Below are 55,846 nucleotides of genomic sequence, written 5' to 3' on the forward strand. Positions count from 1 at the left end.
AACCACGCACCGGCGTTTTGCGTGGTTCGACAAGCTCACCATGAGGGACGTTGTGCTGTAAACAATGGCCATCACTTGGTTCAGTATTTGTGAACAAGCTGTTCGCTCATACCGGGCTTGTTTCGGGCCTCGATAAATCCGACTTTAGCAACAACGAAACCGATATGTTGCGAGGGGATGGGTATGAAGCTCACGCGCCGGAATGTAGTTGTTGGCGCTGCCGCCCTTGCTGTATCGACGGGAAGTACCCGTGCGGAGACAAAAATGGACAAGATTTCCTTTGCAGCGACAGCTCCGACCCACGTGTCGAAGGTTGGCATCAAGGCCAAGGATGCCGATGCGCTGGCGAAATATTATGAGGACGTTGTCGGCCTGCGCGAGATTTCGCGCAAGGGCCAGTCGGTCATTCTAGGTGCGGGCGAAACGCCTCTGCTCGAGATCGAGCAGGCCTCTGCTGTTCGCGCGGATGATCCGCACAGCGCCGGCCTCTACCACACGGCTTTTCTCTTGCCGGCGCGTGCCGATCTCGCCCGCTGGGCCCGGCGGGCAATTGACAAGCGCACGCCGATCGTCGGCGCCTCCGACCATCTGGTCAGCGAGGCGATCTATCTGACCGATCCGGAAGGCAATGGCGTTGAAATTTATGCCGACCGTCCGCATGAAAACTGGAAGTGGAGCGGCTCATCCGTGCAGATGGGTACCGAGGCGCTGGATGTCGGCAATCTGCTCGGCGAACCCGGCAACGAAGTGCCTTTCGACATGGCACCGGATGGGACGATGGTCGGCCATCTGCATCTGCGCGTCGGCAACGCCAAGGAGGCCGAAAGCTGGTGGCAGAATGAGCTCGGGTTGCAGACGGTTGCCGGGTTTGGCGGAAGCGCGGTGTTTATGTCGACCGGCGGTTACCATCACCACGTCGCCGCCAATTCCTGGCAGAGCCGTGGGGCAGGGCGCCGCGACAATGACCGCTCCGGATTGGCCTGGGCCGAGTTCAGCTCCGCCGATGCCAAGGACGAACGCGAGATCGTTGACCCCTGGGGCAATGTGATCAGGATTGTGCCGGCAAAGGGTTAGTTGAGGCTTACGCACTCTGGGTTGGTGTGCCACTGTGCGTGGTTCGACAAGCTCACCATGAGGGAGGTTGGTGGCTGTAATGATAATCGCCAAAGTTGCAGAAATCGGCTCCCTGCAATCAACTCACTCCCTCATGGTGAGCTTGTCGAACCACGCACCAAACCCCCTCCGTACCCGCCGTTACGGCGTTTCAACCAATCACAACGTCAGCACGCAAAATCCCGGAAAAATTAATCAAACACTCGTTCAATTAATTTCCCGAACCATCCCGTTCTTACTGGCGGTTTTTCGCTGTTTCACCCGATGCAACCGCTATTTGGGCGGGCGAATTGCGCAACTTTGTCCGATTCACACTCAGGAATGTTCAATTCCTATGCAAGAATCCTCGAATCCGGAATGCTTTTATCAACCTGGGGCCTTAATTTAGTTGCTGCCGGTTGAGCCAAACACGCGCTTGAAGATCGTATCGACGTGTTTGGTGTGATAGCCAAGGTCGAACTTCTCCCGGATCGTCGCTTCGGGCAGGGCAGCGCGAACATCGGCGTCGGCGAGCAGCTCTTCGAGAAAATCGGCCCCGTGCTCCCACACTTTCATGGCGTTGCGCTGCACCAGACGATAGGAATCCTCGCGGGAAACGCCGGCCTGCGTCAGCGCAAGAAGGACCCGCTGCGAGTGGATCAATCCGCGGAACTTGTTCATGTTTTTCAACATGTTATCCGGATAGACCAACAACTTTTCGATGACACCGACCATACGCGCCAATGCGAAATCCAGGGTGATCGTCGCGTCCGGGCCAATCATGCGCTCGACCGAAGAGTGCGAAATATCGCGTTCGTGCCACAGCGCAACGTTTTCCATCGCCGGCAGCGCAAAAGCGCGAACCATGCGGGCGAGCCCGGTCATGTTCTCGGTCAGCACCGGATTGCGCTTGTGCGGCATGGCCGATGACCCCTTCTGGCCGGGCGAAAAATACTCTTCCGCCTCCAGAACCTCGGTGCGCTGGAGGTGCCGGATCTCCACTGAGAGGCGCTCCACCGACGATGCGATGACACCAAGGGTTGCAAAGTACATGGCATGGCGATCACGCGGGATCACCTGCGTCGAAACCGGTTCTGCCTGCATTCCCAATGCCTTGGCGACATGTTCTTCCACGCGCGGGTCGATATTGGCGAAGGTGCCGACGGCGCCGGAGATGGCACAGGTTGCAATCTCCGCGCGTGCCGTAACGAGGCGACTACGGCAGCGTTCGAACTCGGCATAGGCCTGCGCCAGCTTGACGCCGAAGGTGGTCGGCTCGGCGTGGATGCCATGGCTGCGGCCGATGGTGACAGTGTCCTTGTGCTCGAAGGCCCGCTTTTTCAGCGCCGCCAAAAGCCTGTCCAGATCGGCTAAAAGGATATCGCTGGCGCGCATCAACTGCACATTGAAACAGGTGTCGAGCACGTCCGACGAGGTCATGCCCTGGTGAACGAAACGCGCGTCCGGGCCAACGATTTCGGCTAAATGTGTAAGGAAAGCAATGACATCGTGCTTGGTCTCGCGCTCGATCTCGTCGATGCGATCGATGTCGAAAGTGGCTGCGCCGCCCTTTTCCCAGATGATTTTCGCCGCTTCCTTCGGGATAACGCCAAGCTCCGCCAGCGCGTCGCAGGCATGCGCCTCGATTTCGAACCAGATGCGGAATTTCGTTTCCGGGGACCAGATGGCGACCATTTCGGGACGCGAATAGCGCGGGATCATATGTTTTCCTGTTCTTTTAGGCTTTAAACGCGGTCTATCAGAGCTAGGCCGATCACTCAACGCGCCATTTGGCGACTTTTTGCAATGGATGTGCCTATCGTTGCCTGGTGACTGCCAGCCAGCGATAATCCGGGCCTTCGAATCCCGTTCCGCGCACCGCAATCATCACCGCGATTACGGGTTTTCCGCCGTCCGGATATAGGGTCTGGACCGCGCCGATACTATAGCCAAGCGGACAGCCGCGACTGGCCGGAACGGAGGCGTCTTCGTGGAGCATTTCGGGCTTGGCGTCAGGTTTGTCTTCAAGCAGCGTCAGGCGGAAGCCTTTGATTTCACTAGAGGTTTGACAGGTTTCACTCGGCGGGACGGCGATCTCTTCAAGCTGTATCGTCAGCGCGGGATCAATCGCGGGAAATACGAATCGCGGGTTGATTTTGACCTTGAACGGATCAGCCGAAAGCTCCGTGACAGGGTTCGACGCTACCGCATTGCCGGCATTGGCGCGCAATTCTTCATCGCTGAGGGATGTGACGCCTTGTGCATCGCGGCCCACCTTGTCGCGGGCGTTTTCCAGTGACGAATTTTCGTCGTCGAGCCTGACCCGAACCGGCGTCTTGGCCAGAAACTTGTCGGTTGCCGTGTCGATATAGAACCGGTTGGCGTAGGGGAAACCAGAGCCGTCCTGGACGCCATATTCCTCGAAGGCAAATGTGCCGCCGTCCTTGGAAAACCCAATGATATCAAGCTTTGCGGCGTCTCCAGCCCATGCCGCGACTGGCGAAGACGCAACGACAAGGCTAAGAAAAGCGCGGCGGAATATCATTGTGATCCTTCGCGGACGGCACTGCGGATGAGGTCGATGTTGGATCTATAGGCGGCTTCGCTTCCACCTTTGTAAATAGCGGACCCGGCGACCAGCGCATTGGCGCCTGCCCGTACTGCCAGCGCAGCCGTCTCATGGGTGATGCCGCCATCGACCTCGAGATCGATAGGTCGGTTGCCGATCATCGCCTTGATTTTCTTGATCTTTTCAAGCGTTTCCGCAATGAATTTCTGCCCCCCAAAACCAGGATTGACGGTCATGACGAGGATGAGGTCGACGTCGTTCAGCACGTATTCGATGGCGGATTCCGGCGTTGCGGGATTGATGGCAACGCCTGCCTTCTTGCCGAGCGCCCGAATTGCCTGGAGCGAGCGGTGCAGATGCGGTCCGGCTTCGGCATGGACTGTGATGATGTCAGAGCCTGCCTTGGCGAAAGCCTCGAGATAGGGGTCGCAGGGCGATATCATCAGGTGCGTGTCGAAAACCGCGTCTGTCAGCGGTCGGATGGCCTTTACCACTTCCGGACCAAAGGTGATGTTCGGGACGAAATGCCCGTCCATCACATCGATATGGATCCAGTCGGCGCCCGCCTGCAAAACCGAGTCGACTTCCGCGCCAAGTTTCGAAAAATCCGAGGCCAAAATGGAAGGTGATATGACGAGCGGACGGCTCATGATCTGTCTCCGGTAGAAATGCTGTGGGCGCCGGTTATCACGCGCGGCTGTATCGCACAATCGAAACTGTTCAGCGAAGTGATCGCCAGACCGGAAAGGGATCGTTATCCGCAGGCGTAGCGGCATGAACGCCTCGTGCTATGGCGCGCGCCATTGTTGAGGCCGCCGCGGCACAAAGGTCAATGAATTCAGCAATTTCTGGCGTTCTGCCGCTGGTTCCGGTGGCGAGGGCGAACACCAGATCGCCGTCAAAAGGCGTGTGTGCCGGCCAGATCGCACGAGAGTAACCATCATGGGCGGCAATGGCCAAGCGCTTGGCTTGAGCCGTGGTGAGGATCAGATCGGTAGCGATGACCCCTATCGTCGTGTTGGCATCCCGCGCCGCGTCGCTGAACTTGGTCCCGATTTCGGCGGCATCGGCAGGAAAGGGATGCGGCAGGCCAAGACCGCCGAACTCGTTACCGATTTCGAAGGGCGCAGCCCAGAAATGCCTGCTTTTTCCGACGGTTGCCATACCAAGCGCGTTGACCGCGACGAGGGCGCCGATGGTCACCCCACTGTCGAGGATCGACGAGGCTGAGCCCAGCCCGCCCTTCAGCCCTTTGACAGTTGCTCCTGTCCCGGCGCCCACGGTCCCAAGTGTGAAATCGTTGGATGCCGACTGCGTTGCTTCATAGCCAAGCTCGCGATAGGGCGGGTAACGACCCCAATCCTTGTGGCCGCCATTCAGCAAATCGAAGAGAACGGCGCCCGGGACGATTGGAACACGCTGCGTGCCGACTTCAAAACCAATGCCCTCTTCTCGGAGGGCGGCCTGAACGCCCGACCCGGCATCCAAACCGAATGCAGATCCGCCCGACAAAACCAGCGCGTTGACCTGCTCAACCGTGTTGTGCGGCTCGAGAAGGTCGGTTTCGCGCGTACCCGGCGCACCGCCCAAGACCTTGACCGCCGCGGTTGCCGGGTTCTCGCATAACAAGACTGTACAGCCGGATTTGAGCTTGCTGTCGGAAGCGTTCCCGACTTTTAACCCAGCGACGTCAGTGATGAGGTTGCGTGGACCGGCCGTCAACATCAGTTGGTCTCCAGCACGAATTGGTTTCCATCGAATTTCTGCAGGCGGTAAGTATCGGCGATACGCTCGCCTTTGGCATCGAATTGTATGGTGCCAAGCGCGGTTTCAAAGACATTGGTGCGCAGAATCTCCTGCAGGGATCCTGCCTGTGATTGCGCGGTGGTTAACGCCTGCATTGCCACTTCGGTCGCAGCATAAGCTAGTATCGTATAGCCCTCCGGCACTTTTCCTGCCAACTCGATGGTATTCTTGGCATTTCGGGCACTCTCCAGAGTTTGTGGTTCGCGTGGTGCGATCATCAATGTGCCGATGGCGAGCGCACTGCCATCGCCTGCCGCCTCAAGAGCCTCGCCGCTGGCGATGACAAGCGAATAGTTTAGCGCCGCGGCGCTTCGTCCTATGGCCGCAACATCGTCGCGTTCACCGCCAACGAAAACCTGTGTGGCGCCTGCGCGTTTCAGCCGGCTCACCAGTGCATTCTGATTGTCGAGGCCGGGGCGATACGTATCGGCAAAGACCGGTTTCAGGCCTTTTTCCTCCAGGCGGGCCCGCACACCTGCCGCAAGTTCACGTCCGAAGATCGTGCCGTCATCGATGATGGCAAATGGTTCCGAATGCCACAGCCCGGCAAGGATATCACCGGTTTCGTTGGCCTCATTGCGGCCGGATGGCGCGGTCCTGAAGACCGGATAAGGTTGATCGGCGCGCAGCTCGGTCAGTGTTTGCGCCCGTATTGCCGGAGTGATGACTGGAATGCCCTTTTGATTGAGGATAGGCAGAGCGGCTTCGAGCGATTCAGTGCAAAGAAAACCCATGACTATCGCAACATTTGCCTGGACCAGCTGTTTTGCTGCCGCGTCGCCGCCTGCCGCGTTGCATTGGTCATCAGCCGTCGTAATTGACACCGCCTGGCCGCCCTTGTTCGCAGCCACCGCAATCGTCGCACCATCGACAACTTGCGTTCCAAGGCGCGCAAAGGGACCGGAAAGCGGCGCGATAACACCAATCTTGTCTTCCGCATGTGCGACACTTGCGACAGCTATGCAAAGGCCAAATGTTGCGGCGCGTATTGTGGGGTTCATTGCGAAAATGTCGTTTCCTCTTTGATGGGTAGTAGTTGCACGTTTTCGGTAGCTGTTTCCTTCATTCTTAGCAATCTCGCGCTATATAAAAGGAAGTTATCGGAAAATATCGCCTGCCCCTATGGTTGAGACACATGTTGCGATAGTGATGGTTCGGACAACGGAAATAGAATAGTGCTAATTGCCAAAGATCAGAAAATAGAGCCGCTCGCATTTCGCAATGCCATGAGTCATTTTGCCGAGGCGGTTCATATCCTTACCACCGATGGTCCGGCAGGCCGCCGCGGCGTTACGATTTCGGCAGTATGCTCGGTTTCTGACAATCCAGCGACTATGCTCGTGTGTCTCAATCGCAATCATGACTTCAACCACCTGTTCATCGAAAATCAGGTTTTCGCACTGAATACGCTCTCGTTCCAACAGCAGGCGCTTTCCGAAGCCTTTTCAGGCAAGGGCGATCTGTCCCAGCCGGACAGGTTTGCGCTCGGGCATTGGCAGACACTGCAAACCGGTGCCCCTGTTCTCACCAACGCCTTGGCGAGCTTCGATTGCCGCATCATAGCAACGCACGAAGTCGCGACGCATTATGTGATCTATGGCAAGGTCACCGCCCTCAATATGGGCGATCCTGGCCGTTCATTGATCTATCTCAATCGCTCCTATCACAGTTCGGGAGACTAGCACCGGAGACGCCATGGCTGAACTGCCGCAATCGATCGAAGACACGCTGGCTCTGCTCGAAGCTGGCGGATATGTCGCGGACCGCGCGTTGGCGACGGTGCTGTTCCTAAGCTTGCGAATGAAGAGACCCTTGTTTCTGGAAGGCGAGGCTGGCGTCGGAAAGACAGAGATCGCCAAAGTACTCGCGGCAACGCTGGACCGACCGCTGATCCGCCTGCAATGCTATGAAGGGCTCGACGTTTCTTCTGCTGTCTATGAGTGGAACTATGCGGCGCAGATGATCGAGATTCGTCTCGATGAAGCGAGTGGCAAGGTTGATAAGAAAGCCATAGAACGCAATGTTTTTTCAGAGAAATTCCTGATCCGGCGGCCTGTTCTGCAAGCGCTGTCGGGTAAACCGGGTAAAGCGCCGATCTTTTTGATCGACGAGCTTGACCGGACCGATGAAGCTTTTGAAGCCTTCCTGCTCGAAGTGCTGTCGGACTATCAGGTCACGATTCCGGAACTTGGAACAATCCGTGCTGCCGAACCACCAATCGTCATCATAACGACCAATCGGACTCGCGAGATCCATGACGCACTGAAACGCCGGTGTCTCTATCATTGGGTAGACTATCCCTCCGCTGCACGGGAGCTTGAGATCGTCCGCCGCAAAGTCCCTGCGGCGAATGAGCGCCTGTCGGATGAAATCGTCCGGTACGTGCAGAAATTGCGTGATATGGATTTGTTCAAGCTACCGGGTGTCGCCGAAACGATCGACTGGGCGGGGGCCTTGACCGAAATGGACAAGTTGGCACTGGATCCGGAAACCGTATCCGACACAATCGGCGTTTTGCTCAAGTATCAGGATGATATAGCCAGGATTTCCGGCGGCGAGGGGCGGCGAATACTCGATGAGGTCAAGGCGGAACTGAACGCGGCGTAACATGGAAACATTCGCCTCATCACCCGAAATAGCACGGACTGAAAGCCGCCTTGCGGATAATATCGTCTATTTTGCCCGCACCTTGCGAAAGGCCGGGTTGCGGGTTGGCCCGGCTTCCGTCAGGGATGCGATCGAGGCGGTTTTGGCCGGTGGTATCGGCTCTCGGGATGATTTTTATTGGACATTGCACAGTGTGCTCGTCAACCGCCGCGAGGATCATGCGACATTCGATGAGGCGTTCCGGCTTTACTGGCGCTCCCGCGAGCTGATCGAGAAAATGCTGGCCATGTTCTCGCCCGTTGCCTTGGCGCGCGAACGATCGAAGCCAAGGGCTGCCGAAGCTCGCGTGGCCGAAGCGCTGTTCAAAGAAAGCTCGCGCAACCAGCCTGGGGAAATCCCGCCCGAGATCGATGTGGACGCGCGTTTGACATTTTCCGGCAAGGAAGTGCTGCGGACCAAGGACTTTGCCCAGATGTCGGCCGATGAGCTCAGCCAGGCGCGCCGGGCGATGGATGAGCTGACGCTACCCGTCGATGAAGTCGAGACGAGGCGTTTCCGCAGTGATCCCAAGGGCGCGCGTATCGATCCCAGAGCGATGATGCGTGCGAGCCTGCGGACCGGTGGTGATCTCATTTTACCGAAATTTCGCTCGCGTCGCGAAGTGCATCCGCCATTGGTCGTGCTTGCCGATATTTCGGGTTCTATGAGCCAATACACCCGCATTTTCCTGCATTTCATGCATGCGATGATGGCGAAGCGTCGCCGGGTCCATTGCTTCGTCTTTGGCACGCGGCTGAGCAACATCACGCGGTCCCTGCGCTATCGTGACCCGGATGATGCGATTGCCCATTGCACGGGTGCTGTACAGGATTGGTCAGGCGGTACACGCATTGGCGAAACCCTGCGGGAATTCAATCGTCATTGGTCGAGACGCGTTCTCAGCCAAGGTGCAGTAGTGCTGCTGATTACCGACGGACTGGAGCGCGAGAATACGAGCGGCCTCGAAGCCGAGATGGAGCGGCTATCGAAATCTTGCCGCCGGCTGATCTGGCTCAATCCCTTACTCCGATTTGAAGGTTTTGAGCCACGCGCCCGTGGTGTAAAAGCTATGTTACCGTACGTTGACGACTTTCGTGCCGTCCACAATATGGATGCTTTGGAGGATCTGTGCCGGGCACTCAGCCGACCGCGCGGCAACGACGATGATCCGAAGCGCTGGTTGCACCGATATTGAAGTTTGTGGTACTGTCATACAATGCAAAACCCTAGTGAACAAATACGAGATCCGCTGCTGATCGCCGAAAGCTGGATGGCCGAAGGCCGCGACGTGGCGATTGCTACTGTCGTCGAAACCTGGGGATCGGCACCACGCCCCGTCGGCAGCCATCTTGTGATCGACGAGGCGGGCAATTTCGAGGGTTCGGTTTCTGGCGGGTGCGTTGAGGGTTCGGTCATTGCCGAAGCCATGGATGTGATCAGCCAGGGCACCCCGCGCATGCTCGAGTTCGGTGTCGCCGACGAAACTGCCTGGCAGGTCGGTCTGTCCTGCGGCGGACGTATCAAAGTCTATGTCGAACGGCTGGGTTGAGCATGGATCCCTATTGTCTGAAGAAACTCAATGCAGAACGGCAAGCCCGCCGTGCGGCATTGTTGCTGACCGATCTTGGCGACGGGCGTGACCGCGTGATCAAGGAGGGCGATCCGGTTGCCGGTCTGCTCGGCGATGCAGTTAAGCAGGCGTTCCTGTCTGGAAGATCTAGCGTCGCTGAGATTGAGGGCCGGGCGTTCTTTCTGAACGTCCACGTGCCGCCACCACGTCTGGTGGTGATTGGCGCTGTGCACATCAGCCAGGCCTTGGCGCCGATGGCAAAGATTGCTGGATACGATATGGAAATCGTCGATCCGCGTACGGCGTTTGCCACGCCGGAGCGCTTCCCGGATATCAAACTCTTTGCAGAATGGCCGCAGGATATACTCGAGCAGCGACCACTTGATCCCTATACGGCGGTTGCTGTCGTCACGCATGACCCGAAAATCGATGATCAGGCGCTGGAGCGGGCTCTAAAAGCTGGATGCTTTTACGTCGGCGCGCTGGGCAGCCGCAAGACGCATGCAAAGCGTGTCGAGCGGCTCAAGGTGCTGGGGTTCAGCGAGGATGAAATCGCTTTGATTCATTCGCCTATCGGCCTTGATATCGGTGCTGCCAGTCCCGCTGAGATCGCCGTTGCAGTTATGGCCGAGGTGATCAAGGCATTTCGCGCGAGAGGACTCCAAACCGCGCGGCATCTGGAAAAGACAGCATGATCTTTGGTGAAATTCCTCTCAAGGACGCGCTTGGCGCGATTCTTGCGCACTCGACCCATACAGCGAACCTGAAGCTGAAAAAGGGACATGTCCTCAACGAACATGACCTTCGGCAATTGCGCGAAGCAGGCGTGACCCACGTCATTGCAGCGCGCTTGCAAGACGCTGATCTCGAAGAGAACGAAGCGGCCAAACAAATAACTGCAGCATTGAGATGGTCGGGCGTGCGGGCGGGGCCAGCATCGACCGGCCGGGTCAATTGCTATGCCGAAACGGCGGGGCTTTTTACGGTGGACGCTGACTTGATCAATGCCATCAACGCGGTCGATCCTTCCGTGACGATCGCCACGTTGAAAGCGTTCGACAGGGTCGAGCCGCAGCAGATGGTTGCGACCATCAAGATCATTCCTTTTGCAGTTCCTGTGTCTGTAGTTGACAGAATCACGGAGTTGGCACGTGGTCGCACGACCTTTGCCGTGCGAGGCTTTGCAGGCTCGCGAATTGGCTTGATCCAGACGACGCTGCCTTCAATCAAGCCGACAGTGCTCGACAAGACGCGCCGTGTCATCGAAGCACGGATTGCAGCCAACCATGGAGTTGTGACATCCGAACTGCGCCCACCCCATGCGAGCAAACCGCTGGCGGAAGCGATACGCAAATTGCAGAAAGCAAATGACTTCGTCGTCGTCTTTGGCGCTTCCGCTGTGGTCGATCAGGACGATATCGTTCCCGCGGCAATCAGGGCGGCAGGCGGAGCTGTTAGTCATATCGGCATGCCGGTCGATCCGGGAAATCTGCTGATCCTCGGCGAACTTGATGAAAAACCCTTGATCGGCGCTCCCGGTTGCGCGAGGAGCCCCAAGGAAAACGGCTTTGATTGGGTGCTCGACCGGCTGATGGCGAATGTGCCTGTGACCAAGGCAGACATCGTCGGAATGGGCGTCGGGGGCTTGTTGATGGAAATTCCAACGCGGCCGCAGCCGCGCGATCCACGCCCGTCGGCAGCTCGGCCCGATGTTGCAATCGCGTTGCTCGCTGCCGGTCAGTCGACCCGCATGATGGGGCCGAACAAATTGCTGGCCACTTTCGATGATGTACCGCTGATACGCCGCTCCGCACAGACTGCGATCCAGGCGGGTGGGCGTCCTGTCGTCGCCGTACTCGGACATATGGCAGAGCAATGCAGCGCGGCGCTGGATGGGCTCAACGTGGTGATCGCCCTCAACAAGGACTACGCCAGCGGGCTGGCCTCATCGCTGCAAACCGCGATCAGGAACGTGCCATCGTCGTCCGATGGCGTCATGATGCTCCTGGCCGACATGCCTGCTCTGTCCGCGACTGATCTGCAGGCTATGATCAGGCGTTTTCAAAGCGCCGGCGGTCAATCCGTCGTGAGGGCGACTTTCGAGGGCAAACGCGGCAATCCGGTGATCCTGCCGCGCATCTTGTTCAACGAAGTGTTCAGTCTGGCGGGTGACGTTGGTGCACGTCATTTGATCGAGCGTGGAGATATTCCTGTCATCGATGTGGAGCTTGGCGAGGCGGCTGCCCTTGACGTCGATACGCCGGATATGCTGCATCGCGCGGGTGGTACTATTACCGAGCCCATCCGATAGGAAATTCGCTTGATCAGGTCCCTTATTCTCGGCGCACTGGCTTTGGTTTGCCTTTCGAGCCCCGCGGCGGCATTGCAGCTCGAACCCTACAAAGATGATCTCTTCGCCTATCCGGGTATTCTGAAGACCGGCGACGGTGGTGACTATGTCGTGGTCGATTATAACGAAATGCGGGACATAAACGGTCGCGATCAGGTGCCGGAACGACGCGTCAAACAGAACTACATCTCACTTCAGCCGAAACGTTCGCAAAAGGACCTTGTCGTTACTACAGACAAGGGACCGCTAAAGCTCATGGCGGTGGGGAAACTTTCAGGCGCGTCTGTCATTACCATTTATCTGCACGGCCAGGGTGGCAATCGCCAGCAAGGCATGAACGACTTCACATTCGGCGGCAACTTCAATCGGCTGAAAAACCTGATGGATCGCAATGGAGGACTCTATATCACACCAGAATTTAGTGACTTCGGAGACAAGGGCGAAAGCGAAGTTGCGGGTGTGATAGATTATTTCAAGGCGCAATCGCCACAAGCAAAACTCTTCGTCGCTTGTGGATCGATGGGCGGCTCATTATGCTGGAAGCTGGCGCAGGATGCCGAAACTTCCAGGAACATCTCAGGCCTGATCATTCTCGGATCGCGATGGGATGAGCACTTCATCGGATCTGCTCCGTTCAAACGTCGCGTGCCGGTCTTCTTCGGCCATGGCAGTCGTGATCCGGTTTTTGCTGTCGAAAAGCAGCAGGCGTTCTACCAGAAGATACGGACATCGGCACCGGGGTATCCCGCGCGGTTTCATCGATTTGAGAGCGGCAATCACGGCACGCCAATCCGTATGACAGACTGGCGCGGCGTACTCAACTGGATGCTGTCAGCCTCCCGCTGACGTACTGGGATGGACTTGTGGCAATAAAGTCCCATTGTGGCAGTTGTGCCACTAGACAAATGACAAAAACCGAATAGTTTCCGGCCTATATCCAATCCTGCGATAAGACTTTGCGGAGAGAACCATGCGCCTGCCTACCGATATTTTAAGCCGGATTGCCCCTTTGGCAGTCCTTATTCCACTGGCAGCATGTTCTACGACCGGGGCACCCAGCATGATGCCGACCATGCCGACTTTTGCGCCCGTGCGTCCACCGGTGAACGCTGCTCTCGCTCAACCGTGCATTGCTGCAGCATCTTCCAAATATTTCATGGGCGAAAGCAACATCAAGGCCGTCGACGCCGAACCAATGGGTGGCGGCGTAAACCAGGTGCGTTTGAAGGTCGATATTCGCGATGCAATGTGCACCGTTACCGACAAGGGTAAAGTGCGCTCTGTCGTCGACACAATGCCAAAGAGCGCCGATCAGCTCGCTGCCGAAGAGGCCGCGGCGAGGAAGGCGGCTGGCGAGCCGGCGCCAGTCAAGAAATCCAAGAAAAGTAGCTGACATCGTATCCAGCTAGACTGAACGGCGCGGTCAAAACCGCGCCGTTTTCATATGGAAAGTGTGTCTTGAGGGACAAGAACCTGAAGTTCTCCCGCATGAATGACAATTTTGACGTTTCGCGCGAGCGGGATCAACTCACCGTCGATAGTTGCTTTTGCGCTGCGCCGCAGGTGCGGAAAGTGCAACTCAACTTCCTTCGCAAGAATTTCATCGACGTCCGGATTGCGGCGCCACGACCCGGTCAGAACGCTGAACGCCAACTTTACTATAGTGCCAGGGGTTAGGCCTCCGGCAACGTAGACGCCCAATTCGCCGTGGTCGACGTTGTCAGGTACCGGTAAAACGCCGCTACCATAAGGATTATTCGAAATCGAGATAGCGGAAACGGTTCGTTCTGTCGGGGTGCCGTCGATGACCATGCGCACGGCGAAGCGCGGCGGGTTGCCCATGGCTTTGGCGAATGCGCGGATGCTTGCAAGACGCTTACCCCAGCGGGAGCGATACTCCAAGGTGTTGCGAAGCTTGATCATCTGCGGCTGGAAACCAATCGAAAACTGATGAACAAAGCTTTCCTCATTGGCAGTGGAAATGTCGACCGCCTGAATGGTGCCGCTGGCGAGGCTTTCCAAGGCTGCATTGAGGTCCAGCGGAATTTTCAAGGCCCGTGCAAAGAGGTTCATGGTTCCAGCGGGAAGTACAGCGAGCGGCACCTTGGCTTTCCAGGCAACATCAGCGGCGGCCGAAATCGTGCCGTCGCCGCCTCCTGCCATCAGAACGTGCTCGCCCGCTTCGGCCGCAACTTTTTGCAACGCCCTCACAATGCTTTTGCCAGCTACAATCTCGCTCTCAAACGTATGGCCATGCTTTTCAAAAATTTCCTTGGCTGTTTCAGCGAACAACTTGATATCCATGGTGCGAAACGTACCGCCATCGCGGTTGAAAACAGCATGGATTTTCATGTTTGATCCTTGATTGGGAGGACGCGGAGTTCGATCAGAAGATGATCAATTGCCCTGAGAGAAGCAATGCCTCAACCGTTGTTTGGTTCCCGTGGTCCGCCCAGATGAGGGCTTGCAAAGCCAAGGTTTTGGAGAGAATTCTGGATTTCCGGAGCGCTCATGAAGAGCTTCCACAGTAGGCCGCTTCTGTGGTTTTCGATCATGGCGATGGTAGGGCCCTGGTCTATCGCGAGGTAGGTTCTGGCAAACCATTTTCTGGAAGGCGAAAACGCATCGACGAAGCCAAACCTGCCGTTCACCTTGCCATGGGGGAGTGTCAGGAAATGGCGCAAGGCGCGCATCGAGAATTCTGGTACGTAGGGCAGGCTGCTGAGAGCGGCAGTGGGCGCAATCAAACCGAAATCTGAACCGGGCGAACTTACCCTGTAGCCTCTCGGACCGTGACTGGAAGATAGGCCCCAGCAATCTTGACCATAGCCGATATAGCCATGTGGATTGTGAACGCTGTGCAGGTAGTTGATTTCCGCGTGGCTGCAATTTTGCAACCAGTAATCGGCGTATTGGTCTGTAAGCCCACGCGGATCCAGGCCGCAGAAAGAATAGTGCGCAAAGAACATGGGGCCGCCAAAGTCCGGGCCGAGTGGCAACCTGACGCCATAATAGTGTCGCCCATTGACGAAGGCGCCATCTGACGCAAAACCTTCATGATAAATCTCTGGATCGATGCCATGGTCAGGGGAGGCGGCAGCCAGAATGTAAGTGATCAACGCTTCGTTCCAGCCCCGGATCGGCACATTGCGGGCCCAACCAAATTTTGGACTGTGGTGCCAGTAGAGAACCTTTTCCCCCGGTTTGATGTGGGAATCCCACTGGACCGATCGCCACAGCCGATTGATCCTGTCACGCATGGCGGTGTCTTTGGGGCCGTTGGAGGCAAAATATTGTCGGACACAAATCAGTCCTTGAACGAGAAGCGACGTTTCAACCAGGTCACCACCATCATCCAAGCGGGTAAAGGGTACGGTCGTGCCATCCACACCATTGATGAAGTGCGGAAAGACGCCTCGATAGCGTTTCGTGCGTTCGAGCACCGACAGCATCTTTTCAATACGGACCTGTGCCTCATCGCGTGTAATCCAGCCGCGCTCAACGGCAACGAGGATAGCCATGAAACCGAAGCCGGATCCGCCAATAGCGACGAGGTCATTAGTTGGATCGGACGTCCGGCTGGAGCGGTCGCGCGCGAGACCGCTTTGCGGATGAGCGCCTTCCCAGAAATAGCGGAAACTCGCCCGCTGGACTTGTTCCAGCAGGAAATCATCGCTGTCGTCCGCATGTAACGGATTTCGCAAATCAAGTCTCTGATGCATGGGAAAGGTCGGAATCCTTGTTGAGGGCTTTATGCCGCTGCCTATGACAGGTTGCATTGGCGATTTGTCTGATCTCTATAACACCTAGTATGTGTCATGCTGTCTGAGAAGACTGAGATGAAGGTCAGCCAATTAATTCGAGGTGAGAATAAGAATGCATCAGAATGAATTTGTTTTCGAGCCACTTCCGCAACCGTCCTTGCCGGTTATCGGCTCTGATAAGCTGTTTCCGGTTCATAGGATTTATTGCGTCGGGCGGAATTATGCCGATCACGCCATCGAGATGGGACATGATCCTGACCGCGAGCCGCCGTTTTTCTTCCAAAAAAATCCGGATTGCCTTCTCACTGGTGGCAGCGATTTCCCCTATCCGTCCGCGACAAAGGATGTCCATTTCGAAATGGAAATGGTTGTTGCGCTCGGAAGGGGTGGCTCCGACATTGCCACTGAAAATGCGCTCGATCATGTATTTGGCTATGCAGTTGGTCTCGACATGACTCGCCGCGATCTGCAAGGGGAAGCCAAGAAACTTGGCCGTCCTTGGGAAGTTGGAAAGGCATTCGAAGCGTCTGCGCCCTGTTCGGCTGTCGTGCCTGCCACACACATCGGTCATCCGGCCAAGGGTGCTGTCTGGTTGAAAGTCAACGGAGCTGAACGACAGCGTGGCGACCTGGATCAAATGATTTGGAAAGTGCCGGAGACGATCGGCTATCTCTCGACACTGTTTACGCTGCAGGCCGGTGATCTCATCTATACGGGCACTCCAGCTGGCGTGGGCGCTATCTTACCTGGCGACGAAATGATCGGAGGTGTGGACGGAATTGGCGAAATTCGCGTACGTGTTGTCTGACGCCGATGTTTTGTCAACGAAATGTAACAGTTGCTTCTGCCAATCAGCAAAAACAGGCAAAATAAATTTTCCCGTATTATTTTCGGAAAAGGCCGTAAATATTCCAACAAATAATTCGGTTATGGCTGAGAAATGGATGTTTCCGCGGGGATTCCCTGCTGTTGATTTCAACTGCAGTGGTAGTGTGTCGGCTAAGTATAAAAAGCTCAAAATTCTGTGAAAGACCTGCGTATTGTCTTTGCTGAAAAATGCTCTATTGAGGAACTTCCTTAGTCATAATTCTGTCACTTAAAGTCACGCTTCATGAACCACCGCATTCTTTTTGGCTCCTATCCAATCCCGCGTTTCGCGGGGATTGTCAGCCATAATTTTGTTGTCTGGACCGATGACACCGGCAGGCCACTCTACGAAATCAATGGCGGTGCCGCCCATGCGGATGGCAGTTTCAACTATTGCGCCATTCGCGGCCCCCTGACTGCCGTTGTCACTGATTATGCTAAACGCGACCTCGTATATTGTCCTGAATTCTATGTGCGGCCTGCGTCGCGCACGACGCTGCTTCTGGAAGGTAGCGTTTCCTCGATTGCCGCGCGTTGGCGTACAGCAGTGGATGTTGCCGAGCGAATCCGGCTGTCCAAGCTGCGTTATTCTTTTCTCATTCAAAACAGCAATTCTGTTGCGACAGCCATTGCTGAAGGCATGGGACTAAAACCGCCATCGGCCGCCCTGGGTCGTGTCAAAGCACCGGGAAGCCATCGCCACCTGGTCTTGGATGCAGCTTAAGTCGAATCGACCCTATCACCAGTATTCAAATAACAGGTCCAACGTGTTTAACCGGCGTTGATGCGGGTGTTGTTTAATTTGCCTTTTCTCGGCTCAATCCCGCCATTATTGCAGGGCTAATGACGCCGTCACAATTTCATGGTGAAATCAAAATTACTTTAATCCGTTTCTGGCTCCGGAACCCCTTATGACGTCCATTCCTGGCAACGAAAAGCAAACACGCAGGATCGAAGCTCGCGCGCAGTCAAGACTGCCGTGGGGCAAGAAGACAAAATCCGCATTGTTTGCGTTTTTCGGAATAGCAGTTGCCGTGATCGGCCTGCTGGTTCTGGATCATCTTTCTAGCGGCATTTCGATCCGTGATGTCAAGCAGTCCCTCCATGCCATACCAGGCAGTGTCCTGCTGACTGCGCTATTCTTTACTTTTGTGAGTTTCGCTGCCGTTGCGCTCTATGATGTGGTTGCTGTCGAAACCATCGCACCGGGGCGAGTGCCCTATCACATATCAGCCATGGCGGGCGGTGCGGGATATGCAATCTCAAACGCTCTCGGGTTTTCCCTGCTTACCGGCGGCGCGCTTCGCTATCGGGTCTATGCCGCCGAAGGGATCGATATCGCCGATATCGGCCGGATTATCGGTACTTCCTGGATGGCGATCTGGTTTGCTTTCACCATCCTGATTGCTGTCGCCCTCGTCATCGATCCCTCACGGATACCCTGGATATTATCGTTCGGACCGGTTCTCGATCAACTTATCGGTATGTTGGTTCTCCTTGCCGTGGCGGTCCTGTTGTACTGGCTTTCTCGCCGCGAGCGCACGCTTAACATCGGCCGCCTATCGGTTCGCTTACCCTCGTCGCAGGGTGCCCTGCTGCAGATTTTGGCCGGTCTGGTGGATGTGGCCGCGGCCGCCGCGACACTCTATGTCCTGCTTCCGGCAGGCTCTGTGAACAGTATTCCAGCGTTTGCTCTTGTCTACGTGGTCGCTGTCGCTCTTGGTATCATCAGCCATGCACCCGGCGGCATCGGTGCATTTGAAGCGACCATTGTTGCGGGCCTTGGATTGGGGCAAAATCCCGACGCTATAGCGGCGCTTGTCGCATATCGCGTCATCTACACGCTCATTCCGTTTCTGGCGGCGATAGCAGGTTTCGTCGTTTCTGAAGTCTTGCGCCGCCGCCATCTCATCGCCGGCCCAACCATTTCCGCTGTGCGAATGTTCGAGCCGCTCATCCCGCCGCTCTCGGCTGGCATCGCCTTTCTTGGCGGTATCGTTCTGCTTATTTCCGCGGTCATTCCCGATCTTCACCACCGGCTGGAAATGCTTGCCGACATATTGCCCTTACCATTTCTGGAAATGTCCCATCTTGGCGCGAGCTTCGTCGGGTTGGCGTTGCTGATCGTCGCGCGGGGCCTCGCACGGCGTCTCTGGCGCGCCTGGTTCCTCGCGCTGATCCTCTTCAGCCTTGGGGCGATCTTCGCATTGAGCAAGGCCTTTGCCTGGGAAGAAGCGCTCATGCTTGCTTTGATGGCAGGCACGCTTCTGCTATTTCGCGATTCATTTTATCGCAAACCGCTGGGCGAGCATTTCAGCTTGTCCTGGGGCTGGCTGGCCAGCGTCGGCACAACAGCGTTTGCCATTCTCTGGCTCGGTCTTTTCGCCTATCGGCATGTCGAATATGCGAATGAACTGTGGTGGGAGTTTGCATGGGATGCACAGGCATCGCGTTTCCTTCGTGTTTCTGTACTCATCCTGACTGTTCTCGCGGCGATAACGATCAATACAATCATCAATGGTGTTGGCCGGAGCAAACTGCGCGCCCAGCCCATTCCGGAACAGGTGCCCGATCTCGTTGCTATGTCCCCGAGCGCTTCGGATGCGCTTGCTTTGCTTGGTGACAAGCGCTTCCTGATGGATCCCAAAGGCAAAGGTTTTGTCATGTATGCCCGTTCGGGCGGAAGTCTGGTTTCAATGGGGGAACCAGTGGGCAGCGATGAAGTGATTGCCGATCTGGCCTGGGCTTTTCGAGGACTGGCAGATCGCACCGGTACTAGAACGGTATTCTACGGGGTAGGTCCGGAAAGACTGCCTCTGTTCCTGGATATGGGCTTGACTGCCCTGAAGCTCGGCGAAGTTGCACGCGTTGATCTCAGCGATTTCTCGCTTGAGGGCTCCAAGCGCCAGCCCCTGCGCTACGCCGCCCGGCGCTTGGAAAAGGAAGGGATCAGCTTTGAAATCCTTCCAAAGGACCAAACCGCGGATAGCATGGATGAACTTCGCGCCGTGTCCGATGCCTGGCTCGAAATGAAATCTGGTTCCGAGAAGCGTTTCTCGCTCGGTTCGTTCGAAAATGCCTACCTTTCACACTTCGACATCGCAGTCCTGCGCAAGGAAGGCGCGATCGTGGCCTTTGCCAATGTGTGGCGCGGTGCAGGTAATCAGGAAATTGCCGTCGATCTGATGCGGCATGTGCCTGATGCATCCAGCGTCATTATGGATGGGTTGTTCGCCAATCTCCTGATGGCTGCCAAGGGGGAAGGCTACCGCTGGTTCAATCTTGGCGCTGCGCCCCTGTCAGGCCTTTCCGATAGCCATCTGGCCTCCCGGTGGAACCGTATCGGTTCATTTATCTACCGCCGCGGCGCTGAATTTTATCGGTTTGACGGACTGCGCGCTTTCAAGGATAAGTTCGGCCCGAAATGGACTCCCTATTATCTGATTTGCCCCCCGGGCCTCGCGACACCTCGTTCGCTGATCGATGCGACAAACCTGGTTAGCGGCAGCCCCTTCGAGGTCTTTAAACGATGAAATTTATTCGCAGGCCCTACCTCTTCGCCATACTTGCACTTGTCCTCGTTAGCGTGGGTCTTTCTACAGCGCTTCATTTTTTCCCTTGGTTTGGTTTCGGGTCTTCGGGCGGCCGAATTCTCATTTCGTCCGAGCGCCTTAACGACGTCCCGCTGTTGAAACCAGCTGGCAAGCCGACAGGTATTGCCATCCTTGTGTCGCAGAAGGGTGGTCTCGGCGCTGACGATGAAACCTTGACGAAACTGCTGCTGGATCGCGATTTTCTCGTGCTGACTGTTGACCTGGAGAAATGGCGCAAGGAACTCGATCAGGACACGGGCGATTGCACCTATTTTGTTTCCGATCTTGAAGGCATAGCAAAGGAAGCTCAGCGCCAGATTGCCGTCGATACCTATATGCATCCGGTGGTTATCGGTATCGGCGAGGGTGGTGTCATGGCTTATGCGTCGATGTCCGACGCTCCAGCCGCGACGCTTGCCGGTGCGGTTTCAGTCGATCCATCAGTGGCGCTCAAAACGAAGCTTCCCTCATGCGAGGGTGCGGACTACGAAGCCGTTCCGGGCGAGGGGTTCAGCTACTCCTATGACGCCGACCTACCCAATCCGACGACGATTGTGCGGGAGAAGCCCGACACTGATCCCAAGGGTCCTCCGAGTGCCGGATTTTTTCTAGCGCAGGAAAAAATTGGTGCCACCAAAGCTGAGCGGTTTGTAATAGCGGCTGATGCAGCAGTCGATATTGCCAAGGAAGATGCTTCAGCGGAGGCCTTGCCCACCATCGACGTTCCTGCCGCTGATGGCCAGGCTAAATACCTCGCGGTATTCTTCTCCGGCGATGGCGGCTGGCGCGATATCGACAAATCAGTTGGCGACATCATTGCGAAAAAGGGTGTGCACGTTGTCGGCGTAGATTCGCTGCGTTATTTCTGGTCGCTGCGCAAACCGGAAGACATCGCCAAGGACATTACGAGGATTGTCGCCAAGGCTGACCCCTCCGGCAAATTGCCGGTGGTTTTGCTCGGCTATTCTTTCGGTGCTAATACGATCCCATTCTCGTGGCCCTTTCTGCCGAAACAGCTGCAAGACCGCATCAGTCTCGTCGGCTTGATCGGCACGGAAGAGACCACGCCGTTTCAGGTTTCTGTTGGTGCGTGGCTTGGCTTGGGCGGCGATAATGAAGTAGCACCGGCAGTTGCAAAGCTGCCGCTGGACAAGGTCCTATGCGTTTATGGTTCGGAAGAGGATGATACGGCGTGCACGGCTCCATCGCTTGCGGCAGTTCAGAAGATCGAGCTTGCCGGGGACCATCACTATGATGAGAAATATGAGATGCTTGCTGGCAAGCTGATGGAAGCTGTTGCATCGCGGCAGCCAAAGTAACAATCATGTCGCGGCCTGGGCTTCTGTCCGTGGGCCGCGACGCTACATTTCGCTCAATCCGCTAAAAACCAGACCTGTCACGCTTTCCTTTGCCGAAGCCTTGATGGTGGCGATTGATGCGCTAACGCGGTTTACGTCGACCTGCATATGGCCTTGCGCAATTTCCAATACGGCGACGCTGCAGCGCATCAGCGGGAATAGACGTTCGCCGCCCGTCCTGTCATGGGCGAGGATAACACCAGCTGCGCGGTCTTCCGGGCTGTAAAGTTCGCGGACTTTGACGCTGAAATCTAGCAACAGTTGTGTCAATACTGGTTCCAGCTCGCCGCGTGTTCCTCCTGTTATGCCGACGAAAAAGTCATCTCCACCGACATGGCCGAGGAATTTATCTTCTCCGACGAAATGGTGTCTGAGCAAAGAGGCGAAAAGAGCAATGGCGAGATCACCCTTCTGAAAACCATAGTGATCGTTGAAGGGCTTGAAATTGTCGAAGTCGAAATAACAGAAGTACCGCGTGTCGGAGCCGTCGCGCATGACATCCTGGACATAGTCGCGAATGGATCTGTTACCCGGAAGGCTGGTTAGCGGATTCTGGTCCTGGGCCGTCTTGAGTAGCTTTTCATTGATAATTTTCAAAAGCGACGAAGCTGAAAGCACGCCCGCATAGCGAAGATTTTCCGTCAGGATCACGCAATCGCTGCCATTCATGCCAGCGAAGATTTTCAGCATTTGCTCGGCAGGCGTATTAATATCTGCAATGGGCGCCTCGGTAACGAAGTGCGCGATCCCGCGCTGATAGATACGGTTCTTCAATAGGTCACGACCGAACGGGTGATAAATTCTCTCTTTGACATGATGCTCGTGCAGTACGCCGCGTGGCTCGTCATTGGCCCCGAGGATGGGAAAGAAGCTTTGTTGCGGGTTGTTGCGGAAAAGCTCGAAGACCTTGTCGAGATCATCATTTTCTCGCACGGCAGGCAGGCGCTGTACCTGCGCTCTGATCAGGATGCTGTCCAGCGTTGTGGTCTGCCTGCGTAAGGATCCCGCCTGTTCGAGATGAGGATACGAATCCTGCAATTCGCCAAAATGCGTGGTAGGGCGCGCGATGAAATATCCTTGCACGAGATCGCAGCCAAGTTCCCGGCAGATTACGAATTCTGCTTCAGTTTCAACCCCTTCAGCGATGATCCGGGCGCCGAGCATATGCGCGGTCTGAACGATCTGTTTGACGATGTGCCGTTTGCGTGGTGTGGCATCCAGCTTCGATACGAAATGACGGTCGATTTTGACATAATCCGTTGCATAGTCGCAGAGCAGCTTAAGGCCGTTGAAGCCAACTCCAAAATCATCGATGGCCAGCTTGAAACCGGAATGGCGTAGCTTTTTGATGAGTTCAGAAAACGCCGGATCCTGTGCGTTGTCGAAGCGTTCTGACAGTTCGAAGCAGATTGAGGAAGGGCGTATCCCTGCTTTGGTTAAATGATTGGTGAGTCGTTCCACGATATCGCTGCCGAGGCCAACGAGCCTTGCATCCATGTTGATAAAGAGCATTCGCTGGCTATAGCCGGGCAGTCCGCCGAACTCGGCAAAGGCGCGACTGTTTACCATTTGCTCAAGCTCTAGCAATTGATTGACGTCGTGAGCTTTGTCCAGAAGTTCCAAAGGCGATTGGAAGCCCAGGCGGTCATAGCCACGCATCAACGATTCATAACCAAATGTCGCACCGCTTGCGGCTTCAACAACGGGCTGAAAGGCGGTTTCGATAGCTAGTTTTGCGAGTGTAACGAGCTGATCATCGCCAAAACGACGCAAAACCAACATTTCGGCTGGACGAAAACTCATGGGAAACTCCGGGGAGGGGGTAATCATTTAGATGTATATTTTTCCCTGACCCTTCAATTTTCCGTTTCCCAAATATGACAGTTTTATGAAGTTATGGGCTGCGGCGCCCGGCAGTGGACGCAACCGGAACGGCGATGCGCATGCTTATTTCGCCATGCTCGACGCAGATGCTAGTTGATGCTTGTTGCCCAGAATCAGCAGTTCTTCAAAGTGGTTCATGTCATTGAAGCTGCAAAAGGCGGGTGGATGAATTTCAATAATGGGCGCTGTCCTCTCAAGATAGAGCAGACACTCGTCCAACAGCTTTTGCCAGACGGGAAGGCGGTCATCAGCCAACCAGTCAACTGGATAAGCGAAGGTGATGTGAAAGACATATGTATCGTGATCCGGATGGCGGTAGCCGAACGGAACGGCGAGTGCGTCGCGCCATTTCTTGATGAGAGCTTCGTCTTCCGAAGTTGCCCCGCTGACGGTCAGACCCACGGGAGTGACGTCAATCACCTTGATTTTGAACGACCCGAAGCCTCCGAATTGCCTGAGACGGTCCAGGTACAGACGCGTCATCTCGTCAATGCTGGTATTGAGAGGAACATCCAGCGGCCAATACGGCAGTGCGCGGCGATATTCGATGATGCCTTGAAACAATGTCATGTGCAGGCTGGACACAGGTGTGAACGCCAGTTTGCCGGAATCGGGCATCGACAGCATGCGATCTCGAACCTCAATGACAGCGCGCTCCGAGGCCGAGCCGTCCATTAGATGACAGACAACGGTATTACCCGGTTCTAGCAGGAAGGTTCCCTTCGCGTCATAGCGTGTTCCCAAGTGTCGGGGCATGTCGAAATTGCTGCTGGCGGCGTATCGGGCGAGGGACGGTTTGATGGATTGGGACATAGAAATTCCAAGGCATGCGTTTTGCTGTGAGGCGCGCGCGGGGTTCGGTATTTGGGAGTCGGTGCGAATCGCAAATTGATCGCAATCTGCCCGATGTATTTGTCAGCGATATGAAGGGAACCATGTACAGCAAAAATCGCTGGTGCATGCCATTCGGCAACCGTTCCCAAATGCGATATAAGTTGACAATTTTCATCATAAATGATTATCGGAAAGCAAGTGTAGCTGTCCAGGCTGCATGCTCATAAAAACGGAGGTCGCCATGAAATTCTCTCTATCGTTCCTGGCCGGAGTCGTGGCTTTTGCCGCCGGTCTTGCCGGCTCAACAATGCTGGCAACGGCACAGAGTGAGTCGGAAGGCATTGTTGTCTATAACGCACAACACGAAAGCCTGACCGAAGCCTGGGCCGCTGGCTTCACCAAGGAAACGGGAATCAAGGTAACCTTGCGCAACGGTAGCGATATGGAATTCGCCAACCAGCTTGTCCAGGAAGGGGCTGCCTCACCTGCGGATGTATACCTGACCGAAAATTCACCGGGTATGGCGCTCGTCGACAACGCTAACCTGTTCGAGCCTCTGAACGCCGATACGCTTGCTCAGGTGCCCGAAAATTATCGCCCGGCCAATGGTCATTGGGTCGGTGTTGCAGCCCGCTCTACCGTTTTCGTCTATGACAAGAACAAGCTGACCGAGGACAAACTGCCAAAGTCTATGCTGGATCTCGCGGACGCAAGCTGGAAAGGCCGTTGGGCAGCATCGCCGTCCGGGGCTGACTTCCAGGCAATTGTCGGTGCGCTTCTCCAGCTGAAGGGCGAAGAAGCAACCGCTGCTTGGCTAAAAGCAATGAAGGAAAATTTCACTCCCTACAAGGGCAACAGCACTGCCATGAAGGCCGTCAATGCCGGCGAGGTCGAGGGTGCAGTTATCTACCATTATTATTACTTTGGTGATCAGGCCAAGACCGGAGAGAACAGCAAAAACATCGCCTCACACTACTTCAAGAATGAAGATCCGGGCGCATTCGTAAGCGTCTCGGGTGGCGGTGTTTTGGCCTCCAGCAAGCACAAGGAGCAGGCACAGGCATTCGTAAAGTGGGTTACCGGCAAAGGCGGCCAGGAGATCCTGCGAGACGGCACATCCTTCGAATATGCCGTAGGTGAGGGAGCCGCATCCAACGCCAAACTGGTTCCGCTTACTGACCTGCAAGCTCCTAAAGTCGAGCCGTCGAAGCTTGACAGCAAAAAGGTCACCGAGCTGATGACTGCTGCTGGTTTGCTCTAGCCGTAACACTCTGGTCGAGCTAACAGTTCGCCACGACATCCCCGGTGCTTCCATCGGGGATGTTGTTCAAATTCCAGGCAGCTACAGTCAGTTGTTGACTGACTGTAGCTGCAACGATGAAAGCAATTTACATTGCCGCCAAGCCAGTCACTTTACCAGCCAGGCGATATTCTCCAAGCTCCCAACCCGCTCATCCGGCGCCGTTGGATGTCGAACGCGCCTGTGGTTCTGGCAGCAGCGATCGTTTCGCTTGTCTCGCTGCTGCCTGTCGGGTTTGTCATCTGGATCGGCATACAGACCGGCTGGGAAACCGCCTCGGCCCTGATTTTCCGGCCACGAGTGGGCGAGCTTCTGATCAATACCGCACTGCTGCTCGCGGTCACAATCCCGATATCCATCATCCTTGCAGTGACGCTTGCATGGCTCACGGAGCGCACCGATTTGCGCGGAGCGCGCATCTGGTCCTGGTTCGCAGTAGCACCGCTTGCAGTCCCAGCTTTTGTGCAAAGCTACGCGTGGGTCAGCCTGATACCCGGCCTGCATGGGCTTTTCGGTGGCGTTCTGGTGTCGGTTTTGGCATATTTTCCATTCTTGTATCTGCCGGTTTCCGCCCAGCTCCGCCGGCTGGATCCGGCAATCGAGGATGCGGCCGCTTCTCTGGGCAACGGTCCGTGGCGTGTCTTCTTTTTCGCAGTGTTGCCCCAATTGCGTCTCGCTATTTGCGGGGGCTCGTTGCTGATCGGGCTTCATCTCCTTGCCGAATATGGTCTCTACGTCATGATACGGTTCGATACGTTCACGACGGCCATTGTCGATCAGTTTCAGTCGGCCTTTAATGGTCCCGCGGCCAATATGCTCGGTGGCGTGTTGGTCGTTTGCTGCTTCGGCCTTTTGGGCCTTGAAGCACTTTTGCGAGGCAATGAACGCTATGCCCGGGTCGGCTCGGGTGCTGCACGCGATCCGGTCAAACACAGATTGGGTTTGCTGGCGATACCCGCTTTTCTGATTTGCCTGATCACAGCCGGGCTGTCTCTCGGCGTTCCATTCGTCACTCTCGCCCGTTGGCTGTCTCTCGGCGGCATAGGCAGCTGGCGCTTGGACCTGATTGGCATGGCTCTTGGTCAAACCATCATATTTGCAGTTGTGGGCGCCTTCCTGACCACCATTATCACAGTGCCAATGGCTTGGCTTTCAGTTCGAGCGCCGGGCCGTTTTCAACGGATTATGGAGGCGTGTCACTACTATGTCGGATCCTTGCCCGGAGTGGTGGTGGCATTGGCGCTGGTGACTGTAACCGTACGCGTCGCGCTTCCTCTGTATCAGACAGTATTCACGCTCCTACTCGCCTACGCCCTACTATTTCTTCCCAGGTCGCTCGTTGGTTTGCGCGCTAGTATTGCGCAGGTGCCGGTCGAGCTTGAGCAGGCAGCCATGGCGCTTGGACGGTCACCCGCACAGGCAGTCAGGCAGATCACCATGCGCCTTGCTGCTCCCGGCGTTGCGGTCAGCATGGCACTGGTAGGCTTGGGAATAACCAACGAATTGACGGCGACGCTGATGCTGGCACCAAACGGCACTCGGACGCTTGCGATGCAGTTCTGGTCGCTTACCAGCGAGATTGACTATGTGGGTGCGGCACCCTACGCGCTCATGATGGTGCTCTTGTCCCTGCCCATGACGCTTCTGCTTTATGCACAATCGAAAAGAATGGGTGGACGATGACATTTCTCACCGTCACCGGTATCAGCAAGCGCTACGGAAAAGTTGTTGCTCTCGACGATGTCACTATCGCTGTGCCAGCAGGCAGTCGTACCGCTGTCGTGGGCTCCTCCGGGTCTGGGAAAACCACACTGCTGCGTTTGATCGCTGGGTTCGAGGTACCTGATACCGGTCGGGTTGTGTTGGACGGAAGTGTTCTGGCAAACGGACCGGCTGTGGTGCCTGCACATCGTCGCAGTATCGGCATCGTCGCACAGCATGGTGCCTTATTTCCGCATTTGACTGTCAGCGACAACATTGGGTTCGGGCTCGAACGAAATACTCCGCAACGCGACAAACGCATTCTAGCCCTGATGGATATGGTCGAACTCACGCCGGCTATGCGGGATAGACGTCCGCATCAATTGTCAGGAGGTCAGCAACAGCGTGTTGCACTCGCTCGTGCACTGGCCAGACAGCCGAAACTAATGCTTTTCGATGAACCGTTTTCGGCTCTTGATGCAGGTCTCCGCGAAGGTATCAGGACATCGGTGGCCGAGGTGCTGCACACTCAGAAGATCACCGCCATATTGGTTACCCACGATCAGGCCGAAGCTCTCTCGTTTGCTGATCAGGTCGCCATTTTGCGGGAGGGCAAGCTTCTGCAAGTAGGTTCACCCGAAGATCTCTATATGAATCCCCGCGATCCATACACTGCCGCCTTTTTGGGTGACATCATCATCCTGGATGCCCAGCTCAACGATGGCTGGGCCGTTTGCCCACTCGGCCGTATAGAAACCAGTTCACTTCACTCAGGTCCTGCGAAGATCATGCTCCGGCCGGAGCAGGTGGTTCTTTCTCCGGTGTCTGTTGACGCCAATGATGATATGGGTTTTTACGGGAATATCACCCGGACTGAATTCGGCGGTGCTTCTTGTTCTATCGCCATTTCACTGACTGACAATAATCATGGCAGGCTGGATAAGCCTTCGCTGGTGATCAAGACGACAAGTATCAATTTGCCCGCGGTTGGGAGTCGTGTTCAGATAGTCGTGCTTGGTAAGGCACATGTCTTCGAATAAACATAAGTGCGAGATCTGGATCCATGGGCAATTTATTCAGCTGGTTGAACGAACCGGCGGCCTTCAGCGGCGATGCCAACGAACTCCACCTCGCGACCAAGGAAAAGACCGACTTTTGGCAGCAGACGTTTTACGGTTTCGAGCGTGACAATGGCCATGCCTATTTGACGCCGGTCAGTGGTGATTTTACGGCCAGCGTTACGGTTTGCGGTGATTATCAAAAGCTCTACGATCAAGCAGGGTTGATGCTGCGCATCGACCCGCACCACTGGGTCAAGACCGGTATCGAATACACGGATGGGCTGATGCATTTCAGCGTCGTCGTCACCAACGGTACGTCAGATTGGTCCGTCATCCCCCTTCATGGTTCGAGTACTAAAGATGAGATAAACGTGCGACTGACGCGTCACGGGGATGCAGTACGGGTGCAGTTCTCTGTCAATGGTGGAGCATGGCAACTAGCCCGTCTGGCCCCGTTTTCATCGGGTGACGCTTCAGTAGGCATCATGGCTTGCTCACCCGAAAGAGGCGGTTTCGAGGCGACGTTTCGCGGTCTGACCATCGGTTCTGCCATCTCACGCAACCTTCACGACTAGCTCCCAAACAATTCCGGGCGTTTATCTCTGAGATGCAAAAGCATTTTGCCCATCTGGGCTATATGTGCTTCCATTGTCTTGGCAGCCTTGCCGGGGTCCCTGTCGGCGATGGCCGAGATGATCGCCTCGTGCTCTGCCAAAGTCTCGATCATCCGGGTTTCGTAGTGAAGCAAAAGTCTTCTGACGCGATCGATCTGACTGCGTTCCTTTGAAGCGATCTCGCGCAACCCCACTAGTCCTGCAGCATCGCAAATAAGGTCATGCAGCGCTTCGTCGAGTTCGTAGAACTGTTCGAAATCCTGCTTATCGGCGGCCTTTCGCTGACGTTCCAGATTCTGCCGAAAACGAGCGATGGTTTCAGGAGTTGCGCGTTCCGCAGTGCGGCGAATTGCGGCTGTCTCGAGCGCGACGCGGACGAATTGCGCCGTTTCTATCTTATCGAGCCAAAGCCGCGCAACGAAAGTTCCTGTCTGCGGATAAATCTCAACAAGGCCCTCATCCGCGAGTCGGTTTATTGCATCGCTGACCGGGGTGCGGGAAACACCCAGCTGCGCCGCAACAAGCTCCTTGCGAATGGTTTCGCCCGGTGACAATTGCGACGAAATGATCGCCTGCCTCAATATCGTGTAAACTTGGTCTTTGCGCGTGACCGAGACGATTTTTTGCTCTTTGAAGTTTCTGCTCGGAGAACGAAGCTGCAAGTTCAGACCCCCATTGTTGCTCTGCGAAAATCCTGTGAACGCTCAAAACTAAAATATTTGACTCTGATCCAATAACATCTAACATGTTACACACCAACTTGAAAGAATGTTTTGGGAGGAGCATTTTGGAGAGCCAGTCCCCAATCGTCTCGTTACGCGGGATCAGCAAATCCTTTGCTCACGTCGTGGCCCTGCGAAGCATCGATCTTGATGTCTATGCTGGCGAAATCCATGCCGTAATGGGCGAAAACGGTGCGGGCAAGTCAACACTCGTCAAGGTTTTGAGCGGTGTTCATCGTCGAAGCGGCGGACAGATGACGGTTCGTGGTCGCGAGGTCGATTTTGCGACGCCCAAGGAAGCGGAGCGCAACGGCATCGCGATTATCCACCAAGAGCTCAATCTTATTCCAAGTCTCAGCGTTTCAGAGAATATTTTTCTGGGACGGGAACCGCTCAAAGCCGGGTTGTTTGTCGACTACAGCGAAATTGAAGCCCGAAGTGCAGAAATTCTCGCAAGGTTCGGCATTGATATCGACCCACGTGCGGACGTCGAGAATTTGCGTGTTGGAGAGCAGCAACTCGTGGAAATTGCACGCGCGCTTTCCCTGGATGCGGATGTGCTTGTGCTCGACGAGCCGACATCCGCCTTGTCGGAGGCAGAGGCACAGCGCCTCGCCAGCTTCGTTCGCGGACTGGCACGCCAGGGGGTGGCGATTGTCTATATCTCACATCGTATGAGTGAAGTTTTCGCTCTGGCTGACAAGATCACTGTGCTGCGCGACGGCAACTTTATTGCTACGCGGCTCTCTGGCGATATCAGTGAGCGCGATGTGATCCGGATGATGGTTGGACGAGAGCTGAGAAAGCAGGAAAAGAAGGCATCAGTGTCCGGCAATCCGTTCGTATTGTCCGTCAAAAATCTCGGCCTTCAGAGACCGAACTCGCGCGGCCGGATTCATGATGTGGTAGATGACGTGAGTTTCGATCTTCATGCCGGTGAAATACTGGGCATAGGCGGTCTGCTTGGCTCGGGCCGGACCGAAGTGCTGGAACTCATATTCGGTTCGGCAATTGGCAAGCGCTCAGGTTCGGTCCAGCGTTCTGGAGCGAGTTCTGACGCTCAGTCACTTACGCCCCGAAGGTCGGTGGCCAGGGGGGTCGCATTTCTCACAGAGGATCGCAAAGGTACGGGTCTTTTGATGCAGGCAGATATTCGGTCGAACGCTGTTCTGCCTTCACTGCCACGGATCGCGCCGCTCGGCTGGGTGACGCGATTTCAAGAGAATGCCGTTGTCAACCGGATGATCAAGGCTATGCGCGTTCGCTGCCAAGGCCCGGATCAACAGATCGATGAACTGAGTGGCGGAAATCAGCAAAAGATCGTTCTTGGCAAATGGCTCGAAACGAATCCAAGGGTTGTCCTGCTTGATGAGCCGACGCGCGGGATCGACGTTGGGGCAAAGGACGAGATTTATGACCTTCTGAGAAAGCTTGCCGAATCAGGGGTGGCGATCGTGATGGTCAGTTCGGAACTACCGGAACTGCTGGCGCTTTCAAACCGGATTCTTGTGATGCGCGAAGGCAAGGCGGCGGGGATCATTGAGAGCCATGAGTTCTCGGAAGAACGGGTAATGGAGCTTGCGACACCCTTGGGGAATGCGCTCACGGGAGAGGCTGCATGACGAATACAAGCGGGCAGATCATGCAATCATCAAGCAGCACCGAACGGTTGAAGAGCGTTCTCAAGTCCACAAAACTTTATTGGGGGCTGGCACTGCTCTTTTTGGTGGGTGTTATCTCCTCTCCCGTCTCATCAAAAGGTCATAACATCTTTTTATCGTTCGGAAATCTTTCCGATGTCTTCAGACAAATCTCCGTTACGGGCATCACTGCTGTAGGGATGACATTGGTTATTCTGATCGCGGGAATTGACCTTTCTGTTGGCTCAGTGCTGGCTTTGGGGTCTGTAGTCTGCGCCATGCTCTTGACCAACGAAGGCTGGTCTTCTGCTTATCTACTAGGTGTCCCGGCGATATTTCTGTTGGCGTTTTTAGTCGTGTTTGGCGTTCTCAGCTTCGGAACAAAGTTGCAGCGAAGGCCTACACTCGACGCAGGCACGAACCCGCCGGCCATCTCAAAACTGCGGCTGGGCGTTGCCGCCGCCGCTGCTCTTGTCCTGGCATTTGGAGTGGCATTGACCTCAGAAGGGAAGGCAGGAGTTCTCCTCGTCCTCCTGGTCGTGCCGGCAGTCGGCTTCATGCTTGGTACCATCAACGGATTGATCATCGTCGGTGGCCGGCTGCAACCCTTCATAGTCACACTGGCCATGATGGTCGCCGGCCTCGGAATCGCGCGATTGACTGCAGGCCAGAACACTGCCGTCTGGCCCGTCTACACGGGAAGCAATGCCACGGAAGATTTCGAGGCGCTGCGCTCATTGATATTCGGGATCATCCCAGTCCCCGGTGTCGTCTTTGCCGGCATAATCGTCCTTTTCTGGGTGATCCTGAAATTCACGAAATTTGGGCGCTACGTGTACGCAATCGGGGGAAACGAAGAAGCTGCCCGCTTGGCCGGTGTGCCTGTTTGGCGTGTAAAGATCACCGTCTATGCCATATCGGGCTATCTGGCTGCTCTAGCGGGTATTCTTTACGTTGCGCAGTATCGGCAGGGAAAGCCGGACGCGGGGACGGGACTCGAGCTCGATGCCATTGCGGCCGTAGTCATTGGCGGTACGAGCCTTATGGGCGGGCGAGGGTCGATGATCGGCACGCTCGTTGGTGTCCTAATATTTGGCTTCCTGAGCAATATCCTCCAGCTCAACAATATCGACAGCAACACCCAGCTTGTTCTGAAAGGCGCGATCATCATCATCGCTGTTCTTCTGCAGGAGCGGCGTTCCAGTGGATGGTTGTTCTTTTTGTCGCAACTCTGGGCACGCGATGTGATCGACAAATCCGAACCCAACCAAATCAAGAATCCGCAAGGACCGGGCGACTAACTCACAGCAGTTAAACCCAAAGGGAGAGAGAGAAAATGAGCATTACCCGCAGACAATTTGCAAAATGGGCCATGGCGACAGCCTTGATCGCGCCACTCGCATTCAACGCGTCCGTTGCAGGTGCGAAGGATAAATATGTGATTGGCTTCAGCCAGACGACGACCGTCGAGCCCTGGCGCGTCCAGTTCAACAAAGACCTCGAGGCTGAAGCCAAGAAACACGCCAATGTCGAGCTCCTCGTTGCGGACGGGCAGGACAAGACGGAAAAACAGGTCGCCGACGTTGAAAACTTCATTCGTCAGGAAGTTGATGCGATTTTGATTTCTCCGAAGGAGTCTGCAGGTCTCACAGGCGTTGTCGAGAAAGCCATGGATGCAGGGATTCCAGTCATAGTACTGGATCGTAACGTCGATACGGAAAAGTATACGCAGTGGATCGGTGGCGACAATGTCGTCATCGGGGAAGCGGCGGGTAAGTATGCGGTCGAACTCCTTGGTGGCAAGGGCAAAGCCAAGGGTACAGTCGTCGAAATTTGGGGCGGACTCGGCACCCAGGCCAGCCATGATCGCAGTAATGGCTTTCACAAGAACACCGACGCTGAGCCAGGGATCAAGTATCTTCTCGATAAGCAGTCGGGCGACTGGAAGCAGGATCAGGCCTATAACATAATGGCGACTGCGCTGCGGAATCATGAGGACATAACGCTTGTCTACGGTCACAACGACCCCATGGCTTATGGTGCCTACCTAGCCGCTAAGGACGCCGGCCGCGAGAAGAACATTCTCTTTATCGGCGTGGATGGACTACCGAACGAAGGTGTTCAATGGGTGAACAAAGGGGAGTTGGCCGCGACATTCCTCTACCCAACGCCCGGGGCCGAGGGCTTGCGTCAGGCTTTGAAAGTGCTTGCAGGCGAGAAGGTGGAAAAGAAGATCGTCTTGGATACGCAAGCCATTACCAAGGAAAATGCTCCTGAGATACTGAAAGCCAACGGGCTACAATAATCAAAAGAAAACGGCAGGTCGCGCTCAATGTGCGGCCTGTCAATATTTACCCTACCGTTCGTTTTTATGCCGAATTCTATTTTATCACAGCAATATAGTGGTAAAATGTGTTGGTTGATCACGATCATGTTCCGTGCTGCAACTGATCCTGATCTTGTGGCATTGAAGGGCAGGAGTAACGATATGAACGTTTTCAAACCTCTCGCAGTCACTACCGCACTTCTGATTTGTCTTTCTACTCAATCCAAAGCAGAACCGCTGAAGACGATGGACGATGTAGGGCGCGCTATAGACACGTGCTGGCAAGCACCGTCCGACACCACGGGCTCCGTAACCTTGAGCTTCAGCTTCAAACGTGATGGAACGCTGATCGGCAAGCCGCGGCCAACGAGCATCGCCATCGACGGAGACGACAAGGTTCGCCAGCAATTCATTGCATCGGCAATCGATGCGCTGAGCAGTTGTACGCCGCTGACTTTTTCGTCGGGACTCGCCGCAGGAATCGCAGGGCAAGTATTCACCATGCCATTCACTGCGCCGAAAGATTCGTCTGGTCCGATGGTCACCACGCAGTGATCTTCATCCGCGGGGTACATGCCAGCGTTATCTGGTATCACAGATCAAGGGGCTTCGCTTACCAATCCGGCATTTGGAGTATGCCCGGCCTTAGCCGTATCCATGAAACTTGTACCCACAAACCAGCATGCCCCGAGAACCAAGACAAATAGAATCGCAAGGATCAGAAAGTCCCGAGGTTCAAGCTGTCTGTGGTGAGTTCCACGCATTTGATTGCCATCATGTTGACTGTGCTCGCTAAACCCTAAGTAGATTGACTTAAATTTGAGTTAAAGTTGCGTGAAGTATTTGCGTTGCTATAAAGGGATTGCAGAAACGACTTCTGGCATCAGCCCAGAAGCCTCTGGTTTTTGAAACAATCTTGGTTCTTGACGTTGGGCTAACGGGCGAAGCCGATCAGCGATCGGACACGAACATCGCGTAGATACAAGCCGCCCCAGACCATCAGACCGAGATAGACGCCAAACAACAGATGACTAAAGATGGGGCTGCCGACACGCAGTTGTGTGGCGATGGCTCCGCCAAGGTAGCCCGTCAAAAGGATTGCGCCGAGAACCGAAGTTCGCGGAAATGCGTAAAGCGCTGTGCAGGCGAGGCCGAGGACTCCCAGACCTCGCGCAAGATTGACGCTGTCCGGATATCCCAGTTGAGCATTGGTTTGCATGACAATGTCCAGCGGTACCAGTTTTATGATGCCGTCGAAGAGCATGAACAAGATGACGAGGCCGCTGAGAACGCGACCAGCCCAAACTGCTTTGTTCGAGACAGTTGCTGTCTGTGAAGTGAATTCCATAAGGTCGCCCTCCAATGGTTGAAATGGTTCAAGATTTCACCAAGGACGAGCCGGGTATGATTGTCCCGACAGCTCCGCCCGAATATTTTTCCGGCTGCTCGGTTGTATCAATTTTGAAGTTTCAAGTTAAGAGATTGACAAGGGGCACGCGTTATAACGCCCATATGGAAAAAGCACCGAATTACTATGTCATCGGCCTTGCCAGCATGTTGGTGCTGTGGACATCAATATTGTTGCTGATGCGTACTGCCGGCATCTAATCAAACTGATCAGGCCTCGGTGTCATTGCGGGTTTACTTGTGGATTGGTTTGGCCGAGCCAGGAACACTTTCGTCGAGCTTCTATCTCCATTTTCCCTGCATATTAGCGATTGAGGGTCCCGTGGGTCGGATTCGCCGACGATCTTCCGCAAATCGACGCGCACTGCGGCGGGATACGCGAATCCGCTTGCATCCTTGCCGGTCGTTTTCAAACACGATGTTGGAACTCAAATTGAACCATCGCGTTCAATCGATATGACAAGAATGGCTTTTGAACATGTCACCATTACAGATCGCATGCGCCTTATAAGACGTGTGTCATGCGTAGAATCGGCTGCTGAAGTTCTTGCAAAATACTGGCCTAAAAACTGTGGCGAAAAATATGCCGCAGCGCAGCAAGCATGCCTCGAAGCCGGGGCGGGTCAATTGGATCCCGACGAAGTCAGGCGCGCCTTCATTGATGCAGCCAAGGAGGCATCAATTTACGTCAATGAGCGGTCACGCTAATGATCCGTCTTCCATTCAATATATTCCTGAAAATATAACACTAGCTATCCGCGAGGCACCGATATATTTAGGAAAATATTTCGGAGTCTATCGGAGGTTGGATATGGGAATTCATCGTCGTCAATGGATTAAAATGACTGTCGCCGCACTTGCGGTCGCATGGCTTGGTATAATTCCGCTGGCAGGCTCTGCACAAGCTGCAGAAAAGGTAACCGTTTTCGCAGCGGCTAGTCTCAAGAACGCACTCGACGACATAACAGCCGCGTGGCAGAAGGAATCCGGCAACGAGGCTACAATCTCCTACGCAGCGAGTTCGGCTCTGGCAAAGCAGATCGAGTCCGGTGCGCCCGCCGATATTTTCATCTCGGCTGATCTCGACTGGATGGACTATGTTGCAAAGAAGAACCTGATTAAGGCCGACACGCGCAAAAATCTATTGGGTAATCGCATCGTTCTGGTGGCATCGAAAGACAAGGCAGAGCCCGTCGAAATTAAAAAGGGTTTTGACCTCGCTAAACTTTTGGGCGAGGGCCGTCTCGCCATGGGTGCTGTGGATTCGGTTCCGGCAGGCAAGTATGGCAAGGCCGCTCTTGAATCCCTCGGTGTGTGGTCGTCAGTGGAAGGCAAGGTTGCTGGCGCGGAGAGCGTGCGCGCTGCATTGTTGCTGGTGTCGCGTGGCGAAGCACCCTACGGCATCGTCTATCAGACCGATGCGGCCGCTGACAAAGAAGTCAAGATCGTAGGTACGTTTCCCGAGGACAGCCATCCTCCGATCATTTATCCGATCGCAATTCTGAACGACAGCAAGAATGCTGATGCGGTGTCGCTGTTTGATTACATCAAATCAGAAAAAGCTGTGCCATTCTTTGAGAAGCAGGGATTCACCGTACTCAACTAAAATCCCGCTGGCTCCCGCTTCTAGCACTGCGGGAGCCTCGCAAGAGCACACCACCGGGCAAGGGGGCTGACATTTTTGGACTGGTTCTCACTGAGCAATGAAGAATGGACAGCAGTTCACCTTACTCTTCGAATTGCGTTCGTCGCGATGCTCGCCAGCCTCCCTCTCGGCATTCTCGTCGGTCTGTTGCTCGCGCGAGGGAAATTCTGGGGCAAATCCATCCTCAATGGCCTCGTCCATCTTCCTTTGATTCTTCCTCCCGTCGTCACCGGCTTTATTCTTCTCATACTCTTTGGTCGACGTGGCCCGATCGGAGCCTTTCTGGCCGAACATTTTGGTATTGTACTATCGTTCCGCTGGACGGGTGCAGCATTGGCCTGCGGGGTGATGGGTTTCCCATTGATGGTTCGCAGCATCCGGCTATCCATAGAAGCAGTTGACCGCAAGCTTGAAGATGCCGCCGGTACGCTTGGTGCCAGTCCGCTATGGGTATTCGCGACGGTCACTTTACCGCTCATCCTGCCAGGCATCATCGCCGGCATGATTCTTTCGTTTGCCAAGGCAATGGGCGAATTTGGTGCGACGATAACGTTCGTTTCCAATATTCCCGGAGAAACACAGACGCTTTCGGCTGCAATTTACACCTTCACACAGGTGCCGGGCGGTGACGCAGGTGCCTTCCGCCTGACCATAATATCAGTCATCATCTCCATGGCCGCTTTGATGGCTTCCGAATTCATGGGCTACCTGATCGGCCGCAGGGTAGACATCGAATGACCCTGGCTTTTGAAGCAAAACACACGCTTGGAAAATTCGTACTTGACGCCGCCTTCACGTCCGATCGCGGCGTCACGGCGTTGTTTGGACATTCTGGTTCCGGAAAAACATCGATCATCCGCATCATCGCGGGACTTTCGCGACCGGATCAAGGCCGGCTCGTCTTTGACAGTGACGTACTGGTTGATACGAGGAAGGGAATATTCGTTCCCAAGCACAAACGCCGTTTCGGGTACGTATTTCAGGAAGGCCGGCTTTTTCCTCACCTGACGGTGCAGCAAAATCTCAACTACGGCCGCTGGTTTACTCCGAAATCACGACGCTCGGACGATTTGTCGAAGATTGTCGACCTTCTTGGTATAGGCGCTATTTTGGACAGGCATCCGGGCAAACTGTCAGGCGGAGAAAAGCAGCGTGTCGCGATCGGCCGTGCCTTGTTGTCGTCGCCACGTATGCTCCTTATGGACGAGCCGCTAGCGGCACTCGACGATACGAGAAAGATCGAAATCCTTCCCTATCTTGAAGCTCTGCGCGATGAAATGAATATCCCGATCATTTATGTGAGCCACTCGGTGTCAGAAGTGGCACGTCTTGCCGATCGTGTCATTGTTATGAGCGAAGGCAAGGTGGCAATGGGCGGCACCGCAGCCGATGTCTTGAGCCAAACCTCAATTTCAATCGCAACCGATCGCCGCGAAGCAGGTTCATTGGTGGAGGGGAAGGTCGTAAATTACGACCCAAAGCACAAGCTGACGACCATCGGGTTCCAAACATCCAAAATTTATGTTTCAGGAACGGAGGTTGCGGTAGGAAAGGGCGTTCGCGTTCACATCCTTGCCAAGGATGTGATGCTTTCGACGATTCGACCTGAACAGCTAAGTGCGCTCAATATTCTCGAAGGGACCGTAAGCGCGATCACCTTCGAGTCGGGCATAGCCGATGTTCAAGTCGATTGCGAGGGAACGATAATCTTGGCACGCATTACTGAGTTATCCTGCGGAAGGCTTGGTCTGCGGCCGGGCGTGCTGGTCTTTGCGATTATCAAGACCGTTGCTTTGGAGCCTCACTAATATCGGCCTCGGATACCGAGGACCCGCTTTGGCTACGATTGGCATCAAGCCAAGCAATATCTGACGCAACTGCAGTTTCGATTTTCTTTTCCATGGTGCGAAAGCGGCTGAGCAATTTCTCGCCGAATTCTGTGACCACCGCGCCGCCGCCTTGTTTGCCACCGCGCTGAGAATCCACCACCGGCTGGGAGAACATGGCGTTCATCGCGCTGACCAGAAGCCAGGCGCGGCGGTATGACATATCCATGGCGCGACCAGCGGCTGAAATAGAGCCCGTTTCACGAATGTGCTCGAGCAATTGCATCTTTCCACGACCGATTTTCTCATTGTCCGGAAAATCGATACGCAAAACTGTTTTCAAATTTTTACTTGAAGATCGACCCATCGTCGTGACCGCACCGTTGGACTGTCGCATTTATCTATAGCAATGCGCACAGTGATGTACACGGCCATCTCGACTTTATGCCTTCTCTTGGTGGCAGGTTGTAATTTCTAGACGCGATGGTGATAACGTGGATTTTTGATTTGCCGAAAAAACAAGTTGCCAAGGTCAGCCAAGGAGAAGACTCGATGCAGAATTTTCACGGCCTTATCGTTCCCGAGAACCTCGCTGAAGCGGCGTCACCCGAGACAACAGCTCTTATTGTCTACGACATGCAGATTGGCATACTGCGCCAATTGGCGGATGGTCCACGGGTCTTGGAACGCGTGGTGCAGGTTCTGAAAGCTGCCCGTTTGCAAGGGATACGCATATTTTTTATGCGCCACATGTCCATGCCGAAACGGATGGCTGGCGTTTTCCAGGTCCGGCAAATGATGGCTTGGCAACGTAAAACATCGGCGGACGACGTGGAACCATGGTTTCTGCGCGATAGCCCGGGCTTCGCGCTTGCCCCGGAACTCGAAGTTAGCGATGACGAAGTGATTTTTGACAAAATCACATTCTCGGCCTTTGAGGGTACGCCTCTGGCAATTGCCATGCGTGATTGTGGGTTGAAGAGTTTTGTTGTCTGTGGTGTTGCCACTGAAATTGGGATTGAACCCACCGTGGGCCATGGTGCTGACCTTGGATTTATTCCGATCGTGGTGACCGATGCTTGTGGCGGTGGTGACGCGGAAGCGGCCGACCACGCGATTGAAGGCATGAGGTACAAGGGCGATGCAATGTTTTGCACGATTGAGGAATTGTCGACAGTCTGGGCTAGTAGCTAAGCTGTGGAACGGTGGTGGGGGTGTTTCCCATATGCAAAAACCACAAGCGGTTTTGATAAAAGAGACTGAGCGATATCGAACTCTCGGTATCGCTCAGTGATTTGGCGGGCCCCTATCCTATTGCGCGGGTTATCCCCAACGCAATAACTCTGCCCGGCATGTCAGGTAACTAATTGAAGTGTAACGATAAAAATCCAACGTTTTGCTCGCCTTCTCGACGAGAACTCAACGGTATCGCTCGACGCAAATCCATCGGTCCCGCTCGATTTGGGATCTGGACAAAAAAATACCCGGTCGAAACCGGGCTGTATTGCTTAGCCTTAATTGCTCAAATGGGCGGAAGGGTTGCGCGACGGTAAAATCTCCCGCTAATTTTTTCGCGGTCGAATGCTAGCGGTACGTTGGCAGATTCCAGCTGTTTCTTCAGGACGTTGAAGTGTACGCCCGTTTCTTGCGCGAGCTTCATCAGTGAGACGTAGGTGGCTTTGAAAATCTCAATGTCATCTTGGTCGACAACCGTCTGGGGGCATCGGTTAATGGGGTTCGTATCAGTTCTGGATGGCACAACGCTATTTTCGAGCAGCGCCATCAGCACACCAGTGGACACACCCAACAGCTTTTCCGTTTGGGTCGAAGACGCGCAAGTTGGATAATAACGCTATCTAATGGCGTTGTGTACATCCATGACAGGATCTTCAGCACGTATCGACACCGCGTCCTGTTAAGACGGCGCGATGATCTTCGACTTTGCGGCGAGATCGCCCCCGCGCCACACATACAAGGCCACCAAAGGCTTGGAACTGGTGCGCATGGCATGAGGCATCCATGAGGGATGGTGGATGATGGTCCCTGGTGGCTGGCTGGTGAACGGTTCATCGCCGCGCATCCAAGCAGCAGCGCCACCAAGGCACACGTATATTTCTTCTGCCTCGTGGGCATGGGCCGGGTAAAGCAGCTCCGGGCCGAGTAGAAGAATGCCACACGCAATCTTGGTACTTGCGATGGGTCCTCGCAGCCCGATCAACTCCGTCCAACCGTAACGGTTGAGAAATTCGGGACCAAAATCCTCAGCTTTGTAGGTTTGCCGCCATTCCAATTTTGGGGCCGCACGGCTGATCTCTTTCAGCAAGGGTGCCAGAATAGGCGAAGTTCTATCGGCGAGTTCATCGAGCCAAGCGAGTACTGGCAGCTGCTGAGGCGTCCCGCGACGCGTTGCGTTCAGAGCAGGCCAATCATTCAGGAACCGTTCTGGCACTGCCATCGCCATGAGCAGGTCTAGAACCAACCGCGCCAACCGCTCTGAAACTTCTGCTCCGGCCCGATTTAACTCAGCCACTCGCTCTACCTCCTAACCACGCTCGCTCGATCACCACGTGTGAATGTTCGGTCGAACTGAGCCAAAAGCCGCATAGCATTGATTATGATGACGTGGTCTCCTGCTCGCGTGCGCGATACAAGGCATCGATCGCCGTCTGTATCTCCACCACGTTCTTCAACGGACCCGGGTTTGCCCCGTTTTGGGCAATCTGCAGAATTTCCTGCCGACGGGACGAAATGAGTTCCTTTATCGCCGCATCGATTTCGTGGACGTGTTGTGCTGCCATGATCGGCCTCCAGGGCTTGTCAGTGTGGTATGCCGCTCAATTGCGGTGCGCGCATTGGGGATACACTGCGGGACTGACGAATGCCACCAGAGCGGCATCCTAAAATCGCTGCGGACGAGCCGAAGTGCATCCTCCCTGGTGATGCCGGCATCGATGAGCAGTCGATCGCTTGGCTTGCTCAAGATTTCCAGCAACAACCGCCGTTCATGTCTGGCGACCCGCCACACTCTGAAGAATTGTATCACGCGATGTCGGACGTTGTGCATTTGGCGCTCCTGGACCGAGACACAGGATTCGCTACAGCTTGACATTTAACAAACGAATAGAAATCATGGCTACCATCTGAAATTTTTATCGAAAGCATCGTTGTGAATCTGCCATTGGACAGTGAACTGCTGCGTACATTTGTGGCCGTGGCTGCGGCCCGGAATGTCACCCGCGCTGCAGAACAAGTCGGCAGAACACAATCCGCGGTCAGCATTCAGATCAAGAAGCTCGAAGAGACCTTGGGTGAGAGCCTTTTCGAGCGAGGTTCACGCGGCGTGGCATTGACTCCGCAAGGAAAGCTCCTGCTCATCAGCGCCAACAGGATCATAGGGTTGCTGGACGAGGCGGCCGCCGCGATAAGGGCGAAACCGCTCGGCGGTCCCGTGCGGATCGGTATTCCGGAAGAGTATGGCTACACTGTACTGCCGCGCGCGTTGGCAGCCTTTGCCAGCCAGCATCCGCATGTCGAAGTGACTGTGAAATGTGGATATTCGGCCGCACAGTTGGCGGCCATCGACGCCGACGAACTCGACCTCGCGGTGATTTTCGATCAAGACCAGCCGACGACCGGGGAGGTGCTTTTTGTTGATCCGACGGTTTGGGTCACCTCGGAGGTGCACTGCGTTCATGAAAATGACGTCGTCCCGGTTGCGATCTATGAGCGTTCCAGCTGGTGCAAGAAATTCGCTGTCGGATCCTTGGACAAAGCCAAAATCAACTATCGCGTGGCCTATAGTTGCGACACGAGCGGCGGACTCAAGATTGCGGCCGTATCGGGACTGGCGATCGCTCCGCTTGCCAGCAGCAATATTCCGGCAGGTTGCCGCGCCCTGACGGAAGCAGACGGCTTTCCCCAGATTGATTGCTCGAATGTGGTGCTCAGACGCAATCCTCGCATAAAAAGCGCCGCTATTGATGGTATGGCCACGATGATCAGGGACGCGTTTCGACCCATCAGCGCAGCGCTGTCGTGACTGCGAAGGGGACCAAGTCTGATCGTCTGCACCTAAATCCCGGAATTAGGTAGCAAAAACCACCAGATTTGAAATCCTGCATACCGTAGCCTTGATCCAGAAGATCAGGAGATATTTCTTCGTGAGAAAGCACACGACACCAGTGAAGAACGCTCGATCCAGGTAACCGAGTTATTGATTTGATTGCCAGCATCGCAGACCTAAATTGACGTTCGGTTCACAGAATCCGTCACCTATTGCGACGGGGTTTCCGTCGCATCTACTAGGCGAGGTCGCAATTCAAAGCGCTCGGCCGTGCTATTTTTGCCTACTCTTCATGTCGCCGAACACCTTCTTGATGTCAGCCATTTGTTCATCCGCCAATTTGTCGACACCCTCGGAGATGAATCTGGTAACATCCAGATTGAGCTTCACCCTGAATCTGATACCGGATTCCTTGAAGGCATCTTGGCCACAATCGGCGTTGAGGGCTGCCACCGAACTGTAGGCAGGACCGATAGATTCAACATAAGAAGCAGTGGCGACGGTGACATCAGCCTGTCTGCTTGCCAAATCGATGTTCATCTTTCCGATCCTGCTGGAATAACGTGCCGATGCCATAAGTTGGGTTGCCCGATCCAAGGAAAACTTGGCCCGTTTATATTCCTTGATCGCGCTGTCAAGCCTCTTGATGAGGTCGCTGCAGACAGGCGCAGCCGTCGGCGCGCTCGGATCAGTGCTTTGAGCCAGCGCACTCGACAACGTTGAAACAAGCGACATCGTCAAAACGACGGCAGGGCTGAGTTTCCTCATTCAACCTTTCCTTAGCTGCGCGAGCAATGCATATGATAGCATCATTGATCCGGAACCCAAGATGGGTAACGACAGGCAAGCTTTACGCCTGTCCTTGTTCATTGGGGAGATGTTCAACGGAGGAAGAACCGTTCGCTACAGGGAAAACCCGCTGGGGACCAATTGTGCGTCTTCAATCATTCTGGCCAGTTCGCCGCTCGCATATGCTTCGTGATCATAAAGCATCGTCGTCGCCTTGGTGACCATCATCGTCCTGCTGCACGTGCGCAGTGCGCTCGTTCCATCATCATGCTGCCTGTCGGCATCCTGATCGCCTTCATTGCCATGAAATGGCTGGGGCTGGGTGCGAATATTATGAGCCTCGGCGGGATCGCCATCGCTATCGGTGCAATGATCGATGCAGCCCGCTGGCATTCACCAAGACGTTCTCCATGGCTGCTGCCGCGCTTCTGTCAGTGACCTTGGTGCCCGCACTCATGATTCTGTTCGTTCGCGGCCGGATTATTCCCGAGCATAAGAACCCGGTGAACCGCTTTCTCATTGCCATATACCGACCTGTGATCCGCGTGGTTCTGAAGGCAAAATATCTCACCATCTTGCTGGCAATCGCTGCGCTTGTCGTCACGGTCTGGCCCGCACGCCAGCTTGGCAGTGAGTTCATGCCGAATCTTGATGAAGGCACGCTGATGTACATGCCGACAACCTTGCCGGGAATATCCGTCACCAAGGCTGCCGAATTGCTGCAGACGCAGGACCGCATCATCAAGTCGTTTCCGGAGGTGGAATCGGTGTTCGGTAAGTCAGGCAGGGCGGACACGGCAACCGATCCCGCTCCGACCGAGATGTTCGAGACCATCATCAATCTGAAGCCCAAATCCGAATGGAGGCCGGGCGTCACCGCCGACAGCCTCAAGAACGAAATGGACAAGGCGCTGCAATTCCCGGGCGTGTCGAATGCCTGGACGATGCCGATCAGGGCACGTACCGACATGTTGTCGACGGGCATCCGCACACCTGTCGGTGTCAAGGTATACGGTACAGACCTCGCGCAAATGGAAGGTGTCGCGAGACAGATCGAGCAGGTACTGAAGACGGTCCCGGGAACCTCAAGCGCTTACGCAGAACGGGTGAACGGCGGCTACTTCCTCGATATCGTTCCGGACAGGGTTGCGCTCGGGCGCTATGGATTGTCCATCCAGAACGTCCAGAATGTCATCTCCATGGCGCTCGGTGCGGAGGAAATCACCCAGACCGTGGAGGGGCGTGAACGCTACGGCGTTACAATCCGCTATCTGCGTTCGCAGCGCAGCGACCCACAGGCCATTGCCCGCGATGTTCAAATCGCACTGCCGGGTGGCGGGACGATTCCCTTGGGTGAAGTCGCCAAGGTCGAACTGACACGCGGGGCAACGTCAATCCGCACGGAAAACGGCCAGCTGGTGGTCTACATCTTCGTAGACATCTCCGGCCGCGATCTCGGCGGTTATGTCGAACAAGCAAAGCAGGCCGTCGCCGATGAGGTCAAACTGCCAGCAGGCTATTCCGTTGCATGGAGCGGTCAATTTGAATACCTCGAACGGGCTGTCGCCAAGCTGAAGATTGTCGTTCCGCTGACGCTGGCGATCATCTTCCTGCTGCTCTACCTCAACTTCAAGGCGCTGACAGAAACTCTGATTGTCATGCTCTCCTTGCCGTTCGCCTTGGTCGGCGGCATCTGGCTGATGTGGTGGTTAGGCTTCAACACCTCTGTTGCCGTGGCGGTGGGCTTTATCGCTCTCGCGGGCGTTGCCGCCGAGACGGGGGTGATCATGCTGATCTACCTCGACCAGGCACTGACCGAAGTTAGGGCAAGACGTGAGGCGGAAGGCGGCGAATTCAGCCGAGACGACCTGAACAAAGCGATCATGATGGGCGCTGTCGAACGGGTCCGCCCCAAGATGATGACGGTCGTCGCCATCCTCACGCTCTATTTTCTGACAAGCATTGTGCCAATCGAAACCTCACTGGTTCATTCCAGCGGTCAGGTTTGGGCGACCCTCCTGGGGTATGGGACGTTCGCCATGGTGCTCGAAATGATGCTCGGCTCGGTCTTGGTGATGGCCGGGTTGTTTCTGATTGTCAAAGGCTGGGCGGAGGTCTATTTTTATCGTAACAGGCTAATCACCGAGGGTGTCTACGGCGTTGTAAGGCACCCGCAATATGCAGGCATCTTCCTGGTGATTTTCGGGCAGCTGGTGCATTGGCCGACAATTCCGACACTGCTACTCGCGCCTTTGCTTGCATGGTTCTACGTGCGTCTGGCCAAGCGAGAAGAGGGTGACCTCATCGAGCGATTTGGCATTCAGTACGAGCAATACCGGGAGGTGGTGCCGAGGTTCGTTCCAGGTTGGTAGATGTCCGCACGCGGTGTTCAGTTAGGCTCCGTTGCGACATCAAAATGAAAGGAAGAGCGCAATGTACAGTTCATTGAAATTCCTTGGGTTGGCCGCCACCATTGTGGCTGGGCTTGCCCTCACATCACCGATTTTTGCCGCCGATGACAATCTGTCTCCAGGCTCAAACATGGGGCCCGGCATGATGGAGCACGGCGGCATGATGGATATGATGAAGCAGATGAGCCAGGTGATGGAAAGCTGCAACAAGATGATGCAAAGCACTCCCGATTCCGGAAAGCCCAACGAGCAGTGGCGCAAGGATATGCCGATGCAGCCTGACAAGAAGGGGTGATGGAGGGACGATCTGATGAAGAGACGTGAGTTCATATGCACGGGCATCGCAGCAATGGCCGTTGTCATGACTGCGAGGAAGGCAGAGGCCGAGACACGTTGGTCGATGACGATCTACAAAGACCCCAATTGCGGGTGCTGCAATCTCTGGGCGAAAGCGATGGAAAACGCCGGGTTCACCGTCGAACGGGTGGACACTGGCGATCTGCCCGGCGTCAAGAAACGCTTTGGCGTGCCCGCCGCCGTCGAGGGCTGCCATACGGCGGTTGTCGGAGACTATTTCCTCGACGGGCATGTGCCGTTGGAGGCGGTGGCAAAACTGCTGTACGAGAGGCCCGACATTGCCGGATTGGCGGTTCCTGGCATGCCTGTGGGATCGCTCGGAATGGATTACGATCCGAATGCCAGCTTTGATGTCTATGCCATCGCCAAAGGTCCGGAGCAGAAGACGTCAGTTTATTACGAAGTCCGACCCAAGCACTGAGTTGGCAGCGGCTGTGACTGCCACTCAGGCTGGACTCAGGACTGATAGCACTCACAGCATGAGCCCAGCTGGAGAACGCCAACTTCCTTCAGGCAGGGATCAGAATGCCTATCGTGTGAATCCCAACTGCGTTGCTGGTGTTTGTGGCCCCGTCCGTTGTGCCTTTGGCGCAGGCGTACATCTCGCCTTCTTTTATCTTGAATTCCCTATCTGGCTTCTTGATCGTGAATTCACCCGCAGTGATGTAACACAGCATGTCATTGTCCATCATGCTGGGCGCGGCCACCGCGCCGGGCTGAAATACGATATCTACCATGTTGATGCTCTTGTAGGCGGGGATATCAGACTTAAACGTGCCCAACTCAACTAACCTGACACCCGGGGCAAGTTCTTTGCCATCCGTTTTGCCGTACTCCTTGGTCTTGGCCACGGCTGGACCTGCCGAAATGAGCAGAGGTGTTGCGGCGGTCGCCGCTAAACCGAGTGCCAATGCCGACCGACGATTCATGTCTTTCATGGCTTCCTCCCATTTTTTGCATGCGGGATGCACCCGCACGGGAGTAGTGCACACCCCGCAATGCGACCTGTCAAAACAATTTAGCAGGCTCATTTCTTTTAAGGCCCAACTGGTTACAACAGACCCGACAAGGCCGAGGCAGCAATCAGCTCAAACGGCATGGTCACAAGTGCGTTCGGAGAGCCGTCCACAGCATCGAAGGCGGACATGCAATCGGATCTGGTTCGTCGGTTTTTGCATTGTCAACCATCCCAGAGTCGCGTAGCCTTCTCCTGCTACCTATGCGTGTATTACCGCAAGGAGCGAAGTGGGGGGAAGTCATTCAGATGATTACGAAACGTGACCTGCTGCGCTCTGCAGCGATGGTTGCACTCGCCATCGCAGCGGCGAAGTCCAGCCCAGCATTTGCCCAGAACAAAGCCCAATGGCCCAGCATTATCGAGGCCAAGGACATCGCCGAAGAAGGCTTCATCTACGGCTTGCCGCTCGTGATGAATTATGCGGTTATGCAAGAGTTCGCCGTCGACAAGAACTCGGGGCAGTTCAAGGCACCATTCAACGAAATCGAAAACCAGCACCATGTCGCGACCCCGGAGGATACGGCAGTCATTACGCCGAACAGCGACACCCCTTACTCGTTCATCTGGCTGGATTTGCGCGCTGAACCGATGGTTATCTCGGTGCCGATGATCGAAAAGAACCGCTACTATGCGGTCCAGCTCATCGACGGCAACACCTACAATTTTGGTTACATCGGCACGCGCGCCACGGGGACCGAGCCAGGCGATTATCTGGTGGTCGGCCCCGATTGGAAAAGTGAAGCGCCCACCGGGATCAAGAAGGTCTTCCAATCGACGACGCCGTTCACGCTCGCGCTTATCCGCACTCAACTCTTTAGCCCCGATGACATGCCCAACGTCGAGAAAATTCAGACGGGCTACAAGGCGCAGCCGCTTTCTGCCTTCCTTAAACGAGCCGCCCCGCCTGCCTCGCCCAAGATCGAGTTCCTTCCTGCCACAACTGCCGGGATCAAGGATAACTTTTTCCAATATCTCGACGCGGCCCTGCAAACCGTCCCTGAGACGCCAAGGGACAAGGCGATTCGCGCGAAACTTGCGAAGATTGGCATCGGTCCTGGCAAGACCTTCGAGTTCAAGGATCTATCGCTCGAACATAAAGCCGAAATTCTGGTGGCAATGAAGCAGGGTGACGAGAAGGTCGACAAATGGCTGGCCAGCGGAAACAAAGACATCAACGGCTGGAACCTCGGCTCGTTCTTTGGCGACGAGGCCTTCTACAACGGCGATTGGGTAATGCGGGCCGGGGCTGCAAAGGGCGGTCTCTTAGGTAACGATGCCGTAGAAGCCATGTATCCCTATACCCGAACGGACGCGACGGGTGCGCCACTCGACGGCAGCAAGCACAAGTATACCATCACCTTCGCACCCGGCCAGTTGCCGCCAGTGAATGCGTTTTGGTCGGTGACGATGTATGACGGCAAGAGCCAGCTCCTGATCAAGAACCCGATCAATCGTTACCTCATTAACTCTCCGATGTTGCCCGGTATGAAGAAGAACCAGGACGGTTCACTCACCCTGTACCTCCAGAAAGACAGCCCCGGCGCGGACAAGGAGGCAAATTGGCTGCCTGCGCCCAATGACACAATCTATCTGGTTATGCGCCTGTACTGGCCGAATCCTACGCCGCCTTCGATCCTGCCGGCGGGCGAAGGGACATGGCAGCCACCCGGTGTGAAACAGGTGTCATAGAAGACGCAGGTTTCGTACGCCTCTCCGCAAGGTTGTTGCGATAACGTCGGTTCGCGTCGTGTCCGCTGTGGGTCATTTGCAATCACGTCGATCCAGCACTAAGGCCGGCCATGTCCACTATCTGTGAGTCAACGATATCCACAGGGCACACTAATATCTGGAGATGTTGTATCTCCCTTGATTTGGCTCTGGTTCAACACACATGTTCGCGTGTAACGATTGCGGTTCACGCGAATGGCTGCGGGTAGGCGTTTCGGCGAATCCGAACGGCGAATGGTTCGGAAAACTGAACTCAATATCCCGCAATGTTCGGTTTTCCGGACATTTTGTTGGCCCGAAAGTCCGGAAACATAGTATTCGCCTAATGTTTTGCCAGCTCACGAAGTGGCAAGGCTCGCTCCTGAATCGTAGACACAACGGAAGAGGACCTGCGAAAGTCTCAATCGATGAGAATGGTTACACCTAACGAATTGTCTTCAACGTTTTCGATGACTCATTCGCGGCGGCCTCTCTAGCCAGGCGAAGTGCGCGCAGGCGTTCGGTCTTGGCCTCAGTAGCGCGCCGGCTGGCCGCGTATTCCTCAACAGCTTTTGCCGCCTCGCGTGCACGTTGTTCCTGCATGACACGCAAGGGTGGCCGTGGGGCTGCGGTGACATGATCATCATTGTAGGGCAGCGTCTCGTCGAAGCGTTTTTGGTTTTTGGCCCATTTCACAGGTACAATATTCATGGAATCTGCTCCTTTTTGATGAGGTTTCAGCCGTGTCGATGACATCGCAAACTAGGAATTCTACCCATATCCGTCAGTCAAACAGCATTGGTGGCTAGGTGCTACTTGATTTGGAACCTCCGAGCCGGGCGTTTAAGTCCTGACAATGCTATCTGATCGACCGGAAATAGTGCTCGGCGTGTTGATAGTAGTTCTCTGCTTCTATTCTGTTTCCGGCACGCTCTTCGTCGTGAGCGCGGGAAAGATATTGCTCGTAGCTGTGTTGAGCCTTCTGATTGAGGGACGGATGAAGCGGGACAATGCCTGGCCTCTTCGTTGATCCAGTTTGGGTTGTATTCATTTGGTCTTGAGCCGCTTGGCGGCTTACTCCTTTGGAACGTAGCGACCTTGATGTCGCAAGGGTTTAAATCCAGATCTTCAATCGATTTGTTCGGCTACGATCTGGCGCATTTCCTCGCGTGTGAATCCCGACGCTAGTAGTTGGTGCGCGCTCATGATTTTCCTCGGCAACATGTTCGGCATTTTGGGTTCGATTGATCGCGGACCGACCGCGGTTGGTTTCATTTCGATATTGTTTTGCATATTAAAATCCATTCGCTGCGCAGCATCGCCCGCAGCCTTCTTTTTGAAAATAAGTCGAATGCAAGCAAAGGAGAGGCATGCTGCGTAAATGTCAGCATTCAAACTTTGAGTGGTGCGGTAAAGATTCTGCGCTCAATCGGAGCCTGCAGAAATGGCCGGACTAATCTTGTCGACCAACCTTATATGGGTGAGAGAAAGCTATATTTCAAGGGCTCAGGCGGTTTGGTCTCCATTGGAAGCCCGGTGTTAAGAGCCCATGGTGTCAGTTACTTATAATCTTCAAGATGGCAGATGCTGTTCCATCAAGGTAGTCTGACACAAAACATCGCCAATAGATTGATGTCCGGAATCATCCTAAACTTCTGAAAAGGGTTGCCATGAAAGCCGAAGGTGCGATTTGGCCAACAGTACTGAAGCCTGGCGACAAGGTGAGATTTGTGTCGCCAGCGAGCACTCCGGACAGAGACGACGTTTTTCAGCGGGCACGAAAACTCGAATGCTGGGGCCTCCGGGTAGACTATGGCCAGCACGCTTTCAAGAAATGGTCGTATCTGGCGGGCACGGATGAAGAACGTGTTGCTGATTTCAACGCGGCCCTACGCGATCCAGAAGTTCGCGCGATCTTCGCCACGCGTGGCGGAAAAGGCTCCTACCGGATCGCAGATCGACTGGATTTCGAGGCGGTGCGGAGGGATCCGAAATTCCTGATTGGCTTCAGCGATATCACCATCCTTCATTTGAACTTGTGGAAGAAATGCGGTTTGGTAGGCATTCATGGTGCACTTATCAATGGCCATCATGGGCGCGAAAGCGAAGAGATTATGTATGCGCTTCGAGCCGCGCTGATGACCTCGCAAACCATCACGATAAGGGCGCGACAAGAGGAAAATACTTTCGCGCTCACGACGCAAGGATCTGCCCGAGGGAGGCTGATAGGCGGCAACCTGAGCATGGTTTCAACCGCTGCCGGGTGGGCCCTTCCGAAGTTGCAGGGAGCGATCCTGCTGCTCGAAGCCGTCAACATGTATGTTGGCGAGGTGGACCGCCAGTTGACGATGTTGCGCAATGCAGGTCATCTTGACGGTTTGGCAGGTGTCGCACTGGGACAGTTTACCGACTTCAAGCCAAGCAGTGATAACTTCACGATCATTGATTTGTTACGCGAACATCTTGAACCTTTGGGCGTGCCGATATTGGGAGGTTTGCCGTTGGGACACGGCAGCAATCCTGTCACCGCAATAGTGGGAGCTGTGGCACATCTTGATACCTTAACTCAGGAACTGCTACTTACACGATAATGCTTGAGACGGCATCATCGCTGGTATCTCGATAACTATAACCAGAATCCCATAGTTGCCGCCACATGTGGATACCACTGTGGCAATGCTCCACGACCGCTCCGTTCTTCAACATAAACATGCTGAACATCAAAGGCAGGATCCAGCGGGAAGGCGATGTCGTCCACCTCGTCGCCAACAGGTTGACGGATCTGTCCTCGGAACTCGCAAGTGTCGGCGCTCGGATACGGCGCTTCCCTTGTCGCATGGACGCAGCGACGAATTCCATAATGGCAGTCCTGGTCACGATCCGCGCTCAGTGAAGGGCATGAAGGCACGAGATTTCTTTGCTCCCGTGGGCACATCGATACGATCAAGGTGAAGACACATCGCAAGATCGACTTATCCGGGCCCAAGGCTTGATGCAGGATGCGTCGAACGATAACGATACTGTTCAGTTAGCTACCGGGAGGATGCATCGTGGCAACAGGTACTGTGAAATGGTTCAATGCAACTAAGGGTTTCGGTTTTATCCAGCCCGATGACGGCGGCGCGGATGTCTTCGTCCATATTTCTGCCGTCGAGCGCGCCGGAATGCGCAGTTTGAACGATGGCCAGAAGATCAACTACGAGATGGTGCGCGATAACAAGGCCGCAAAATGTCTGCCGATCAATTGAGCGCAGGTTAAGCAGTTAAAGCCGAACACTGGCGGTTGAAGGCGGGATCCTGGTCCCGCCTTTCTTGTCGTGCCTCAGCGAGCAAACCGTTCTTCAAATAGGGCCCGTTCTCGGGTTACAGCTGCAATCGACGAGATCAAAGTTTAGGGAGGGGCCTTCCTCGGCGACAACTTTCCCAAAGTATAATGGATATTTACCACCGTACGACAGACATCACCTCTAAGAATGGTTGGCTTCGAACGTACCACCCGCAACCGTCAACGTAGTGGGGTGGCCGGCCATTCTCGCAAGCAACGCGCCCAATTCCGCCTGCCGATGGGTATCTGTTTTGGCAAAGACCGTTTTCAACTGGGTTCTAGCAGTTTCGTAGGTGACTCCCAACTGATCCGCAACCGTTCTCAACTCCTCGCCTGATGAAACCAGGCGCGCCAGTCTCGCCTCTGCAGGTGTCAGGCCGAAGCAGTTCTGCAAAGCAATCTCTGGCGGTTTGGGATAGATGTCCGGATCGATAAACACGACTACAACCTGGCATGATGTAAACGCATTCGTGGCACTTGTCTGCAGACGAGAAGGGTAAGCCAGCAAAGGTCTGCCCTGAAGGCGCGGCAACGGTATAGGGCTTAACATTGCTGGCGGGTTCGGATGCCGTAACAGAGCATGCAACGCGCGCCTGAGGGTGTTGGTGGCCTCCCTGTCGATGCATGCCAACTGACGCCCCGTAACGAGAAGGTCTCTGCCGAACATCCTTTCTGCAGGCTCATTCGCCATGATAACGGCAGCGTTCCTGTCAAGCATGACTGCAGGCGTACCGCTTTTACTGAAAGCATCCAGCGCACCTTCTGCACGCGCGAAGCTCAGCATTTTTGCGAGCGCTGCAGCAGAGCCCAATTGTCTGGAGAGGCCGGCAAGACTTTGCAACTCGGAAGGCGAGAAGGGGCCCTGCTGGATGGATCGCTGGATGGACAGGCACCAGAGGTCTTCGCCTGCCGCAATCTTTACTCCCGCATACCATCGCAAACCGAAAGGGGCCAGAAATTCTTGGTAGTATGGTTGCGTGCTAATCTCTTCAGGTGTCAGAGCGTCAAGATCGCTGACAACGCCGCGCCTCACCATGAGAGGCGCTAGACGGTAACGTTCGTCCCGGTCGATCCAGCCGTCCCGGACGTATGCCTCGAACGCTGGACCCATTTCACTGCTGCGAGGAATGCTGGGTAAATGGCTTCTTATGTCGAACAACATTGAGCCAAAGCTTCCAGTAGCGGTCGCGACCACATCCATTGCGGCATCCCAGCCGGCAGGATCGGTCGCTGCTGCGATTATGGCATTCCCCACCGCTTCGAGATCAAAAGCTGTACGCATCTCCTTCCCCCAATCCCGACTTTATATTAGCGGATTGGAAACTTCGAGTCCTCCGAGTTCAAGGGAGCCTTAGTCAATACGATTACAGTGCCAATCGGACATGCAACCCCGTGTTTGAGACAAGGTCGCAAGTCCAATGCTGGAAGTCTTTTTATTTAGTCTCCACTGAAGGGCCAATCGTGAGGCTCGCTCGCCGCAGTGCAGGCAGACGTCAGGTCTCAGGGATATATGAAGGTATTATGCTCGCGGAGAAATTACGGACCCGACACTAAGTGCTTCCTCGGCAAGGGGGAGACGGCCGAAGCTTCCAACGCCGGCGACGAATCTTCCTCAGGACTCAAAAAATTTGGTCCTTCCATCTCGGCTAGACAGGGTGTCGTGATTGGAGCTTTTGGGTTGTTCAAAAAATCTGAGACTACCTCGCCACCGCAAGGTGTCGTGTCGACTACATCGTGACCTATGCCACGGAATACCACAAGCTGGCTGCTTCCGGTATTCCCTGCGACGTATTTCGCCCATTTTGAGGGTGTCGCTGGGTCATATTCTCCGGACAACAGCAGGACCGGAACCTGATTTGCCTTGAGCGATTTGTGAGTTTTAACGGGTTTTGCGGACGGCCAAAGCGGGCACGCCCACGTATAAATGTTGTCCGCTGCCCAGTTGTCGAAGAGCGGGAATGTTGCGGATGGTGCAGAGGGAGGAACGCTGTCATTGCACACGATGGAAAGATGCATCCCATCCGCAACATCGGATTTATCGTCCCCGGACAGAGTGTCACCAAGTATTTCGACGAGCATCCTGTAATCCTGCTCGTTTGTATCCTTGATCAACTGCGGCAGTACTTCGATCGCACCCCGGTGGTAGAACCCGTCGAACATCAGCTCGAGAAAATCGTCTCCCGACACCCGCATGAAGCGGGCCGATCCTTCGACTTCCCCTAGCCGAAGCAACACAGGCTGGGCATTGAGTTGCTGCACTATCCCGCCGATCATCGTCATCAGATTTGGAAAATTTTTGGAACAGCCCGAGTGCTTACTGCAATCTTTTTCGAGCGTTCTTAATGCGCTGTCGAGACTGTTGGAACCCTGGTCAACATATCCCACATCAGGGGGAAGCGTTGAATCGAGGACCACAGCGATTACGTCTTCGGGATGATCTTCAAGCACCTGCAGGGCGAGTTTCGTTCCGTACGAAATGCCGTACAACACCCATTTTTCGATGCCAAGCGCGATGCGCAAATCGTGGATGTCGGCCGCGTTTTCGATTGTGTTGTAGGCTGTGAGGTCGATGCCCTTTTTTATCAAGGCATCGCGGCACGCCGTAACATCGCGTTTCTGCGCCAAATCAAACTCAACCACTTCATCGACCTTGGAGATGACCTCGCTCCATACAGACGGTGTGTAGTGCGCTGAGCAATCCAACGAAGGTTCCGAGCGGCCGACTCCCCTCTGATCCACCACGACAAGCTGTCTGCCGCGCAACCATGGGCCGTTGTCGATGAAACTCCACCACTGGGCAATGTCTTCTACGTTGTCGATCATGGCCATTTGACCCGGTCCCCCGGTCAGGTAAACAATCGGCTCGTGCCGTGTTCGGTCAGGCTCGAAAATGACCACTGGCAGCTTGATCAATCGACTGCTTGTCTTGCTGCGATTTTCGGGGACGGTCAGGTACCCACACTTTAGGTCGCGATCTCGCGGCAGGTCGAACCAGCAACTCGACTGTTCGAATTTCCCTTCGGCATAGGCAGATCCGGCTAGACCTCCCATGGTCAACAAGAGGATCAGTAGGAATTGGCTTGATTTTGCAGAGCGCGGCCGCAAGAACCACCGTCTAGACCGGATCGCGAGCATGATATTTATCCCCCTTGCTGGCGGTCGATACCCGTCCCGCGTAGCACGGCTCTAGTGTAAAGCGACGATTTTGCGTGGCATCACCCATTTGGGTGAAGATTCGGCTTACCGCAGCTTGTATATATTCTGTTCCGAATTGGTTCGTGGAGGAAGCGACACGAGATCGCCTGGTTTCCGCCCGTGCTCTTGACGTCTTAATATCGGACTATACTTAATATATATACTTCGTACTATTAGTAAAGTTTAATTTCTAGCGGAGACGTTGCTTAATTTTACTGTCGCAAAGAATTTTCTTTTATGGAGATCGGCAATGTTTACATCACGTCGTGTATTCCTTTCCACACTTAGCGCCGGACTGCTTTATGCAGCGGGCATCACCCTGACTTCCGCTAAAGGCGGCGGAGGCGGAGGCGGAGGTGGTGGCGGCGGAGGCGGCGGTGGGGGCAATGGTGGCGGTGGAAATTAA

The 55,846-nt window shown here is 55.0% G+C and carries 57 protein-coding genes and 2 pseudogenes; 38 read left to right on the forward strand and 21 right to left on the reverse strand.

Annotated elements, in window-relative coordinates:
* Positions 1–264 precede the first annotated feature (264 nt).
* Positions 265–1,074, forward strand: coding sequence for a VOC family protein (locus LB462_RS28425; RefSeq protein ID WP_224515031.1), 810 nt, complete (start codon positions 265–267; stop codon positions 1,072–1,074).
* A 79-nt stretch (positions 1,075–1,153) separates the two neighbouring features.
* The gene (locus LB462_RS28430; protein WP_224515033.1) at positions 1,154–1,501 is read left to right on the forward strand and encodes a hypothetical protein; all 348 of its coding nucleotides are present in this window, start codon (positions 1,154–1,156) and stop codon (positions 1,499–1,501) included.
* Here LB462_RS28430 and purB read toward each other — a convergent pair.
* From purB to LB462_RS28455, 5 genes are all read right to left on the reverse strand, one after another.
* Complete coding sequence (gene purB / locus LB462_RS28435; RefSeq protein WP_224515043.1) at positions 1,498–2,814, reverse strand: adenylosuccinate lyase; 1,317 nt, start codon at positions 2,812–2,814, stop codon at positions 1,498–1,500. The genes LB462_RS28430 and purB overlap by 4 nt on opposite strands.
* Positions 2,815–2,908: 94 nt before the next feature.
* Complete coding sequence (locus LB462_RS28440; RefSeq protein ID WP_224515045.1) at positions 2,909–3,637, reverse strand: DUF2259 domain-containing protein; 729 nt, start codon at positions 3,635–3,637, stop codon at positions 2,909–2,911.
* Entirely contained in the window at positions 3,634–4,311 is a 678-nt protein-coding gene (gene rpe, locus LB462_RS28445; RefSeq protein WP_224515048.1) for a ribulose-phosphate 3-epimerase, read from the reverse strand. The genes LB462_RS28440 and rpe overlap by 4 nt, the downstream gene beginning before the upstream one ends.
* Positions 4,312–4,381: 70 nt before the next feature.
* Positions 4,382–5,386, reverse strand: a complete 1,005-nt coding sequence (locus LB462_RS28450; RefSeq protein ID WP_224515049.1) for a P1 family peptidase — start codon at positions 5,384–5,386, stop codon at positions 4,382–4,384.
* Complete coding sequence (locus tag LB462_RS28455) at positions 5,386–6,468, reverse strand: branched-chain amino acid ABC transporter substrate-binding protein (RefSeq protein WP_224515051.1); 1,083 nt, start codon at positions 6,466–6,468, stop codon at positions 5,386–5,388. Before LB462_RS28455 ends, LB462_RS28450 begins: the two co-directional genes overlap by 1 nt.
* A gap of 225 nt (positions 6,469–6,693) precedes the next feature.
* On the opposite strand from LB462_RS28455, the gene LB462_RS28460 reads away from it, so the two are divergent.
* The 8 genes from LB462_RS28460 to LB462_RS28495 all read left to right on the forward strand — a co-directional run bounded on the left by LB462_RS28460 (position 6,694) and on the right by LB462_RS28495 (position 13,426).
* Positions 6,694–7,149, forward strand: coding sequence for a flavin reductase (locus LB462_RS28460; RefSeq protein ID WP_112528807.1), 456 nt, complete (start codon positions 6,694–6,696; stop codon positions 7,147–7,149).
* Positions 7,150–7,162: 13 nt separating this feature from the next.
* Positions 7,163–8,074, forward strand: a complete 912-nt coding sequence (locus LB462_RS28465) for an AAA family ATPase (protein WP_224515053.1) — start codon at positions 7,163–7,165, stop codon at positions 8,072–8,074.
* 1 nt (position 8,075) lies between these two features.
* Positions 8,076–9,308 (forward strand): vWA domain-containing protein, encoded by a 1,233-nt coding sequence (locus LB462_RS28470; RefSeq protein ID WP_224515055.1) that lies wholly within the window; start codon positions 8,076–8,078, stop codon positions 9,306–9,308.
* Between the two features lie 21 nt (positions 9,309–9,329).
* Positions 9,330–9,662 (forward strand): XdhC family protein, encoded by a 333-nt coding sequence (locus LB462_RS28475; protein ID WP_224515057.1) that lies wholly within the window; start codon positions 9,330–9,332, stop codon positions 9,660–9,662.
* 2 nt (positions 9,663–9,664) lie between these two features.
* Positions 9,665–10,378 carry an XdhC family protein gene (locus LB462_RS28480; protein ID WP_224515060.1) on the forward strand — a complete coding sequence of 238 codons (714 nt, stop codon included), beginning with the start codon at positions 9,665–9,667 and terminating at the stop codon, positions 10,376–10,378.
* Complete coding sequence (locus tag LB462_RS28485; RefSeq protein ID WP_224515062.1) at positions 10,375–11,994, forward strand: NTP transferase domain-containing protein; 1,620 nt, start codon at positions 10,375–10,377, stop codon at positions 11,992–11,994. Before LB462_RS28480 ends, LB462_RS28485 begins: the two co-directional genes overlap by 4 nt.
* 9 nt (positions 11,995–12,003) lie before the next feature.
* Positions 12,004–12,879, forward strand: coding sequence for an alpha/beta hydrolase (locus LB462_RS28490; RefSeq protein WP_255628052.1), 876 nt, complete (start codon positions 12,004–12,006; stop codon positions 12,877–12,879).
* Between the two features lie 124 nt (positions 12,880–13,003).
* Complete coding sequence (locus LB462_RS28495) at positions 13,004–13,426, forward strand: hypothetical protein (protein WP_224515065.1); 423 nt, start codon at positions 13,004–13,006, stop codon at positions 13,424–13,426.
* 47 nt (positions 13,427–13,473) lie between these two features.
* Here LB462_RS28495 and LB462_RS28500 read toward each other — a convergent pair whose 3' ends face one another.
* A complete protein-coding gene (locus LB462_RS28500) occupies positions 13,474–14,385 on the reverse strand; it encodes a diacylglycerol/lipid kinase family protein (RefSeq protein WP_224515068.1) in 912 nt (303 codons plus the stop codon).
* A 71-nt stretch (positions 14,386–14,456) separates the two neighbouring features.
* Positions 14,457–15,755: a glucoamylase family protein gene (locus LB462_RS28505; RefSeq protein WP_224515070.1), complete on the reverse strand. Its 1,299-nt coding sequence runs from the start codon at positions 15,753–15,755 to the stop codon at positions 14,457–14,459.
* A gap of 154 nt (positions 15,756–15,909) precedes the next feature.
* Between LB462_RS28505 and LB462_RS28510 the strand changes: the two genes are divergently transcribed.
* The 4 genes from LB462_RS28510 (at position 15,910) to LB462_RS28525 (ending at position 21,576) form a co-directional block, all read left to right on the forward strand.
* Positions 15,910–16,605, forward strand: a complete 696-nt coding sequence (locus LB462_RS28510) for a fumarylacetoacetate hydrolase family protein (protein WP_224515072.1) — start codon at positions 15,910–15,912, stop codon at positions 16,603–16,605.
* A gap of 303 nt (positions 16,606–16,908) precedes the next feature.
* Positions 16,909–17,388: a hypothetical protein gene (locus tag LB462_RS28515; RefSeq protein WP_224515074.1), complete on the forward strand. Its 480-nt coding sequence runs from the start codon at positions 16,909–16,911 to the stop codon at positions 17,386–17,388.
* 187 nt (positions 17,389–17,575) lie between these two features.
* Positions 17,576–20,197 carry a bifunctional lysylphosphatidylglycerol flippase/synthetase MprF gene (mprF, locus tag LB462_RS28520; RefSeq protein WP_224515075.1) on the forward strand — a complete coding sequence of 874 codons (2,622 nt, stop codon included), beginning with the start codon at positions 17,576–17,578 and terminating at the stop codon, positions 20,195–20,197.
* Positions 20,194–21,576: a virulence factor family protein gene (locus LB462_RS28525; RefSeq protein ID WP_224515077.1), complete on the forward strand. Its 1,383-nt coding sequence runs from the start codon at positions 20,194–20,196 to the stop codon at positions 21,574–21,576. Before mprF ends, LB462_RS28525 begins: the two co-directional genes overlap by 4 nt.
* 42 nt (positions 21,577–21,618) lie before the next feature.
* Here the strand turns inward: LB462_RS28525 and LB462_RS28530 are convergent, their stop codons facing one another.
* Both LB462_RS28530 and LB462_RS28535 read right to left on the reverse strand, forming a co-directional pair.
* The gene (locus LB462_RS28530) at positions 21,619–23,418 is read right to left on the reverse strand and encodes a GGDEF domain-containing protein (protein ID WP_224515079.1); all 1,800 of its coding nucleotides are present in this window, start codon (positions 23,416–23,418) and stop codon (positions 21,619–21,621) included.
* Positions 23,419–23,562: 144 nt separating this feature from the next.
* Positions 23,563–24,312, reverse strand: a complete 750-nt coding sequence (locus tag LB462_RS28535; protein ID WP_224515081.1) for a DUF1868 domain-containing protein — start codon at positions 24,310–24,312, stop codon at positions 23,563–23,565.
* Between the two features lie 262 nt (positions 24,313–24,574).
* On the opposite strand from LB462_RS28535, the gene LB462_RS28540 reads away from it, so the two are divergent.
* The 4 genes from LB462_RS28540 to LB462_RS28555 all read left to right on the forward strand — a co-directional run bounded on the left by LB462_RS28540 (position 24,575) and on the right by LB462_RS28555 (position 28,970).
* A complete protein-coding gene (locus tag LB462_RS28540; protein ID WP_224515082.1) occupies positions 24,575–25,594 on the forward strand; it encodes an iron ABC transporter substrate-binding protein in 1,020 nt (339 codons plus the stop codon).
* A 207-nt stretch (positions 25,595–25,801) separates the two neighbouring features.
* Positions 25,802–27,316, forward strand: a complete 1,515-nt coding sequence (locus tag LB462_RS28545) for an ABC transporter permease (protein ID WP_224515084.1) — start codon at positions 25,802–25,804, stop codon at positions 27,314–27,316.
* Positions 27,313–28,374: an ABC transporter ATP-binding protein gene (locus LB462_RS28550; protein ID WP_224515086.1), complete on the forward strand. Its 1,062-nt coding sequence runs from the start codon at positions 27,313–27,315 to the stop codon at positions 28,372–28,374. Before LB462_RS28545 ends, LB462_RS28550 begins: the two co-directional genes overlap by 4 nt.
* A 23-nt stretch (positions 28,375–28,397) precedes the next feature.
* Entirely contained in the window at positions 28,398–28,970 is a 573-nt protein-coding gene (locus tag LB462_RS28555; RefSeq protein ID WP_224515089.1) for a DUF1349 domain-containing protein, read from the forward strand.
* Here the strand turns inward: LB462_RS28555 and LB462_RS28560 are convergent.
* Positions 28,967–29,671: a GntR family transcriptional regulator gene (locus LB462_RS28560; protein WP_224515091.1), complete on the reverse strand. Its 705-nt coding sequence runs from the start codon at positions 29,669–29,671 to the stop codon at positions 28,967–28,969. The two genes, LB462_RS28555 and LB462_RS28560, sit on opposite strands and share 4 nt — an antisense overlap.
* A gap of 83 nt (positions 29,672–29,754) precedes the next feature.
* Between LB462_RS28560 and LB462_RS28565 the strand changes: the two genes are divergently transcribed.
* The 4 genes from LB462_RS28565 to LB462_RS28580 all read left to right on the forward strand — a co-directional run bounded on the left by LB462_RS28565 (position 29,755) and on the right by LB462_RS28580 (position 34,252).
* Complete coding sequence (locus LB462_RS28565) at positions 29,755–31,353, forward strand: sugar ABC transporter ATP-binding protein (RefSeq protein WP_224515093.1); 1,599 nt, start codon at positions 29,755–29,757, stop codon at positions 31,351–31,353.
* Positions 31,354–31,373: 20 nt separating this feature from the next.
* On the forward strand, positions 31,374–32,672 hold the full coding sequence (locus LB462_RS28570; RefSeq protein ID WP_224515153.1) for an ABC transporter permease: 1,299 nt from the start codon (positions 31,374–31,376) through the stop codon (positions 32,670–32,672).
* 35 nt (positions 32,673–32,707) lie between these two features.
* Positions 32,708–33,676 carry a substrate-binding domain-containing protein gene (locus LB462_RS28575; protein ID WP_505483635.1) on the forward strand — a complete coding sequence of 323 codons (969 nt, stop codon included), beginning with the start codon at positions 32,708–32,710 and terminating at the stop codon, positions 33,674–33,676.
* A 183-nt stretch (positions 33,677–33,859) separates the two neighbouring features.
* Entirely contained in the window at positions 33,860–34,252 is a 393-nt protein-coding gene (locus LB462_RS28580) for a UCP034077 family protein (RefSeq protein WP_224515095.1), read from the forward strand.
* 379 nt (positions 34,253–34,631) lie between these two features.
* On the opposite strand, the gene LB462_RS28585 is transcribed toward LB462_RS28580, so the two are convergent.
* Positions 34,632–35,045 carry a DoxX family protein gene (locus LB462_RS28585; protein WP_224515097.1) on the reverse strand — a complete coding sequence of 138 codons (414 nt, stop codon included), beginning with the start codon at positions 35,043–35,045 and terminating at the stop codon, positions 34,632–34,634.
* Between the two features lie 14 nt (positions 35,046–35,059).
* Here LB462_RS28585 and LB462_RS28590 point away from each other — a divergent pair, with 14 nt between their 5' ends.
* The 5 genes from LB462_RS28590 (at position 35,060) to modC (ending at position 38,557) form a co-directional block, all read left to right on the forward strand.
* Positions 35,060–35,305, forward strand: coding sequence for a hypothetical protein (locus tag LB462_RS28590; RefSeq protein ID WP_224515099.1), 246 nt, complete (start codon positions 35,060–35,062; stop codon positions 35,303–35,305).
* 297 nt (positions 35,306–35,602) lie between these two features.
* Positions 35,603–35,812, forward strand: a complete 210-nt coding sequence (locus tag LB462_RS31690; RefSeq protein ID WP_224515157.1) for a DUF982 domain-containing protein — start codon at positions 35,603–35,605, stop codon at positions 35,810–35,812.
* A 103-nt stretch (positions 35,813–35,915) separates the two neighbouring features.
* Positions 35,916–36,710 (forward strand): molybdate ABC transporter substrate-binding protein, encoded by a 795-nt coding sequence (gene modA / locus LB462_RS28600; RefSeq protein WP_224515101.1) that lies wholly within the window; start codon positions 35,916–35,918, stop codon positions 36,708–36,710.
* Between the two features lie 75 nt (positions 36,711–36,785).
* Positions 36,786–37,487, forward strand: a complete 702-nt coding sequence (gene modB, locus LB462_RS28605; protein WP_224515103.1) for a molybdate ABC transporter permease subunit — start codon at positions 36,786–36,788, stop codon at positions 37,485–37,487.
* Complete coding sequence (gene modC / locus LB462_RS28610) at positions 37,484–38,557, forward strand: molybdenum ABC transporter ATP-binding protein (RefSeq protein WP_224515105.1); 1,074 nt, start codon at positions 37,484–37,486, stop codon at positions 38,555–38,557. Before modB ends, modC begins: the two co-directional genes overlap by 4 nt.
* Here modC and LB462_RS28615 read toward each other — a convergent pair.
* On the reverse strand, positions 38,529–38,942 hold the full coding sequence (locus tag LB462_RS28615; RefSeq protein ID WP_224515159.1) for a winged helix-turn-helix domain-containing protein: 414 nt from the start codon (positions 38,940–38,942) through the stop codon (positions 38,529–38,531). The genes modC and LB462_RS28615 overlap by 29 nt on opposite strands.
* Positions 38,943–39,082: 140 nt before the next feature.
* On the opposite strand from LB462_RS28615, the gene LB462_RS28620 reads away from it, so the two are divergent.
* On the forward strand, positions 39,083–39,769 hold the full coding sequence (locus LB462_RS28620) for a cysteine hydrolase family protein (RefSeq protein ID WP_224515106.1): 687 nt from the start codon (positions 39,083–39,085) through the stop codon (positions 39,767–39,769).
* 328 nt (positions 39,770–40,097) lie between these two features.
* Here LB462_RS28620 and LB462_RS28625 read toward each other — a convergent pair whose 3' ends face one another.
* From LB462_RS28625 to LB462_RS28635, 3 genes are all read right to left on the reverse strand, one after another.
* Complete coding sequence (locus LB462_RS28625) at positions 40,098–40,382, reverse strand: hypothetical protein (protein ID WP_224515108.1); 285 nt, start codon at positions 40,380–40,382, stop codon at positions 40,098–40,100.
* Positions 40,383–40,490: 108 nt separating this feature from the next.
* Positions 40,491–41,105 carry a dimethylsulfonioproprionate lyase family protein gene (locus LB462_RS28630; RefSeq protein WP_224515118.1) on the reverse strand — a complete coding sequence of 205 codons (615 nt, stop codon included), beginning with the start codon at positions 41,103–41,105 and terminating at the stop codon, positions 40,491–40,493.
* Positions 41,106–41,187: 82 nt separating this feature from the next.
* Positions 41,188–41,373 carry a hypothetical protein gene (locus LB462_RS28635; protein ID WP_224515120.1) on the reverse strand — a complete coding sequence of 62 codons (186 nt, stop codon included), beginning with the start codon at positions 41,371–41,373 and terminating at the stop codon, positions 41,188–41,190.
* 368 nt (positions 41,374–41,741) lie between these two features.
* Here LB462_RS28635 and LB462_RS28640 point away from each other — a divergent pair, with 368 nt between their 5' ends.
* Complete coding sequence (locus LB462_RS28640; RefSeq protein WP_224515122.1) at positions 41,742–42,614, forward strand: LysR family transcriptional regulator; 873 nt, start codon at positions 41,742–41,744, stop codon at positions 42,612–42,614.
* Positions 42,615–42,911: 297 nt separating this feature from the next.
* Here the strand turns inward: LB462_RS28640 and LB462_RS28645 are convergent, their stop codons facing one another.
* Positions 42,912–43,406, reverse strand: a complete 495-nt coding sequence (locus tag LB462_RS28645; RefSeq protein WP_224515132.1) for a hypothetical protein — start codon at positions 43,404–43,406, stop codon at positions 42,912–42,914.
* A 220-nt stretch (positions 43,407–43,626) separates the two neighbouring features.
* On the opposite strand from LB462_RS28645, the pseudogene LB462_RS28650 reads away from it, so the two are divergent.
* The 4 genes and pseudogenes from LB462_RS28650 to LB462_RS28660 form a co-directional block, all read left to right on the forward strand.
* Positions 43,627–45,535, forward strand: a pseudogene (locus tag LB462_RS28650) (efflux RND transporter permease subunit); the annotation flags it as partial.
* Positions 45,512–45,799, forward strand: a complete 288-nt coding sequence (locus tag LB462_RS31295) for a methyltransferase family protein (RefSeq protein ID WP_370637334.1) — start codon at positions 45,512–45,514, stop codon at positions 45,797–45,799. The pseudogene LB462_RS28650 and the gene LB462_RS31295, both read left to right, overlap by 24 nt.
* A 61-nt stretch (positions 45,800–45,860) precedes the next feature.
* Positions 45,861–46,133, forward strand: a complete 273-nt coding sequence (locus tag LB462_RS28655) for a hypothetical protein (RefSeq protein ID WP_224515133.1) — start codon at positions 45,861–45,863, stop codon at positions 46,131–46,133.
* Between the two features lie 15 nt (positions 46,134–46,148).
* The gene (locus tag LB462_RS28660; RefSeq protein ID WP_224515135.1) at positions 46,149–46,616 is read left to right on the forward strand and encodes a DUF411 domain-containing protein; all 468 of its coding nucleotides are present in this window, start codon (positions 46,149–46,151) and stop codon (positions 46,614–46,616) included.
* A gap of 88 nt (positions 46,617–46,704) precedes the next feature.
* Here the strand turns inward: LB462_RS28660 and LB462_RS28665 are convergent, their stop codons facing one another.
* Complete coding sequence (locus LB462_RS28665; RefSeq protein WP_224515137.1) at positions 46,705–47,133, reverse strand: hypothetical protein; 429 nt, start codon at positions 47,131–47,133, stop codon at positions 46,705–46,707.
* Positions 47,134–47,459: 326 nt separating this feature from the next.
* On the opposite strand from LB462_RS28665, the gene LB462_RS28670 reads away from it, so the two are divergent.
* Entirely contained in the window at positions 47,460–48,902 is a 1,443-nt protein-coding gene (locus LB462_RS28670) for a DUF1254 domain-containing protein (RefSeq protein WP_224515139.1), read from the forward strand.
* A gap of 462 nt (positions 48,903–49,364) precedes the next feature.
* Here LB462_RS28670 and LB462_RS28675 read toward each other — a convergent pair whose 3' ends face one another.
* Both LB462_RS28675 and LB462_RS31300 read right to left on the reverse strand, forming a co-directional pair.
* The gene (locus LB462_RS28675; protein WP_224515141.1) at positions 49,365–49,631 is read right to left on the reverse strand and encodes a hypothetical protein; all 267 of its coding nucleotides are present in this window, start codon (positions 49,629–49,631) and stop codon (positions 49,365–49,367) included.
* A 148-nt stretch (positions 49,632–49,779) separates the two neighbouring features.
* A complete protein-coding gene (locus LB462_RS31300) occupies positions 49,780–49,971 on the reverse strand; it encodes a DUF4167 domain-containing protein (RefSeq protein ID WP_370637332.1) in 192 nt (63 codons plus the stop codon).
* Positions 49,972–50,590: 619 nt separating this feature from the next.
* Here LB462_RS31300 and LB462_RS28685 point away from each other — a divergent pair.
* The 3 genes and pseudogenes from LB462_RS28685 (at position 50,591) to LB462_RS28695 (ending at position 52,179) form a co-directional block, all read left to right on the forward strand.
* Complete coding sequence (locus LB462_RS28685; protein ID WP_224515142.1) at positions 50,591–51,511, forward strand: S66 peptidase family protein; 921 nt, start codon at positions 50,591–50,593, stop codon at positions 51,509–51,511.
* 119 nt (positions 51,512–51,630) lie between these two features.
* Positions 51,631–51,813, forward strand: coding sequence for a hypothetical protein (locus LB462_RS31695; protein ID WP_370637333.1), 183 nt, complete (start codon positions 51,631–51,633; stop codon positions 51,811–51,813).
* Positions 51,814–51,970: 157 nt separating this feature from the next.
* A pseudogene (locus LB462_RS28695) lies at positions 51,971–52,179 on the forward strand (cold-shock protein).
* Between the two features lie 208 nt (positions 52,180–52,387).
* On the opposite strand, the gene LB462_RS28700 reads toward LB462_RS28695, so the two are convergent.
* Both LB462_RS28700 and LB462_RS28705 read right to left on the reverse strand, forming a co-directional pair.
* Positions 52,388–53,527, reverse strand: a complete 1,140-nt coding sequence (locus LB462_RS28700) for a helix-turn-helix transcriptional regulator (RefSeq protein ID WP_224515146.1) — start codon at positions 53,525–53,527, stop codon at positions 52,388–52,390.
* A gap of 254 nt (positions 53,528–53,781) precedes the next feature.
* Positions 53,782–55,158, reverse strand: coding sequence for an alpha/beta hydrolase (locus tag LB462_RS28705; RefSeq protein WP_224515148.1), 1,377 nt, complete (start codon positions 55,156–55,158; stop codon positions 53,782–53,784).
* Positions 55,159–55,690: 532 nt separating this feature from the next.
* On the opposite strand from LB462_RS28705, the gene LB462_RS28710 reads away from it, so the two are divergent.
* Entirely contained in the window at positions 55,691–55,846 is a 156-nt protein-coding gene (locus LB462_RS28710; RefSeq protein ID WP_224515150.1) for a hypothetical protein, read from the forward strand.

The sequence above is a fragment of the Phyllobacterium chamaecytisi genome, from assembly GCF_020164455.1.
In the GTDB taxonomy this organism is placed as follows: domain Bacteria; phylum Pseudomonadota; class Alphaproteobacteria; order Rhizobiales; family Rhizobiaceae; genus Phyllobacterium; species Phyllobacterium chamaecytisi.

Excerpts from the sequence above, each read along its gene's own strand:
- LB462_RS28485 (WP_224515062.1), top strand. The coding sequence starts at position 10,375 with ATGATCTTTGGTGAAATTCCTCTCAAGGACGCGCTTGGCGCGATTCTT.
- LB462_RS31690 (WP_224515157.1), top strand. The coding sequence starts at position 35,603 with ATGCGCCTTATAAGACGTGTGTCATGCGTAGAATCGGCTGCTGAAGTT.
- LB462_RS28675 (WP_224515141.1), bottom strand. The coding sequence starts at position 49,631 with ATGAATATTGTACCTGTGAAATGGGCCAAAAACCAAAAACGCTTCGAC.
- LB462_RS28685 (WP_224515142.1), top strand. The coding sequence starts at position 50,591 with ATGAAAGCCGAAGGTGCGATTTGGCCAACAGTACTGAAGCCTGGCGAC.
- LB462_RS31300 (WP_370637332.1), bottom strand. The coding sequence starts at position 49,971 with ATGAATACAACCCAAACTGGATCAACGAAGAGGCCAGGCATTGTCCCG.
- LB462_RS28565 (WP_224515093.1), top strand. The coding sequence starts at position 29,755 with ATGTTACACACCAACTTGAAAGAATGTTTTGGGAGGAGCATTTTGGAG.
- LB462_RS28535 (WP_224515081.1), bottom strand. The coding sequence starts at position 24,312 with ATGTCCCAATCCATCAAACCGTCCCTCGCCCGATACGCCGCCAGCAGC.
- LB462_RS28670 (WP_224515139.1), top strand. The coding sequence starts at position 47,460 with ATGATTACGAAACGTGACCTGCTGCGCTCTGCAGCGATGGTTGCACTC.
- LB462_RS28425 (WP_224515031.1), top strand. The coding sequence starts at position 265 with ATGGACAAGATTTCCTTTGCAGCGACAGCTCCGACCCACGTGTCGAAG.
- LB462_RS31695 (WP_370637333.1), top strand. The coding sequence starts at position 51,631 with ATGCTGAACATCAAAGGCAGGATCCAGCGGGAAGGCGATGTCGTCCAC.
- LB462_RS28500 (WP_224515068.1), bottom strand. The coding sequence starts at position 14,385 with ATGAAAATCCATGCTGTTTTCAACCGCGATGGCGGTACGTTTCGCACC.
- LB462_RS28545 (WP_224515084.1), top strand. The coding sequence starts at position 25,802 with ATGTCGAACGCGCCTGTGGTTCTGGCAGCAGCGATCGTTTCGCTTGTC.
- LB462_RS28475 (WP_224515057.1), top strand. The coding sequence starts at position 9,330 with ATGCAAAACCCTAGTGAACAAATACGAGATCCGCTGCTGATCGCCGAA.
- LB462_RS28585 (WP_224515097.1), bottom strand. The coding sequence starts at position 35,045 with ATGGAATTCACTTCACAGACAGCAACTGTCTCGAACAAAGCAGTTTGG.
- modC (WP_224515105.1), top strand. The coding sequence starts at position 37,484 with ATGACCCTGGCTTTTGAAGCAAAACACACGCTTGGAAAATTCGTACTT.
- LB462_RS28455 (WP_224515051.1), bottom strand. The coding sequence starts at position 6,468 with ATGAACCCCACAATACGCGCCGCAACATTTGGCCTTTGCATAGCTGTC.
- LB462_RS28480 (WP_224515060.1), top strand. The coding sequence starts at position 9,665 with ATGGATCCCTATTGTCTGAAGAAACTCAATGCAGAACGGCAAGCCCGC.
- LB462_RS28645 (WP_224515132.1), bottom strand. The coding sequence starts at position 43,406 with ATGAGGAAACTCAGCCCTGCCGTCGTTTTGACGATGTCGCTTGTTTCA.
- LB462_RS28540 (WP_224515082.1), top strand. The coding sequence starts at position 24,575 with ATGAAATTCTCTCTATCGTTCCTGGCCGGAGTCGTGGCTTTTGCCGCC.
- LB462_RS28465 (WP_224515053.1), top strand. The coding sequence starts at position 7,163 with ATGGCTGAACTGCCGCAATCGATCGAAGACACGCTGGCTCTGCTCGAA.
- LB462_RS28550 (WP_224515086.1), top strand. The coding sequence starts at position 27,313 with ATGACATTTCTCACCGTCACCGGTATCAGCAAGCGCTACGGAAAAGTT.
- LB462_RS28440 (WP_224515045.1), bottom strand. The coding sequence starts at position 3,637 with ATGATATTCCGCCGCGCTTTTCTTAGCCTTGTCGTTGCGTCTTCGCCA.
- LB462_RS28515 (WP_224515074.1), top strand. The coding sequence starts at position 16,909 with ATGAACCACCGCATTCTTTTTGGCTCCTATCCAATCCCGCGTTTCGCG.
- LB462_RS28580 (WP_224515095.1), top strand. The coding sequence starts at position 33,860 with ATGAACGTTTTCAAACCTCTCGCAGTCACTACCGCACTTCTGATTTGT.
- modA (WP_224515101.1), top strand. The coding sequence starts at position 35,916 with ATGGGAATTCATCGTCGTCAATGGATTAAAATGACTGTCGCCGCACTT.
- LB462_RS28665 (WP_224515137.1), bottom strand. The coding sequence starts at position 47,133 with ATGAAAGACATGAATCGTCGGTCGGCATTGGCACTCGGTTTAGCGGCG.
- LB462_RS28635 (WP_224515120.1), bottom strand. The coding sequence starts at position 41,373 with ATGGCAGCACAACACGTCCACGAAATCGATGCGGCGATAAAGGAACTC.
- LB462_RS28495 (WP_224515065.1), top strand. The coding sequence starts at position 13,004 with ATGCGCCTGCCTACCGATATTTTAAGCCGGATTGCCCCTTTGGCAGTC.
- LB462_RS28575 (WP_505483635.1), top strand. The coding sequence starts at position 32,708 with ATGAGCATTACCCGCAGACAATTTGCAAAATGGGCCATGGCGACAGCC.
- LB462_RS28430 (WP_224515033.1), top strand. The coding sequence starts at position 1,154 with ATGATAATCGCCAAAGTTGCAGAAATCGGCTCCCTGCAATCAACTCAC.
- LB462_RS28570 (WP_224515153.1), top strand. The coding sequence starts at position 31,374 with ATGCAATCATCAAGCAGCACCGAACGGTTGAAGAGCGTTCTCAAGTCC.
- LB462_RS28510 (WP_224515072.1), top strand. The coding sequence starts at position 15,910 with ATGCATCAGAATGAATTTGTTTTCGAGCCACTTCCGCAACCGTCCTTG.
- LB462_RS28590 (WP_224515099.1), top strand. The coding sequence starts at position 35,060 with ATGGTTGAAATGGTTCAAGATTTCACCAAGGACGAGCCGGGTATGATT.
- LB462_RS28615 (WP_224515159.1), bottom strand. The coding sequence starts at position 38,942 with ATGGGTCGATCTTCAAGTAAAAATTTGAAAACAGTTTTGCGTATCGAT.
- LB462_RS28470 (WP_224515055.1), top strand. The coding sequence starts at position 8,076 with ATGGAAACATTCGCCTCATCACCCGAAATAGCACGGACTGAAAGCCGC.
- LB462_RS28530 (WP_224515079.1), bottom strand. The coding sequence starts at position 23,418 with ATGAGTTTTCGTCCAGCCGAAATGTTGGTTTTGCGTCGTTTTGGCGAT.
- LB462_RS28700 (WP_224515146.1), bottom strand. The coding sequence starts at position 53,527 with ATGCGTACAGCTTTTGATCTCGAAGCGGTGGGGAATGCCATAATCGCA.
- rpe (WP_224515048.1), bottom strand. The coding sequence starts at position 4,311 with ATGAGCCGTCCGCTCGTCATATCACCTTCCATTTTGGCCTCGGATTTT.
- LB462_RS28450 (WP_224515049.1), bottom strand. The coding sequence starts at position 5,386 with ATGTTGACGGCCGGTCCACGCAACCTCATCACTGACGTCGCTGGGTTA.
- LB462_RS28660 (WP_224515135.1), top strand. The coding sequence starts at position 46,149 with ATGAAGAGACGTGAGTTCATATGCACGGGCATCGCAGCAATGGCCGTT.
- LB462_RS28710 (WP_224515150.1), top strand. The coding sequence starts at position 55,691 with ATGTTTACATCACGTCGTGTATTCCTTTCCACACTTAGCGCCGGACTG.
- LB462_RS28460 (WP_112528807.1), top strand. The coding sequence starts at position 6,694 with ATGAGTCATTTTGCCGAGGCGGTTCATATCCTTACCACCGATGGTCCG.
- purB (WP_224515043.1), bottom strand. The coding sequence starts at position 2,814 with ATGATCCCGCGCTATTCGCGTCCCGAAATGGTCGCCATCTGGTCCCCG.
- LB462_RS28525 (WP_224515077.1), top strand. The coding sequence starts at position 20,194 with ATGAAATTTATTCGCAGGCCCTACCTCTTCGCCATACTTGCACTTGTC.
- mprF (WP_224515075.1), top strand. The coding sequence starts at position 17,576 with ATGACGTCCATTCCTGGCAACGAAAAGCAAACACGCAGGATCGAAGCT.
- LB462_RS28555 (WP_224515089.1), top strand. The coding sequence starts at position 28,398 with ATGGGCAATTTATTCAGCTGGTTGAACGAACCGGCGGCCTTCAGCGGC.
- LB462_RS28655 (WP_224515133.1), top strand. The coding sequence starts at position 45,861 with ATGTACAGTTCATTGAAATTCCTTGGGTTGGCCGCCACCATTGTGGCT.
- LB462_RS28505 (WP_224515070.1), bottom strand. The coding sequence starts at position 15,755 with ATGCATCAGAGACTTGATTTGCGAAATCCGTTACATGCGGACGACAGC.